This is a genomic window from Mycobacterium lehmannii, from assembly GCF_002245535.1.
GTDB lineage: Bacteria > Actinomycetota > Actinomycetes > Mycobacteriales > Mycobacteriaceae > Mycobacterium > Mycobacterium lehmannii.
This window is the reverse complement of the sequence record NZ_NKCN01000004.1, coordinates 113,667-169,340: the sequence shown is the minus strand read 5'-3', so window position 1 is coordinate 169,340 and position 55,674 is coordinate 113,667. Positions and strand designations below refer to the sequence as shown.

Sequence of the window (55,674 nt, the reverse complement as noted above, 5' to 3'; positions counted from 1 at the left end):
CGAACCTGTTCCTGCTTTATGGTCCCAACACGAATGTGGGCTCGGGGTCGATCCTCTACATGATCGAGTCACAAGTCCGTCACATCGCAACGCTCATCAAAGCCGTGGCTGCTCATCCGGGTCATGCGATCGATGTCAGGACGGAGAGCGCGCAACGCTACAACACGCGCTTGAGAAGGCGACTACGGAGGTCGGTGTGGGCGCTGTGTGCGAGCTGGTATCGAACCTCGAGCGGGGAAATCCCGACGAACTGGCCGGGGCCTACCTTGGTTTATCGACTCCTTACCCGGAAGCCGCACAGCGGCGATTACGTCTTGAGAAACGTCGGGCGTCTAAAGGTCGGAGACCCTCCAGAACCGAGCCTGGCCGACTAAGGGCACGAGACGCGCCCTTAACCGCTAGGCCAATAATGTCTAGATATTGACATCAATGGCATCTTTGTAAAGACTGGTGGACGCCGTCAAAGCGGCCCAGCGTCCAGGAGGAACCATGACGAATCACCTTCTCGCACCTGCGCACCACGTGAAGGAGCGGTTGTCCTCTGTGATTATGGTCCCCGCGCCTCACGCCGTCGACGACAGATGGCGTCGATGGAGCCGGGACTGGCCGGTTCGTGAACTGGCACCGGCACCCGCGGGCAGTGGATTGAAAGCCGTCCGGGGGGATGCCGGACTGCCCTTCGTAGGTCACACGCTCGACTACATCCGATTCGGCTCGGATTTCAGTCGAGAGCGCTACGACCGTCTGGGTTCGGTGTCGTGGATGGGCGCGTTCGGCACCAAGATGGTGGTCATCGCCGGCCCTGACGCCACTCGAGAGGCGTTCACGAGCGAAGCGAAGGCATTCTCTCAGGATGGCTGGTCCTTCCTGATCGACGCCTTCTTCCATCGCGGTTTGATGCTCATGAGCTTCGACGAGCACTTGATGCACCGGCGCATCATGCAGGAGGCGTTTACGCGTCCGCGCCTGACCGGATACGTCGAACAGGTAACGCCATGCGTTCGCTCGGCAGTGCCTGCGTGGCCGGTGGGCCCGTCGGTTCGAATCTACCCACTGTTGAAGGAACTCACCCTCGACATCGCTACCGACGTCTTCATGGGCGGCCGCGGCAAGGACGAGAGCGATGCTGTCAACAAGGCGTTCGTCGCTACGGTCCGGGCGGCGAGTTCCCTTGTGCGTGCTCCGCTTCCGGGAACCAGATTCCGCGCTGGTGTGCAAGGGCGGCGCGTTTTGGAGGACTACTTCTTCCGGCATCTGCCGGCCGCGCGAGCCGGTGAAACGGAGGATCTGTTCGCTGCTCTCTGTCAAGCCACGACCGAAGACGGGGAGCGGTTTTCCGACGAGGATGTGGTGAATCACATGATCTTCTTGATGATGGCGGCCCACGACACCTCGACGATCACCACCACAGCGGTCACCTATTTCCTTGCCAAGTATCCGCAGTGGCAGGAGGCTGCGGCTGCGGAAGCCGCGGCCATCGGTGACGGGTTGCCGGACATCGAGGCCCTGGAGAAGATGACGGTCATCGACCTCGTGATCAAGGAAGCGCTCAGACTGCTTGCACCTGTTCCGCTGGTGATGCGCAAGACGGTTCGAGATGTCGCCATCGATGGATATCACATCCCCTCGAACACGTTATGCGCTATAACGCCTGCCGTGAATCACTTCGATCGAACGATCTGGAGTGATCCGGAGCGGTTCGATCCCTCACGTTTCGACGAGCCTCGGCGCGAAGACCAACACCACCGATTCGCCTGGGTTCCGTTCGGAGGTGGAGCGCACAAGTGCATCGGCATGCAATTCGGGACGCTCGAGGTCAAAGCAATCCTGCACAGGATGCTGCGTTCGTTCACTTGGAAGGTTCCGGAGAACTATCACGTCCGATGGGACAACACCTCGCTGCCCATTCCGGTGGACGGACTTCCGTTGGAGATGAAGCGCCGATGACCGTCGACCACAGCCCCTACCTCGAACCCACGGAGTTTCTTGACTGGCAACAAGATTCGGTACGTGACTTCGTGTCATCGGCGATCCGTGGTGCCTGCGGCGACACCGAGAAGGCCATCGCCATCTTCACCGCGGTCCGTGACTCCATTTGGTACGACCCCTACACGGTGACCGACAACCCGCACGCGTATCGCGCCAGCACCGTCGCGACCGCAGAACGGGCCTACTGCGTCCCGAAGGCCGTGCTCTTGACTGCAGCGTGCCGAGCGGCGGGAATCCCGGCGCGGCTGGGGTTCGCCGACGTCCGAAACCACCTCCAGACCAAGGCATTGCGCGAGCGGATGGGTGGTAGCGACGTTTTCGTCTACCACGGCTACAGTCTCATGTTCCTCAACGGTGCGTGGGTAAAGGCCACCCCGGCGTTCAATCGCGAGCTGTGCGCACGCTTCGGTGTCTCGCCGATCGAATTCGACGGCCGTAGCGACGCGCTACTCCATGGTTTCACCGCTGACGGCACCCAGCACATGGAGTATCTGCGCGACCGGGGAGCCTACGACGATCTACCCCTAGCAGACATCCTGCAAGCACTGAGAACGCATTACGGCACATTCATCGATCAGCCGAACAGCCGTCCCGACCTCTTCGCCTGAAAGGGCACTACACGATGCAAAGCACAATGCAAAATGTTCCGCTCACGGTGTCGGCGATCGTCCAGCATGCGGCAGCCATACACGGTGACAGCGAGGTCGTCACTCCGACCGGAAATGGATATCGGAGAACGCCTTACCGCATTGTGCTGGCGCGAGTGGCTCGCCTTGCCAATGCGCTGCGCAGTCTTGGCGTCACGGCGGACCAACGCGTGGCCACCTTCCAGTGGAGCAACCAGGAACATCTGGAGGCCTACTGTGCGATTCCCTCCATGGGCGCGGTCCTGCACACGCTCAACATTCGTTTGGCCCCAGAGCAACTGGCGTACATCGCCAACCACGCGAGCGATCAGATCGTCCTAGTCGACGCTTCGGTTGCCCCGTTGTTGGCGCGCGCGCTCCCAGCGATGGCGTCGGTGCACACCGTCATCGCCACCGGGGAGGGCGACCTTGCCCCGCTACAGGAATGCGGGAAGACCGTTCTGCGTTACGAGGAAGTGCTTGCCGGCCAAGAAGAATCATTTGACTGGCCTGAGCTCGACGAGCTGTCCGCCGCGGCCATGTGTTATACGAGCGGTACCACCGGAGATCCCAAAGCCGTCGTCTACAGCCACCGTTCGACGTACCTTCACTCCCTGACCGCCTGCACAGCTAACGCTTTGTCAGTCAGCGAGGCCGACCGTGTGCTGGCCATCGTCCCAATGTTTCACGCCAATGCGTGGGGGCTTATCTACGCAGCGTTGATGTCCGGTGCGGATCTGGTACTGCCTGACCGGTATCTCCAAGCCGAACCGTTGGTGTCGATCATCGAAGACACCAGACCGACCGTGGCCGGTGCAGTGCCGACGATCTGGAACGATGTCGACCGATATCTGGATTCGCACCCTGAGCGGGACATTTCTTCGTTACGGCTGGTCGCGTGCGGGGGGTCTGCTGTTCCGCTTTCGTTGATGCGGGCATTTGAAGAGAAGTACGACGTGCCCATTGTGCAGGCCTGGGGTATGACCGAAACCTCTCCGTTGGCGACCGTTGCACGTCCGGCTCACAGAGCCGACGCGACGCGGCGCTGGGAGATGCGCGCATCCCAGGGCCGGCCGATCTGCGGTGTCGAAATCCGGTTGCGGGACGACGACGGGAAAGACGTGCCGTGGGACGGGCAAGCAGTTGGGGAGATCCAGGCGCGCGGTCCCTGGATCACCGGGTCCTATTTCGGAGACAACGATACGGAGAAGTTCGACGAAGGATGGCTGCGTACCGGTGATGTGGGCAAGATCGACGCCGAGGGCTATCTGACACTGACCGACCGCTCGAAAGACGTCATCAAGTCAGGTGGCGAATGGATCTCCTCGGTGGAGCTGGAAAACACGCTGATCGGCCACCCTGCCGTGTACGAAGCGGCGGTAGTCGGCGTCGCGGACGATAAATGGCAGGAAAGGCCGTTGGCGCTTGTCGTCGTCCACCCCGGAACCGATGTTGACATTGACCAACTCCGATCGTTCCTTGCGGACAAAGTCGCCAAATGGTGGATTCCCGAGCGATGGAGCTTCGTGTCCGATATTCCGAGGACGAGCGTCGGAAAGTACGACAAAAAGGCCATCCGTGCGCGCCACTCTGCCGGCGAATACCTCATCGAAATCGAAACGTCATAACGTCAAATCCCTGGAATTCCAACAGTCGGAAGGTAATCATGTCCTCACCAATCTCTCCCTGGATGAATGCCGAATTACTCGAGCTTCGTGACCTCGCTGCGAAGTTCTTCTCGGCCGAATTGGCGCCGCATGCGAACCGCTTTGCAGACCAGCACCACGTCGACCGAGAACTGTGGAACCGAGCAGGCGAGCTGGGCCTGCTCTGCATGTCTATACCTGAGGAATACGGCGGAGGCGGTGGCACTTTCGCGCACGAAGCGGTCGTGCTTGAAGAGCAGGCCCGCATAGGTGACAGCTCATGGGGCGCGGGACTGCACAGCGGAATCGTCGCCCACTACATCCTGCGGTACGCGACTGAAGAGCTGCGCGCGCAGTGGCTTCCCAAGATGGCATCCGGTGAAATGATCGGGGCGATCGCCATGACAGAACCGGGGACCGGGTCCGATCTGCAGAGCGTCAAGACAAAAGCCCTCCTGGACGGTGACGAGTACGTTATCACCGGCTCCAAGACTTTCATCACCAACGGCCAACAGGCCGACCTCATCATCGTTGTTGCCAAGACAGATCCGAGCCAGGGCGCTGCGGGCATCTCTTTGATCGTTGTCGAGGCTGACCGGGCGGGATTCCGGCGCGGCAAGGTTCTCGACAAAATCGGCCAGCGCGGCCAGGACACCTCCGAGTTGTTCTTCGATGAAGTGAGAGTTCCGCGCTCGCATCTACTGGGCCAGTCTGAGGGACAGGGCTTCATTCAGCTGATGACGCAGCTGCCACAAGAGCGACTCATCGTCGCGGTGGGGGCTGTCGCAGCGATGGAACTTGCCCTGGAGCAGACGCTCAAGTACACGCGTGAGCGGGAGGCGTTCGGTCGGCCTGTCTTTGGCTTTCAGAACACCAAGTTCACGCTGGCTGAAGCCGCGACAGAAACGCGCATCGCACGAGTGTTCCTCGACTACTGCATCGACCTGCACCTTGCGGGTCAACTGGACGTGCAGACCGTCGCCATGGCGAAGTGGTGGACCACTGAGCGAGCGATGAAGGTACTCGATGACTGTATGCAGCTTCACGGCGGATATGGCTACATGACCGAGTACCCCATCTCGAGGTTGTGGGTGGATCAGCGCGTGCAAAAAATCTATGCCGGCACGAACGAGGTGATGAAGGAAATCATCTCGCGTTCCCTATGACTCAGAGGAGTTGCCGCCTGCACGTTAGTCATCTAGAGGAGGAGGACTGATGGCATCGATGGTGGTGCCGTATCGCCACGACATGGGCGGCCACTGCGGATCGGGGGCTCTTCGGGATTTGACCGAATGGGCCGGGATCCGTTGGGGTGATGACACCCCGGACGAAGGCATCGTGTTTGCTCTCGGCGGGGCCCTCGACTTCTCGTATGTTCGCTCGGCCCACCTACGTCCACCGATCTACCTCGTTGGACGCAGCGCGGACCTCGAAGACGAATACTTGACCCGGTTGGGCGCGCGCTTCGAGTGTCGTTCGACAGACGACCCCGATCTCGGGTGGAAATGGGTGACCGAACAGATCGATGCCGGTACGCCGGTCATGGTGTGGACTGACATCGCCGAATTGCCCTATTTGAGAACGCGTCTGAGTATGAGCCGGCACGATGTCGTGATCGTAGGGTACGACGACGACGAGGAACTCGCCTTCGTGGTCGATAACGATCGCGATACACCTCAAGCCGTGCCTTACGAGAATCTACGGAAGGCGCGGGCATCGACGGGATTTCCCGTCCCCACGCGGCACACCACCTACGTAGTCGAGTGGCCCGGCGCGGCACCAGATCTCGGCAATGCTGCCCGGTCGGCCTTCCGTAGGTCCGCGGACGCGATGCAGGGTTCGTGTGTGAGCGCGCCGATCACCGAGGACTCCGATTGTGAAATTCAGGTGCGTGGGCTACCAGGGGTATCGACTTTTGTGGAGGATCTCAAGCGGTGGCCGAAGATCTTTGACGACGACACCCTCGACGGAGCCTTGTTTGCGCTGAGCGCCTTCATCGAAAAAGCCGGAACCGGAGGCGGTCTGTTCCGAGATCTGCAAGCACGTGGATGTCGGCGCGTCGCAGAAGAGTTGAGTTTCGAACCTGCGTTTAAAGCAGCGAAGGCTGCAAAGACCGCATCTGAGTTGTGGACCGCGGTTGCGCACGCCGCTTATGACCGCGGTGCAGATCCGCACCGAAGAGCGAGCGGCGCCGCGTCCGTGGCTGCGCAATTGCCGACAGCCGAACGTCGACTCGCGGAGGCGCTGAGGGAGGCAGGAGATCTACTCCTATGAGTTCTGATTGCTTCGAAGCAAGCCGAACTGGTTGCGACCCAGCAGATTTATTTGAGCGCTTTGAATTGTGTCATAAGAGGGGAGAATCACGATGGCTGTCTTCGCTGATGCGGAAGAGGTTTACCGCTACCTCGCCGGCATCTTTCGACGAGGTTTGGAGAACGAAGACCTTGCGAACAGACTTGCCGGGTCCGGGGTGGTGTTACGGATCCACTACACCGATCCGGATGCGGTAGTAACCGTGGATATGCCGGAGAAGGTCGTAGAGACCGGCGCGGACAGTGGCGTTACACCGAATGTCGAATTGTTCATGTCCGCGGATACCGGCAACAGGTTCTGGTTGGGGAAGGTGAACTTGACCATGGCGATGGCGAAAGGAACTGTACGAGCGAAAGGTCCTGTCACCAAACTGATCAAGCTCATACCGCAGGCAAAGAACCTCTTTCCGGAGTACCGGGCAATCCTTGAGGCCGACAAGCGTCACGACCTGCTCAATGTGTGATGTCGGTGCGGTACCGCGCCCGGGCCCTGGTGAGCGGCCGGCGCGGGCCTCTGGGCGATGTGCCCGGAGATCATCCAGGACAGTTCGCGCGACCACCGTGCGCGGTCGGGATAACTACTCGAGAAGCGTAATTCGATAGAAGGGACTTCAACATGAAGACACGTGCGGCTGTTTTGTGGGGGTTGGAGCAGAAGTGGGAGGTCGAAGAAGTCGAGTTGGATCCGCCAGGTCCCGGGGAGGTCCTCGTGCGGCTGGCGGCCACCGGCTTGTGCCATTCCGACGAACATCTGGTGACCGGCGACCTCCCGATCCCATTGCCGGTAGTGGGGGGTCATGAGGGTGCTGGCACAGTCGTGGAGTGCGGCGAAGGGGTTGAGGAACTGTCCGACGGTGATTCTGTCATCTTGACCTTCCTTCCCTCGTGTGGGCGCTGCTCGTACTGCGCGCGCGGCATGGGCAATCTCTGTGAGTTGGGAGCGGCGCTCATGATGGGACCGCAGATCGACGGCACCTATCGCTTTCACGCACGAGGCGAGGACGTCGGGCAGATGTGTTTGCTCGGGACGTTTTCCGAGTACACAGTGGTGCCGCAGGCGTCCGTGGTCAAGATTGACGGCGGAATCCCCCTGGATCGGGCAGCCTTGATCGGTTGCGGCGTCACGACCGGTTACGGATCTGCGGTGCGGACTGGGGAGGTGCGCGCCGGGGACACCGTCGTGGTAGTGGGAGCGGGCGGAATCGGAATGAATGCGATTCAGGGCGCGCGAATCGCGGGAGCGCTAGCGATTGTGGCGGTCGATCCGGTGAAGTTCAAGCGAGAGCAAGCGAGCGGGTTCGGTGCGACGCACACCGCGGCCTCGATGGATGAAGCTTGGTCGCTGGTCAGCGATATGACGCTGGGCAAGCTGGCTGATGTCTGCATCCTCACCACCGATGTGGCTGAGGCCTCCTACACCGCGGAAGCGCTGGCCTTGGTCGGAAAGCGCGGGCGCGTCGTGGTCACGGCCATCGGGCACCCCGACGACTCATCGATCTCAGGATCACTGCTTGAAATGACGCTTTACGAGAAGCAGATTCGTGGCGCTTTGTATGGCTCATCCAATGCGCCGCACGATATTCCGCGACTGGTCGAGCTGTACTCCGCTGGGTTGTTGAAGCTCGATGAGTTGGTCACCCGCGAATACTCCCTCGACCAAATTAATGAGGGCTACCAGGATATGCGTTCAGGAAAAAATATCCGAGGGCTGGTCCGGTTCTGAAGAGCATCATGCCCACTGCTGTCTTCATGTGCTTGCGTTGCTGCAGATCATGCGGCCGGGCCGCTTGGGTGGTTGGCGTCGGGTCCTTCTTTCCCGTCGTGAGGACGGCAAGCATCAGACACCTCATCGATCATCTATCACATTCTCTGGGAGGCTGAGATGACGGACGCTGGCACGACCACGGCAAGCAGGGATGGGGCTGCTCGTTTCGCTATCGCCCCGGAGGTGTGGACCACGCCGGAGCGACGAGCGCTGAGCCAAATGGCACGGTCTTTCTCGGAACGTGAAATCGCGCCGAAGCTAGCGGAATGGGAGCGCGTGGGTGAGATTCCGCGCGACCTGCATCTCAATGCTGCCGAGGTGGGGCTTCTCGGAATCGGGTTCCCGGAAGAAGTCGGCGGCAGCGGCGGCAATGCGATTGACTCTGCACTGGTCACTGAGGCCATCCTGGCCGCAGGCGGGTCCACTGGCGTCTGCGCCGCCTTGTTCACCCATGGCATTGCCCTTCCCCACATTGCCGCCAATGGCTCCGACGCCCTGATTGAACGATATGTCCGTCCTACGCTCGCAGGAAAGATGATCGGCTCGCTGGGCGTTACCGAGCCTGGAGCAGGCTCAGATGTCGCGAATTTGCGCACACGCGCAGTGCGCGAAGGGGACACCTACGTGGTCAACGGAGCAAAGACGTTCATCACCAGCGGAGTTCGGGCGGACTTCGTTACGACGGCGGTACGCACCGGCGGACCGGGTTACGGTGGAGTTTCATTGCTCGTGATCGACAAGAATTCGCCTGGATTCGAAGTGTCCCGCCGGTTGGACAAGATGGGATGGCGATGTAGCGACACCGCCGAGTTGACTTTCGTCGACGTTCGCGTACCGGCTGAGAACCTGGTGGGGGCAGAGAACAGCGGGTTTTTGCAGATCATGCAGCAGTTTCAGGCTGAACGGCTCGGCATCGCCGTCCAGGCGTACGCGACGGCGGGTAGGGCTCTCGATCTTGCCAAGAGTTGGGCGCGGGAGCGTGAAACGTTCGGTAGACCCTTGACGGGGCGCCAGGTGATTCGCCATAAGCTTGCGGAGATGGCTCGACAGGTCGACGTGGCGTGCACCTACACCCGTGCGGTCATGCAGAGGTGGCTAGCGGGGGAGGATGTCGTTGCCGAGGTGTCGATGGCCAAGAACACCGCTGTGTATGCGTGCGACTACGTGGTTAACGAGGCGGTTCAGATCTTCGGTGGGATGGGCTACATGCGTGAGTCTGAGATCGAGAGACACTATCGAGACTGCCGGATTCTCGGAATAGGCGGTGGCACCAACGAAATCATGAACGAGGTCATCGCCAAACGTATCGGACTCTAGCGACTTGATTGAATCGCCCTGACTTTCCCGGAGGCTCGGGTTATTGGATTCCGGACAGGGGTTGGTCGGTCCCATGTGCATCGTAGAACGCGGCTTCGAACTCGGTGGGTGGGATGTCATTAAGGTAGCTGTGTAAGCGGCTGGTGTTGTGCCAGTACACCCAGCTCAGGGTCGCGAGTTCGACGTCCTCGACGGTCTTCCACGGCCTGGTGCGGACTGGCCCGTAGATCAGCTCCGCCTTGTAGTAGCCGTTCACCGTCTCCAGGGCATTATCGTAGCTGTCTCCGATCGTGCCGATCGAGGGGACCGCTCCGATCTCGGCGAGCCGTTCGCCATAGCGGACGGCGCTGTGCCGGCGTTGGTGATTGTAGAAGGTGTAGCACCAGTCGATGACAACCGCGCGCGCTTGGATGCTATCATGGAATCTATTGCGGGACAATACTTCCCACTCCAAGGAGGAGAAGAACGCCTCCGCGGCAGCATTATCGAAGCACGACCCGACCCGCCCCATCGACTGCCGAATCCCCAACTGCCGGCACAACTTGGTGAAAGCGTTCGCGGTATAGGTGCTACCGCGGTCGGTGTGGAAGATGACCCGCTCGGCCTCCTCGTCGCGCCAGATCGCCTGGCGGCCCCCGCGGGCGGCCACCGCCATCTTGATGGCCGCACACGCCAACTCGGCATCCGGATGCAGGCCCATCGCCGCCCCCAGCAACCGCCGGCTGTAGAGGTCGATCACCGTCGCCAAATACAATTTCTGACCGGACTCGGTCGGGATCTCGGTCATGTCGCCGACCCATTTGCGGTTCGGCGCGGACGCAGTGAAGTCGCGTTTGACCAGGTCCGCGAACTTCGGGGCCGCCTTGTCCTGTTTGGTCAGCCCATTGCGGCGTTTGATGCGGCGCGCCACCAAACCCTGGCGGCGCATCGAGTCTGCCACCGTTTTCTCCGACACCTGCCAGCCCAGCTCACGCAAGTCGGTGACCAGCCGCGGCGACCCATGCAGGTCCCGGGCCTTGTCGAACGCCGCCGCGACTGCCGCGTCGAGTTCGACGCGGCGCCGCTCGGTGTCGGTATAGGGCCCATCCGGGTCAGCCGCACGCTTGATCCACTTGTAGAACCACGCCGCGCTGACTTCCAGCAGCCTGCACGTAACCTCATGCGGCACCCGGTATTTGGCCCTCTGGTCGGCGATGAAACGTGCCACGCTCACTTCGTCGCCTCCTTCACCCACAGGACCACTGATCGCTTGAGGACATCACGCTCCATCCGCAGCTCGGCAACCTCGCTGCGCAGGCGTTTGAGTTCCGCAAGATCGTCGCGGGTCAACTCCCCACGGCCCTCCCGCGCCTCACGGTCCTGGGCAACCCAATTGCCCAAAGTGCCCTCATGCACACCCAGATCCCGCGCGACCTGCGCGATCGGCTTACCCGTCTCCCGCACGATCCGAACAGCCCCCTCACGGAACTCCCGGTCGTACTTCTTCCGCTTCTCTGACATCGCTACTCCTTATAGCTGATGCCTCCACGGTCTCGGGGGAACCTCACGCATGTATGCCGATGGTGCTGGCTTGCGCTTCATCGCACAGCAGCTCACCGACGATGGAGTGCCATCACCGAGCCAATACAACCCGGCACGGAACCGGCATCGTGACCCACGTGGATGGTCCCATTCGGCGATCCGCGCCATTCTCGACAACCCTGCGTACCGCGGTATCCGTGTCTGGGGCAAGCAGGAGAAGTATGAGGTCCTTTTGAACCCCGATGATGTCGCCGCGGGATATGAGACTCGCATGCGGTGGCGCGATCGGGCCGACTGGATCGCACCCGATCGACGCACGCACGAAGAGCTGATCCCTGATGAGCTGGCGCAGGCTGTTCGTCTCCGGATGCAGGCGCGGCGTGGTCCCGGTCGCGTGTGCAGCAGAGAATCGACAGTGCCGTATGCGCTGCGTGGGCTGCTGTTCTGCGCCGCATGTGGACGGCGAATGCAGGGCGCCGCCCGGCCGGGGAAGCAAACAACGCGGATCCTCTACCGTTGTGAGTTCGGCAAGTCACGTTCTGTACCTGTGGACCTGAGTGATCATCCGCGCACCGTCTATCTCCGCGAAGACGCAGTGACAGCGCGACTCGACGAATGGATCGCCACTCTGGCCGATCCAGAAGACCTCGCACGCGGGCAAGACGTGGACCCGGCGGCCGGACCTGGCTACGCCGCCTTGCAGCGCCAGCTGAGCGAGGCGAATGCCAAAGTGGCTGCCTTGATCACCGCCGTGGAGTCTGGCGTGGCCGTTGAGGATCTAACTGCTGCGTTGCGTCAACGTACCGCCGAGCGCGACGAGCTGAGGGCACGCGTTGAGCGAGTGGAGCGGCCCCGCGCCATGTGTGCCGCCGAGATCAGTGAGTTAGTTAAGGAGTTAGGCGGACTGTCGGTCATCCTCGGCGCGGCAACCGGAGCTGAGCGCGCCGAGGTGTACGCAAGCTTGGGCCTGCGTCTCGACTACGACCCGCATCTTCGGCGAGTCACGGCGACTGCCGACCTGAGTCGTGTCGCCGGATGTGTCCGAGGGGGGACTTGAACCCCCACGCCCGTTAATAGGGCACTAGCACCTCAAGCTAGCGCGTCTGCCATTCCGCCACTCGGACTCGTTGTGGGCAGCTAAGGCTATCGGATCACTGAGGCGTGACCCAAACCCAGTCGCCAGGTCAATGGTACGAATGGTGACTGTGACTGGTCCCGTCAACGCCGAAGCGGAGGTCGTCGACCTCGTCAGCGCGCTCATCCGGTTCGACACGTCCAACACCGGCGACCCGGCCACCACCATGGGTGAGGCCGAATGCGCGCGCTGGGTGGCCGAACAGCTCGAAGAAGTCGGCTATACGACCGAATACGTGGAGGCCGGTGCGCCGGGCAGGGGCAATGTGTTCGCCCGGCTCGAGGGCTCCGACAGCTCGCGTGGGTCGCTGCTGCTGCACGGCCACCTCGATGTCGTGCCCGCCGAGGCGTCCGACTGGAGCGTGCACCCGTTCTCCGGCGCGGTCGAGAACGGCTACGTGTGGGGTCGCGGCGCGGTCGACATGAAGGACATGTGCGGCATGATGATCGCGATCGCGCGGCACTTCAAACGCGCAGGCATCACCCCGCCGCGCGACCTGATCTTCGCGTTCCTGTCCGACGAGGAGGCCGGCGGCAAGTTCGGCTCACACTGGCTGGTCAAAAACCGGCCCGACCTGTTCGCCGGGGCTACCGAGGCGGTCGGCGAGGTAGGCGGCTTCTCGTTGACCGTGCCGCGCAAGGACGGCGGCGAGCGGCGCCTCTACCTGGTCGAGACGGCCGAGAAGTCGATGAACTGGATGAAGCTGACCGCGCGCAGCCACGCCGGCCACGGCTCGATGATCCACGACAGCAACTCCGTGACCGCGGTGGCCGAAGCGGTGGCCAAGCTGGGCCGCCACGAGTTCCCGCTGGTGATGACCGACGCCGTCAGCCAGTTCCTGCAGGCGGTCACTGAGGAGACCGGCTATTCGTTCGACGTCGACTCGCCGGACCTGGCCGGCGCCATCGCCAAGCTGGGCCCGATTGCCCGAGTGGTCGGCGCCACCCTGCGCGACACCGCCAATCCGACGATGCTCAAGGCCGGGTACAAGGCCAACGTCATCCCGGCCTCGGCCGAAGCGGTGGTGGACTGCCGGATTCTGCCGGGGCGTCAGGCGGCCTTCGAACACGAGGTCGACGAGCTGATCGGCCCGAACGTCACCCGCGAGTGGGTCACCGAACTGCCGTCCTACGAGACCACGTTCGATGGCGACCTGGTCGACGCGATGAACGGCGCGATCCTGTCCGTGGACCCCGACGCCCGCATCGTGCCGTACATGCTTTCCGGGGGTACGGATGCAAAAGCGTTCGCGCAGTTAGGGATCCGATGCTTCGGGTTCGCACCGCTGCAGTTGCCGCCCGACCTCGACTTCACCGCGTTGTTCCACGGCGTCGACGAACGGGTACCCGTTGACGCGTTGAAGTTCGGTACCCAGGTCCTCGAGCATTTCCTGTTGCACTGCTGATCGACGAAAGGACGAGTCATGGCGTTTGATTACAACCCCTACGAGTTCCTCCCCGAGTTGCCCTCGTTCACGGTGTCCTCGGACACCTTCAACGACGGCGACGCGCTGGGCAACGACCAGGTCAGCGGCATCATGGGTGCCGGGGGAAACGATGTCTCGCCGCACCTGACCTGGTCGGGCTTCCCCGAGGAGACCCGCAGCTTCGCGGTCACGGTCTATGACCCCGACGCCCCGACCGCGTCCGGCTTCTGGCACTGGGCGGTGGCCAACCTGCCCGCCACCGTCACCGAACTGCCCGAGGGAGTGGGTGACGGCAGCGGCCTTCCCGGCGATGCGCTCACGCTGCGCAACGACGCCGGCCTCCAGCGCTTCATCGGCGCCGCCCCGCCTCCGGGACACGGCCCCCACCGCTACATCGTCGCCGTGCACGCCGTCGACGTGGAGAAGCTCGATCTGCCCGAGGACGCGACTCCGGCGTACCTCGGGTTCAACCTGTTTCAGCACGCGATCGCGCGGGCGCTGATCCACGGCACCTACGAGCAGAAGTAGCAGAACACTGAAATCTGCTCTGCGCGCTCCGATTTCCTGCACGGCTGGCTTTTCTGAGGAACTGACGTATGGTCGCAGGTGAGTGATTGCCACTTCTGCTTAAGGAGCGACAATGGCTGACAAGAAACCCGGTAGAAGCCTGAAGAAGGCTGAACGGTCCCTCAAGGACCGGCGCGCTGAGAAGCGTCAGCGCGAAGCCGAGGCGGGTGAGTTCATCCGCAAGCGCAAGCGCGCAAGCTAGGCCGCAGAACCGACCGCTTCGGCCAGTGAGCCGAAGCCCCCCTCGTGAAGGCGGCGGGCGATTCCGTCGTGGATGCCTTTGGCCCACAGCCCGCCGCCGTACACGAATCCGGTGTAGCCCTGCAGGAGTGAGGCTCCGGAGGCGATCCGGTCCCACGCGTCGTCGGCGGTTTCGATGCCGCCGACACTGATCAGCACCAGCCTGTCCCCGACGCGGCGATAGAGCCTGCGCAGCACCTCGACCGAACGTGTGGCCACCGGCCGCCCGGAGATCCCGCCGGGCCCCAGTTCGTCGAGGCCCGGCGTGGCCAACCCGTCGCGCGACACGGTCGTGTTGGTGGCGACGATTCCGGCCAGGCCGAGATCGACTGCCAGGTCGGCGATTTCATCGACGTCTTCGTCGGACAGGTCCGGTGCGATCTTCACCAGCACTGGTTTCGACGTCTCCGCCAGCACCGCGGTCAGGATCGGGCGCAACGACGAAACCGCCTGCAGGTCGCGCAGCCCCGGAGTGTTCGGAGAGCTGACGTTGACCACCACGAACGAGGCGAGCGGTCCCAGCAGACGCGCCGATGTCGCGTAATCCTGCACCGCCTCCTCCGGCGGCGTGATCTTCGTCTTGCCGATGTTCACGCCGATGGGGATATCGGGAACGTGCCGGGCGAGCCTCACCGCGAGTTCGCCCGCGCCGTGGTTGTTGAATCCCATCCGGTTCAACAGCGCATGGTCGTCGGGCAGCCGAAACATCCGCGGTTTCGGATTGCCGGGCTGGGCTTGGGCGGTGACGGTGCCCACCTCGGCGTAACCGAAGCCGAGTGCGCCCCACGCGTGCAGTCCGCTGCCGTTCTTGTCGAACCCGGCGGCCAGGCCCAGCGGTCCGGGAAACCGAACACCGAACACCGTGCTGGCCAGTATCGGATCGCGGGGTCCCAACCACCGTCTCAACGCGCGCCTGGTCCACGGCGGATAGGTGACGGCCCGCAGCAGTGCGAAGACCCACGTGTGAATCCGTTCGGGTGCAACGAGAAACAGCGCCCGCCGCAGCGCGCCGTACATCATCGCCTCACTGTGCGGGCTGCTCCGGGATGTTCATCCGGCTGGCTGCGGTCTTCTTGCGGCGCAGCAACACCCGTCGCGAACCGTCGGTGTAGAGCCTGACGCGGGTGAGTTCCCAGCCTCGGTATTCGGCCTCGATCGACAACCGGGTCGAGGCGCTGACTCGCGTGACGTCCGGCGGCAACCGCAGCGGAATCCATTCGTAGTCGTCTGAGAGGTCTGATTTGACGGCGTCCTCCCAGGCCGCTGGCATCCGTCCGCGGTGAAGTGCGCTCATGCGTGCGCTCTCGCCGCGTCGACGATCACCTGCACACCCGCTCCCGATCCGGACACCACATACAGGGTGCCAGAGGATTCGTCGAATGCCAGGGAGTTCGGTTGCTGCACGGTTCGATATCGCACCTTCTCGACGGGAATGCCGGTGGCCAGATCGTAGCCAACGACCTCGTTCGTCGCAGTCTGCGACACCCAGGCCAGCGTCGACGACCCGGCGAGGCCGTAGGGGGCGTCGCGCACCGGGTACCGCTGACGCAGGATCAGCGGATCGGTGCCGAAGACCAGGAGCCCCTCGCCGCGGGTGTCGGCCACCAGCACCCGACCGGCCGGGTCGGCGACCATCGTCGTCGCACCCTCGCCCGCCCGTAGCGCCTGCGCCTGCTCCTCGCCGTTCTCGGTGAGCGCCGTCACCGACGTCTGGGCGCGGTCCAGTACCACGGCCGTATTCCCTTGTGTGACAAGCGCATCGACACGGGCAAAGATATTCAGCGTAGCGGCTACGGCGGTGTCTGAGCCCAACGTGTAGACGGCGCCGTCGGCGCTCCCGAGCACCAGTCGGCCGTCCGCGCGCCGCGCGATCGCGGTGAAGTCGGTGTCGGGCAGGCCCTCGACCTCGACCTTGGTCGCGGTGCGGCCGGCGACGTCGATCCGGTGGTAGCCGCCGCGCGTCGCCGCGTAGACCTGGCCGTCGCCGTCACCCGTCAACGCCGTTGCGGGACTGGACAACGACACCGTCGCCGCGTCCTCGCCGCCCGGGGAATACACCGTGACCTGCGATCGGTCCGCCGGATCGGGCGCCAGTACCACCAGTGAGCCGCTTTCCGCGTCGACGATCGCCGCCTGCGCATCGGCGCCCAGCGGCCGCACGACGCCGTCGGGCCGGCCGGCCACCGGTGGGGACACCGCGGCCTGCGCGGGCGCGATGGTGGCAGGAGCGTCGGAGCTTTCCGACGAGCAGCCGCCGACCAGCGCAAATGCCGGCACGATAGCCAGCGCCGCCACGATCCGGCGAATCGGCTGATTCGATGTGTTTACCACGGGCGCCAAGGGGTAGCTCTCGGTCGTGCGTACGGTTAAGCGACTGAACGGCCAGTCTAGGCAGACCGCTGCGCGTCGGCTTTCGTCCGCTCGCCGTGCCCTCCCAATTAGCGGCCGCGTCAACGGTATGGTGCGATCATGACCCTCGCCACGGACCGCGCGACCGGCGCCGGTGAGTTTGTCATCGAGGACATGACCACCGGCCTGTATGCCAGCGGCTTCGGCCAGGTGGGCGACGGCCGCAGCTTCTCGTTCCATGTCGAGCGCCAGATGCTGGTCGTCGAGATCTACCGCCCGCGGTTGGCGGGACCGGTCCCGCACGAGGAGGACGTGGTCGCGGTGTCCAGCCGCAAGCTGACCGACATCGACCTCACCGACCGACGCAGCGTGGGCGCGGCGGTGCGTGATCTCGTCGCGTCCGCAGAGCCGGTGGCGCGGACCGGTCGCTAACACCCGCCCACGGTACGGTCGTCGTCGTGACGGACGTGCCGGCGATGTCGTGGGTGCAGGTCGTCGTCCTCGCGATTGTGCAGGGGCTGACCGAGTTCCTGCCCGTCAGCTCCTCGGGGCACCTGGCGATCACGTCGCGCGTGTTCTTCGCCGACGACGCCGGGGCGTCGTTCACCGCCGTCACCCAGTTGGGCACCGAGTTCGCGGTCCTGCTCTACTTCGCCAAGGACATCGGGCGCATCGTCAAGGCCTGGTTCAACGGCTTGTTTGTCACCGCGCACCGCAACGCCGACTACTGGTTGGGTTGGTATGTGATCGTCGGGACCATCCCCATCGCCGTCCTCGGGCTGCTGTTCAAGGACCAGATCCGCACCGGCGCACGCAATCTGTGGGCGATCGCGATCGCGCTGATCGTGTTCTCGGCCGTCATCGCCGCCGCCGAGTACTTCGGCCGCCAGGCGCGCACCGTCGAACAGCTGACGTGGAAGGACAGCATCATCGTGGGCTTCGCGCAGTGCCTGGCCCTGCTGCCCGGTGTGTCCCGTTCCGGCGCGACGATCAGCGCCGGGCTCTTCCTCGGTCTCAACCGCGAGCTGGCCGCCCGGTTCGGTTTTCTTCTGGCCATCCCCGCGGTGTTCGCCTCCGGGTTGTTCTCGCTTCCCGACGCGTTCCATCCCGTCGGGGAGGGGATGAGCGCGACCGGCCCGCAGTTGCTGGTGGCCACGCTGATCGCGTTCGTGGTCGGTTTCGCCGCAGTGGCTTGGTTCCTGCGGTTCCTGGTCAGGCACAGCATGTACTGGTTCGTCGGGTATCGCGTCATGCTGGGCACCGTGGTGCTGATCTTGTTGGGGACGGGTGTGGTGGCAGCGACATGACGGTCATCCTGTTGCGGCACGGCCGCTCGACGTCCAACACCGCGCACACGCTGGCGGGCCGGTCCGAGGGCGTCGACCTCGACGACAAGGGTCGCGAACAGGCGCATGCGGTGGCAACCCGCATCGGTTCGCTGCCGATCCGCGCGATCGTGCGCTCGCCGCTGTTGCGCTGCGAACGAACCGTGGAACCGCTGGCCGCGGCGCTGGGCCTGACGCCGATCGTCGACGACCGGATCTCGGAGGTCGACTACGGGGCCTGGACCGGGCGCAAGATCGCCGACTTGGTCTCCGAGCCGCTGTGGGCGGTGGTGCAGCAGCAGCCCAGCGCCGCGGTGTTCCCCGGCGGGGAGGGCCTGGCCCACGTGCAGGCCCGCGCGGTGTCCGCGGTCCGTGAGCACGACCGTCGACTCGCCGAGGAGCACGAGGGCGACGTGCTGTGGGTCGCCTGCACTCACGGCGATGTGATCAAAGCCATTGTCGCCGACGCGCTCGGCACCCATCTCGACAGCTTTCAGCGGATCACCGCCGACCCGGCGTCGATGAGCGTGATCCGTTACACGGCGGTGCGGCCGTTCGTGATCCACGTCAACCACACTGGTGACCAACTCACGTCGGGGCTGGCGCCCAAACCCGCGAAAAGCGACGCGGAAGACGGCGAGGTGCCGCCGGAGGATGCCGTCGTCGGCGGGTCCACCGGCTAGTCGCAATTACGGGTGACAAGCCCCAACCGGTATTTTGGGAGGTGCCATGGCCCGCGCAATCCACGTCTTCCGCACACCCGACCGATTCGTGGCCGGGACCGTCGGCCAACCCGGTAATCGCACGTTCTACTTGCAGGCCGTCCACGACAAGCGCGTTGTGTCGGTGGTTCTGGAGAAGCAGCAGGTCGCCGTGCTCGCCGAACGGATTGCCGCGCTGCTGCTCGAGATCAATCGCCGGTTCGGAACGCCGATTCCGCCCGACACCGGTGATGTCGAGGATCTCAGCCCGCTGATCACTCCGGTCGACGCGGAGTTCCGCGTGGGCACCATGGGACTGGGCTGGGACTCCGAAGCCCAGACGGTCGTCGTCGAACTGCTGGCGGTGTCGGAAACCGAGTTCGACGCGTCGGTGGTGCTCGACGACGCAGAGGAGGGCCCCGACGCGGTCCGTGTGTTCCTCACACCGGAATCCGCGCGCGAGTTCGCGACGCGCTCCAACCGGGTGATCTCGGCAGGCCGCCCGCCCTGTCCACTGTGTGACGAACCGCTGGACCCCGAAGGCCACATCTGCGTGCGCACCAACGGCTATCGGCGCGGCGCCTTCGCCGAGTCCGACGATGACATCGACATCTGACGGCGGGGCCGATGCGGTCCGCGAAGAGGTGCTGCGGCGCGGTGAACTGACCGTCATCGGGCGCATCCGATCGGCCAGCAACGCGACCTTCCTGTGCGAGGCGAATCTTGGGCAGCACCAAGTCCATTGCGTCTACAAGCCGGTGGCGGGCGAGGCACCGCTGTGGGACTTCCCCGACGGAACGCTGGCCGGTCGCGAGCGCGGAGCCTATCTGGTGTCGGCAGCGTTGGGATGGAATATCGTGCCCTACACCATCATTCGTGAAGGGCCGGCGGGTGAGGGCATGGTGCAGCTGTGGGTGGACCAGCCGGGCGACGAGGTCGACGACGAACGACCGGACGGGCCGGATCTGGTGGATCTGCTTCCCGCAGGGCGCATTCCGCCCGGCTTTTTGCCGATCCTGCAGGCCTACGACTACGCGGGCGACGAGGTCGCCCTGGTGCACGCCGACGACGACCGGTTGCGCCGGATGGCGGTGTTCGACGTGCTGGTCAACAACGCCGACCGCAAGGGCGGACACATCCTGTCCGGCGTCGACGGTCGGGTGTACGGCGTCGACCACGGGGTGACCCTGCACACCCAGGACAAGCTGCGCACCGTGCTGTGGGGCTGGGCCGGTAAACCCGTCGACGACCAGACACTGGAATCGGTGGCCGCGCTGCGCGATCAGCTGCGCAACGGGTTAGGCGACGAACTGTGCGCGCTCATCACCGAGCGGGAGATTGCCGCGTTGCTCTCCAGAACCGTTGCGCTGCTGACCGATCCGGTGATGCCCACACCCGATCGGCATCGCCCGATCCCGTGGCCGGCGTTCTGAGCGATGACCCTGACTGATGCGGCGTTGGCCGCCGAGGTGGCCGCCGAGGCGGGCGAGATGCTGCTGAAGGTCCGCGAGGAAGTGGGTTTCTACGACCCGTACGACCTCGGCGACACCGGCGACAAGCTGGCCAACAGGCTGATCCTCGATCGGCTTCGCGCTGAGCGGCCCGACGACAAGGTGCTCTCCGAAGAAGCGGTCGACGATCTGTCCCGCGTCGACGCCGACCGGGTGTGGATCGTCGACCCGGTCGACGGCACCCACGAGTACTCGATGCCGCGGCGCACGGACTGGGCGGTGCACATCGCGCTGTGGCGACGCGACGGCGGGCCTAACGGGCGCATCACCGACGCCGCGGTCGCGCTACCCGCGCGCAACGAGGTCTACCGCACCGACACCGTCACCCCGCCGCCGCCCCGCGCCGACGGCCCCATCCTGATCACGGCCAGCTCCAACCGGCCGCCGCCGGTGCTGTGGTGGCTGCGCGACCGGATGGACATCCAGTTGGTGCGCATCGGGTCCGCGGGCGCCAAGGCGATGGCGGTGGTGCGCGGTGACGTCGACGCCTACCTGCACGCCGGCGGACAGTGGGAGTGGGATTCGGCCGCGCCCGCCGGCGTGGTGCAGGCCGCGGGTCTGCACGCGTCGCGCATCGACGGCTCGGAGCTGGTCTACAACCGGCGCGACCCCTACCTGCCCGACCTGTTGATGTGCCGGCCCGAGCTCAGCGAGGCGCTGCTCAAGGAGATCCTCTCGGCGTATCGGAGCCGCTGGAGGGACTGATCGGGAATGAAACGGCCGCCCGCGATGTCGGTCAGATCGATGCCTAGAGTCGAGACTATGAATTCGTGGCCGGCTCCCGTCGTCCCGGCGCTGCCGGGCCGGGGACCGCAGCTGCGCCTCTACGACAGCGCCGACCGGCAGGTCCGTCCCGTCAGCGCGGGCGAGACGGCCACGATGTACGTCTGCGGCATCACGCCCTACGACGCGACCCACCTCGGCCACGCCGCCACCTACCTCGCCTTCGACCTCGTGCACCGCATTTGGCTGGACGCCGGGCATCGGGTGCACTACGTGCAGAACATCACCGACGTGGACGACCCGCTGTTCGAACGCGCGCAGCGCGACGGCATCGACTGGCGCGAACTCGCCGACCGCGAGACCCGGCTGTTCAGCGAGGACATGGCCGCGCTGCGGGTGCTGCCGCCGCACGACTACGTCGCCGCCACCGAGGCCATCGCCGAGGTCATCGAGGTGGTGGAGAAGCTGTTGGCCTCAGGTGCCGCCTACATCGTCGACGACGCCGAGTATCCCGACGTGTACTTCCGCGCCGACGCCACCGCACAGTTCGGTTACGAGTCCGGCTACGACCGCGACACCATGGCCCGGTTGTTCGCCGAACGCGGCGGCGACCCGGAGCGACCGGGGAAGGGCGACGAACTCGATGCGCTGCTGTGGCAGGCGCAACGGGCGGGGGAGCCGAGTTGGCCGTCGCCGTTCGGGCCGGGCCGCCCGGGATGGCACGTCGAATGTGCGGCCATCGCCCTGAGCCGCATCGGCACCGACCTCGACATCCAGGGCGGCGGCAGCGACCTGATCTTCCCGCACCACGAGTTCTCCGCCGCGCACGCCGAATCCGTCACCGGCGAGCGCAGATTCGCGCGTCACTACGTGCACGCCGGCATGATCGGCTGGGACGGCCACAAGATGAGCAAGAGCCGCGGGAACCTGGTGCTGGTCTCGCGGCTGCGCGCCGAGGGCGTCGACCCCGCGGCGATCCGGCTCGGGCTGTTCGCCGGTCACTACCGTGCCGACCGGTACTGGAGTGACGCGGTGCTCGCCGAGGCGGTCGAGCGGCTGGGTCGTTGGCGTGCGGCGGTCGCGCTGCCCGGCGCGCCGAATGCGACCGATGTCGTGCAGCGGGTTCGCCGGTACCTCGCCGACGATCTGGACACCCCGAAAGCGCTTGCGGCGCTGGACGGTTGGACAACCGACGCGCTGAGCTACGGCGGCCACGACCCCGAGGCGGGGCACACGGTGGCGACCGCCGTCGACGCGTTGCTGGGCATCGCGCTGTAGCCCCGTTGCGGCGAGTGCGCGCGTCTGTCGACGACACGCCGCTGGTTTCCCAGCCATTTGTGCACCCTCGCGGCGCGCTGAACGTGCGTCGAATGCCGCCGCCGGCGCGGTACCTTAGCCGCCATGAGTTCACTGAACGGCAAAGTCGCGTTGATCACCGGCGGGGCGAACGGCATCGGCGAAGAGGTGGCCCGGCGGCTGCACGACAAGGGCGCCAAGCTCGTGCTGACCGACCTCGACGCCGACCGGTTGGCCCAGGTCGCTGCCCGGTTCGGCGAGGACGGGGTGGTGACATCGGTCGCCGACGTGCGCGACCTGGCGGCGATGGAGGCGGCGGTCGCCAAGGGAGTCGAACGGTTCGGCGGCATCGACATCGTGATGGCCAACGCCGGCATCGCAACCTACGGGTCGGTGCTCGGGGTCGACCCGCAGGCGTTCCAGACGATCATGGACGTCAACGTCGTCGGCGTGTTCCACACCGTGCGCGCTGCGCTGCCCTCGGTGATCGACCGGCGCGGCTACGTCCTGGTGGTGTCGTCGGCGGCCGCCTACGCTGCCTCGGCCGGCATGGCTCCTTATGACGCCTCGAAGGCGGCCGCCGAGCATTTCGCCAACGCGCTGCGCTTGGAGGTCGCGCACCACGGTGTCGACGTCGGGTCGGCGCACATGCTGTGGATCGACACGCCGCTGGTCCGGGAGAGTCGCTCGGACCTGCCGAGCGCGCGCAAGATGCTCGACTCTCTGCCCGGGCCGCTGGGCAAGACCACCTCGGTGGACAAGTGCGGTGAGTTGTTCGTCGCTGGCATCGTGGCCCGCAAGCGGCAGATCAACTGCCCGCGGTTCGTCGGCCTGATGCGCTGGCTCAAGCCGCTGCTGGCGTCGCGGCTGGGGGAGCGGGCCACGCTCAAGACGGTGCCGGATCTGCTGCCGAAGATGGACGCCGAGGTCGCCGCGTTGGGCCGGTCGATGAGCGCGCGCACCGAGGCGCTGGAAAAGCGCTAACCCTCACTGCCGCGAGCGACCGAGTTTGCCCCGCGACACGCCGCGCTTGACCGTACAAATGCGGTCGCTCGCGCGGGATGACGGACGCTCAGCCCCTGAAGCCGGGGCCGCGGCGGCGCAGGTAGCGCTCGAACTCGGCGGCCAGCGCGTCGCCGTCGATCTTGCCGAGCGCCTCGGTCATGTCCACCTCGGCGTCGCCGCGTTCCTCCAGCGACTGCACGTACTCGGCGATCTCGTCGTCCTCGGCGGTCATCTCCGAAACCGCCTGCTCCCACTCCTCGGCCGCGGTCGGCAGGTCGGCCAGCGGCACCTCGACGTCGAGCACGTCCTCGACGCGGCGCAGCAGGGCCACGGTGGCCTTCGGGTTCGGCGGCTGGGAAACGTAGTGGGGCACCGCGGCCCAGAACGTCACCGCGGGGATCCCGGCCTGCACACACGCGTCCTGGAACACACCCGCGATGCCGGTCGGGCCTTCGTACCGCGTCTCCTCCAGCCCGAACACCGCCGCGGAATCCGACGAGTAGGCCGCGCCCGACACCGGCACCGGCCGAGTGTGGGGCGTATCGGCCAACAGGGCGCCGAGGATGACGACGGTCTGCACGTTGAGCTTGTCGGCGATCGCCAACAGCTCCGAGCAGAACGTGCGCCAGCGCATGTTCGGCTCGACGCCGTGCATCAGCACGATGTCACGGTCGGAACCCGGGGGACGGCAGTGCGAAATCCGCATCGACGGCCACACCAGTTCCCGCGTGACCCCGTCGACCTGCCTGATCACCGGCCGATTCACCTGGTAGTCGTAGTAGGCCTCGTCGTCGATCTCGACGATCGTCTCGGCTTCCCAGATCGCGTCGAGGTGCTCCACCGCATCGCTGGCGGCGTCGCCGGCGTCGTTCCAGCCCTCGAACGCTGCGACGACGATCGTGTCGTTCAGTTCGGGCAGGTCGGGCGGTTTCAAACCGCTCGCATCCGACAAGGTCACAACGCCAGCGTAAGCCCTCTGAGGCGGGTAGGAGCGCCATCGCCACACGTGCTGACTTGATTCGCCGACTACCCTGGATTCGTGGCTGATGTGAAGGACCGCGCGTACACCACCGATTTGCTCGACGCCCTCGTAATCGGTGGCCGCGCGATGTGCACCCGGCTGCCAGCCAAGACGAAATACGCTCGGCTGCAATCTGGTTAACCATGGTGTCGACGACAGTGCCGACAAGATCCGCCAGCGTTCGCTCATGGGCGCGCGTCGCCGTGCGGGTCGGACCGATCGCCACGTCGAGGCGGGCGTCCGAGAATCGTTTGGATGACAACGTAGACTTTGCCTGTCGAGAGGCGTTGCAACGGATTCCGGTTTTCACCGTTATCCGCCACGCTCGGCAGACTCAAGGACGCCTTCCCCTAGGGAAGGAGCGCGCATGACTGCCGTTGAGTCGAACACTCTCACGCCGAACATCCGCCCCGACTGCACCGACGAACTGACCGCGACACTGGGTCAGCGGATCATGGTGATCGACGGCGCGATGGGCACGGCGATCCAGCGGGACCGGCCCGACGAGGCCGGATACCGCGGCGAACGGTTCAAGGACTGGCCGAGCGACGTCCAGGGCAACAACGACCTGCTCAACCTGACCCAGCCGCAGATCATCGAGGCGATCCACCGCGAATACCTCGACGCCGGCGCCGACATCATCGAAACCAACACGTTCAACGCGAACGCGATCTCGCTCTCCGACTACGGCATGGAAGAGCTCAGCTACGAGGTGAACTACGCCGGTGCGGCGCTGGCGCGCAAGGCCTGCGACGAGGTCGGCACCGGTGACCGGCCCCGCTACGTCGCCGGAGCTCTGGGACCGACCACGCGGACCGCCTCGATCTCGCCGGACGTCAACGATCCCGGCGCCCGCAACATCACCTACGACCGGTTGGTCGACGCCTACCTCGAAGCCGCCAACGGCCTGGTCGACGGTGGTGCCGACATCATCCTGGTCGAGACGATCTTCGACACACTCAACGCCAAGGCCGCCGTGTTCGCGATCGAGACGCTGTTCGAGGAACGTGGCCGCCGCTGGCCCGTCGTCATCTCGGGCACCATCACCGATGCTTCCGGGCGGACGCTGTCCGGCCAGGTCACCGAGGCGTTCTGGAACTCGGTCCGGCACGCCAAGCCGCTCGCGATCGGCCTCAACTGTGCCCTCGGTGCACCGGAGATGAGGCCCTACATCGCCGAGATGTCGCGAATCGCGGACACGTTCGTCTCCTGCTACCCGAACGCCGGGCTGCCCAACGCGTTCGCCGAGTACGACGAAACCCCCGAGCGCCAGGCCGGCTACGTCGCCGACTTCGCCGAGGCGGGCTTCGTCAACCTGGTCGGCGGATGCTGTGGAACGACGCCCGCGCACATCGCCAAGATCGCCGAGGCCGTCGAGGGCAAGCCACCACGCCAGGTGCCCGAGATCCCCGTGGCCACCCGGCTGTCGGGCCTGGAACCGCTCAACATCGACGACGACACCCTGTTCGTCAACATCGGTGAGCGCACCAACATCACCGGCTCGGCCCGGTTCCGCAACCTCATCAAGGCCGAGGACTTCGACACCGCGCTGTCGGTGGCCCTGCAGCAGGTCGAGGTCGGTGCACAGGTCATCGACATCAACATGGACGAGGGCATGATCGACGGCGTCGCCGCGATGGACCGGTTCACCCGGCTGATCGCGTCCGAGCCCGACATCAGCCGCGTGCCGGTGATGATCGACTCCTCCAAATGGGAGGTCATCGAGGCCGGCCTGAAGAACGTGCAGGGCAAGCCGATCGTCAACTCGATCTCCCTGAAGGAGGGCGAGGAGAAGTTCATCCGCGAGGCGCGCTTGTGCCGTAAGTACGGCGCCGCCGTCGTCGTGATGGCCTTCGACGAGGAGGGGCAGGCCGACAACCTGGAGCGCCGCAAGGAGATCTGCGGTCGCGCCTACCGGGTCCTGACCGAAGAGGTCGGCTTCCCCGCCGAGGACATCATCTTCGACCCGAACTGCTTCGCGCTGGCCACCGGCATCGAGGAGCACGCGACCTACGGGATCGACTTCATCGAGGCGTGCGCCTGGATCAAGGAGAACCTGCCCGGGGTGCACCTGTCCGGCGGCATCTCGAACGTGTCGTTCTCCTTCCGCGGCAACAACCCGGTCCGCGAGGCGATCCACGCGGTGTTCCTCTTCCACGCCATCCAGGCGGGCCTGGACATGGGCATCGTCAACGCAGGCGCGCTGGTGCCCTACGACTCGATCGACGCCGAACTACGGGAGCGCATCGAGGACGTCGTGCTGAACCGTCGCGAGGATGCTGCCGAACGGCTGCTCGAGATCGCGGAGCGGTTCAACAGTAAAGGCAAGGGCGAAGACCCCCAAGCTGCGGAGTGGCGATCCTTGCCGGTTCGCGAGCGGATCACGCACGCGTTGGTCAAGGGCATCGACGCCCACGTCGAGGACGACACCGAGGAACTGCGGGTCGAGATCGCCGACGCGGGCGGGCGACCGATCGAGGTGATCGAGGGTCCGCTGATGGACGGTATGAACGTCGTCGGCGACCTGTTCGGCTCGGGCAAGATGTTTTTGCCCCAGGTCGTGAAGTCGGCCCGGGTGATGAAAAAGGCCGTCGCCTACCTGCTTCCGTTCATCGAGGCGGAGAAGGAGGAGGCCGGCACGACGGGTTCCAAAGACACCAACGGCACGATCGTGATGGCGACCGTCAAGGGCGACGTCCACGACATCGGCAAGAACATCGTCGGGGTTGTCCTGCAGTGCAACAACTTCGAAGTGATCGACCTCGGGGTGATGGTGCCCGCGCAGAAGATCCTGGACGCGGTGAAGGAGCACGACGCCGACATCGTCGGGCTGTCCGGCCTCATCACCCCGTCGTTGGACGAGATGTCCAACTTCGCCGTCGAGATGGAACGCGCAGGGCTGGAGATCCCGCTGCTCATCGGCGGCGCGACCACCTCGCGCGCGCACACTGCGGTGAAGATTTCGCCGCGCCGCAGCGGTCCGGTGGTCTGGGTCAAGGACGCGTCCCGCTCGGTTCCGGTGGCCGCCGCGCTGCTCGACGACAAACAGCGGCCCGGACTGCTGGAGGCCACCGAGAAGGACTACGCATCGCTGCGCGAACGGCACGCCCAGAAGAACGACCGGCCGATGCTGACGCTGGAGAAGGCCCGCGCGAACCGGACGCCGATCGACTGGGACGGCTACACGCCACCGGTGCCCGCTCAGGGGCTCGGCGTGCGCGAGTTCCTCGATTACGACCTCGCCGAACTGCGCGAGTACATCGACTGGCAGCCGTTCTTCAACGCCTGGGAGATGAAGGGCCGATTCCCCGACATCCTCAACAACCCGGCCACCGGGGAGGCGGCGCGCAAGCTCTACGACGACGCGCAGGAGATGCTCGACACGTCGATCAAGGAGAAATGGCTGACCGCGAACGGGGTGATCGGTTTCTTCCCGGCCAACGCCGTCGGTGACGACGTCGAGGTCTACACCGACGACACCCGCACCGAGGTGCTGACCACACTGCACAACCTGCGTCAGCAGGGCGAGCACCGCGAGGGCATCCCGAACCGGTCACTGGGTGACTTCGTTGCGCCGAAGAAAACGGGTCTGGCCGACTATGTCGGTGCGTTCGCCGTGACCGCCGGCCTGGGCAGCCAAGAGAAGATCATGGAGTTCAAGGCGGCGCTAGACGATTACAGCGCCATCCTGCTGGAGTCGGTCGCCGACCGGCTCGCCGAGGCGTTCGCCGAACGGATGCACCAACGGGTCCGCAAGGAGTTCTGGGGATACCAGCCCGACGAGCAGCTGGACAACGACGCGCTCATCGGCGAGAAATACGTGGGCATCCGTCCCGCGCCCGGTTATCCGGCATGCCCGGAGCACACCGAGAAGGCGACGCTGTTCAACCTGCTGGACGTCACGAAGCGCACCGGCATCGAGCTGACCGATTCGATGGCGATGTGGCCGGGGGCCGCGGTCAGCGGCTGGTACTTCTCGCACCCGCAGTCGCAGTACTTCGTCGTCGGCCGGGTGGCCCAGGACCAGGTCGCCGATTACGCCAAGCGCAAGGGTTGGACGCTGAAGGAGGCCGAGCGCTGGCTCGCGCCCAACCTCGGCTACAACCCGGAGGACTGAATGGAGGCGGTGCTGCGCGCCGTCCTCTTCGATATGGATGGCACCCTCGTCGATTCGGAAAAGCTGTGGGACGTCTCGTTGGGGGCGCTCTACGCCGAACTCGGGGGCGAGCTGACCCCACAGGTGCGCGAGGCGCTGGTCGGCGGCTCGGCCGAGGACACCATCCGGACCGTGTACACCGACCTCGGACTCGAGCAGGATCCGCGCGCGATGGCCGAATCGAACCGATGGCTGCACGACTACACCGCCGAGCTGTTCGACGGCGGCCTGGAGTGGTGTGACGGTGCCCAAGAATTACTCGATGAGCTTGCCGCAGAAGAAATCCCGATGGCGCTCGTTACCAACACTCTGCGCGCACTGACCGACAAGGCGCTGAACAGCATTGGTTCGCACTACTTTTCGGTGACCGTCTGCGGTGACGAGGTTGCCCGCGGCAAACCCGCACCCGACGTATACGAACGCGCGGCCACACTGCTGGGTTTCGATCCGGTGGCGTGTCTGGCGGTCGAAGACTCCGTCACCGGCTCGGCGGCCGCCGAACGTGCCGGATGCCCGGTGCTGGTGGTACCCAACGACGTAGCGGTACCCGAGGGGCCACGTCGACACCACGCTTCCTCGCTCGCCGGGTTGCGTGCCGCGGACCTCCACCAGGTCCATTCCGAACTGGTGACCAGGCCGGGAGAACGCACCGCCTGAGCACCGGTCTGTGATTGAATGTGACATCCATCACGCGCTGTGGAAAGGTCTCACATGACTCACGGACCCGCAGGTGACTCCTCGACGGCGGTGGATTACGAGGAATCCGAGCACAGCGGTCGCGTCGTTCTCATCGCGTCCGTCGCGGCGCTCGGCGGCCTGCTGTTCGGCTACGACAGCGCGGTCATCAACGGCGCGGTTGCGGCGGTCGAGGACCATTTCCAGATCAGCAAGGCGGTTACGGGCGTGGCCGTGGCGGCGGCCCTGATCGGCGCCGCGTTGGGTGCGCTGGTCGCCGGACGTCTCGCCGACAAGATCGGCCGGCTGTCGGTGATGAAGGTCGCCGCGCTGCTTTTCTTCATCAGCGCCTTCGGCACCGGCCTGGCCACAAACGTCTGGATGTTCACGATTTTTCGCATCGTGGGCGGTATCGGCGTCGGCGTGGCTTCGGTCATCGCACCGGCCTACATCGCCGAAACCTCGCCACCGCGGATCCGGGGCAGGTTGGGCTCGCTGCAACAGCTGGCCATCGTCTCCGGCATTTTCATCTCGCTGGCGATCGATGCGCTGCTGGCCCGCCTGGCCGGCGGATCGCGCGAGGAACTCTGGTTGGGGATGGCAGCCTGGCGCTGGATGTTCCTCGTGATGGCGGTACCCGCCGTGGTCTACGGCGTGCTGGCGTTCACGATCCCCGAATCACCGCGTTATCTCGTTGCCACATACCGGATTCCGGAGGCGCGGCGGGTGCTGACGAAGTTGCTGGGGGAGAAGAACCTCGAGCTGACGATCACGCGCATCAAGGAATCGCTGAAGTCGGAGAAGCCGCCGTCGTGGCGCGATCTGCGCAAGCCGACCGGAGGGCTCTACGGCATCGTCTGGGTGGGTGTGCTGCTGTCGGTGTTCCAGCAGTTCGTCGGCATCAACGTGATCTTCTACTACTCGAACGTGCTGTGGGAGGCCGTCGGGTTCGGGGAGCAGCAGGCGTTCCTGATCACCGTGATCACGTCGGTGACCAACATCGTCACCACGCTGATCGCGATCGCGCTGATCGACAAGGTCGGACGCAAGCCGTTGTTGTTGGTCGGGTCGACGGGTATGGCGATCACCCTCGGCACGATGGCGGTCATCTTCGGCACGGCGCCGGTGGTCGACGGCCAGCCGAGCCTGGAGGGCATCGCCGGTCCGATTGCACTGGTGGCCGCGAACCTGTTCGTGGTGTCGTTCGGCATGTCGTGGGGTCCGGTGGTCTGGGTGCTGCTCGGTGAGATGTTCCCGAACCGCATCCGCGGCGCCGCGCTGGGTCTGGCCGCCGCAGCGCAGTGGCTCGCCAACTGTGCGATCACCGCGTCGTTCCCCGCACTCGGTGACTTCTCGCTCGGCATCGCCTACGGCTTCTACGCGATCTGCGCGGTGCTGTCGTTGCTGTTCGTGTGGAAGTTCGTCGCCGAGACCAAGGGTAAACACCTCGAGGACATGGGCAACGAGGTCGCATCGCAGCAGGAAACCGTCTGAGCGGCATCGACGAGTCGGTCGACGTCGTCGTCGCCGGCTCTGCCGGGGCGCTGGCCGGAGCCTATACCGCTGCGCGGGAAGGACTCTCGGTCGCAATCGTGGAGGCGAGCGACCGGTTCGGCGGCACCTTCGCCTACTCCGGAGGCGGCGGCATGTGGTACCCGTGCAATGCGGTGCTCACCCGCGCCGGATGCGACGACACGATCTCCGACGCGCTGCGTTACTACCGCGAGGTTGTCGGCGACCGCACACCCGCGGCACTTCAGGAGACCTACGTCCGCGGCGGTGCCGCGCTGATCGACTACCTCGAACGCGACGAGCACTTCGCGTTCAAGATCCTGCCGTGGCCCGACTACTACAGTTCGGCGGCCGGGGCCCGCACCGACGGCATGCGCCACATCGTCTCCAAGGCGGTGCCCGACGAGCGCCTCGGCCGGTTCGCGGGCCTGGTTCGTGGGCCGCTGGACCATGAGCGCCTCGGGGCGCCGCAGCCCGATCTGCTCACCGGCGGGCGGGCGCTGGTCGGACGGTTTCTGTGGGCGATGGCCGACAACCCGGCGGTGACGGCGCATCTGTCCACGAGCCTGGTCGAGTTGGTCGTCGAGGGAGGTCGCATCGTCGGAGCGGTCGTGGAGCACGACGGCGAGCGACGCACGATCACGGCGCGGCGCGGCGTGCTGCTCGCCACGGGCGGTTTCGAACAGAACGCCGACATGCGGGCCGAATTCGGCGTCCCCGGAAGCGCTCGCGACACCATGGGCGCCCCGGCCAACACCGGACTGGCCCATCGGGCGGCGATCGCCGTCGGGGCCGACGTGGACCTGATGGACCAGGCGTGGTGGTCGCCGGGGCTGATCCATCCGGACGGCCGCGCCGCGTTCGCGCTGTGCTTCACCGGCGGCATCTTCGTCGACCGTTCCGGCCGCCGCTTCGCCAACGAGTCGGCGGCCTACGACCGGTTGGGGCGCGCGATCCTGCGCGCGATGCGCGACGGCACGGTCGGGTCGCGGTACTGGATGGTCTACGACAGCCGAACCGGCGAACAACCGCCCGTTATGGCCACCAACGTCTCCTTCTCGCCGACCGAACAGTACTTCGCCGAGGGTCTGTGGGTGCAGGCCGACACGCTGGCCGCACTCGCCGGTCAGATCGGCGTTCCGGCAACACAATTGGAAGACACCGTGCGCCGTTTCAACGAGTTCGCGGCGCGGGGTGTCGACGAGGACTTCGGTCGCGGCCGCGAATCGTTCGACCGGGCCTTCACCGGCGGCGCGTCGCCGCTGGTGCCGATCGATACCCCGCCCTACCGCGCGGCGGCCTTCGGCATATCCGACCTCGGCACCAAGGGCGGGCTGCGCACCGACACCGACGCCCGCGTCCTGGACACCTCCGACCGGCCCATCGCGGGTCTGTATGCGGCGGGGAACACGATGGCGGCCGTCTCGGGGGAGACCTACCCCGGTGGAGGAAACCCGATCGGGGCGTCGCTGTTGTTCAGCCACCGCGCCGCACTGCACATGGCGCGTACGTGACCGGGGTCGGGCAAACCGGCGTGACCCGACGGGTGCGAGCGTGACACAATCGCGTGCCGTGAAGACCTTCGACGCCCTGTTCGCGGAGCTCAGCGAACGCGCCCGGACCCGCCCCGCCGGTAGCGGCACCGTCGCCGCACTGGACGGCGGCGTGCACGGGATCGGCAAGAAGATCCTCGAGGAAGCCGGCGAGGTGTGGCTGGCGGCCGAACACGAGAGCGATGACGCGCTCACCGAAGAGATCAGCCAGCTCCTGTACTGGACACAGGTGCTGATGATCGCTCGCGGACTCACCCTCGACGACGTCTACCGGAAGCTGTGAATCGCATGCTTCGCGTCGCCGTCCCCAACAAGGGCACACTCTCCGAACCCGCCAGCGAGGTCCTGTCCGAAGCCGGCTACCGGCGCCGCACCGACCAAAAAGACCTGACGGTCATCGACCCGGCCAACAACGTCGAGTTCTTCTTCCTGCGCCCCAAAGACATTGCGATCTATGTCGGCTCGGGGCAACTCGACTTCGGGATTACCGGCCGCGATCTGGCCGCCGAATCGGATGCGCCGGTGCGGGAGCGGTTGGCGCTGGGCTTCGGCTCGTCGTCGTTCCGGTATGCGGCCCCGGCCGGGCGCGATTGGCGGGTCGAGGATCTCGCGGGAAAGCGGATCGCGACCGCGTTCCCGAACCTGGTGCGAAAAGACCTGGCCGCGCACGGCATCGAGGCGACGGTGATCCGGCTGGACGGCGCGGTGGAGATCTCCGTGCAGCTCGGCGTCGCCGACGCGATCGCCGATGTGGTGGGCTCCGGACGAACACTGGGACTGCACAATCTGGTGCCGTTCGGCGATTCCCTGTGTGACTCCGAGGCGGTGCTGATCGAGCGGGACGGCGCGCCGGACAGCCCCACCGGCGCCCAACTGGTGGCCCGTGTGCAGGGCGTGGTTCGCGGCCAGCAGTACCTGATGCTCGATTACGATTGCCCGCGCAGCGTTCTCGACCGTGCGGTCGCGGTGACCCCCGGCCTGGAGTCGCCGACAATCGCTCCGCTCGCCGACCCGGCGTGGGCGGCGGTGCGCGCTCTGGTGCCCCGCCGCGACGTCAACAAGATCATGGACGAACTCGCCGCCATCGGTGCCAAGGCGATACTGGCTTCTGACATCCGATTCTGTCGCCTGTGATTCAGCGCGAACCCTTCCGGCCTGCGTGTTAGCGTCCGGAGGTCCATAACGCCGGCCGGAGGTCGCCATGACACAGGTCCTGATTCTGGTACTCGCACTGTTGATCGGCGTCATCGCCGGCCTACGCGCACTGACCGCACCGGCGGTGGTGTCCTGGGGCGCACTGCTGGGGTGGATCGACGTGGACGGGAAATGGTCGGAGTGGATGGCACATCCGATCACCGTCACCGTGTTGACCATCTTTCTGCTCGTCGAGTTGGTCACCGATCAGCTGCCGAAAACCCCCAGCCGTAAGACGGCTCCCCAGTTCATCACGCGCCTGATCATGGGCGCCTTCGCCGGCGCGGTGATCGGCAGTGCGTACTTTCACACGTTCAGTGCGCTCGGCGCGGGTGTCATCGGCGCGGTGCTCGGCACGATGGGCGGCGCGGCGGCACGTCAGCGGTTCGCCGACCTGCGCAACGGCCAGGACCGCCCTGGCGCGATCCTCGAAGACATCGTCGCCGTGGGTGGCGGCTTCCTGATCGTGTTCCTGGTCAGCCTGGTGTGAACGGCCCGCCGTGACAGAACGATTCGACGCGATCATCGTCGGTGCGGGGCAGGCCGGGCCACCGTTGGCGGGCCGGCTCACGCAGGCGGGGCAGAAGGTCGCGGTCATCGAACGCAAACTCGTCGGCGGGACATGCGTGAACTACGGATGTATCCCGACCAAGACCCTGGTCGCCAGCGCGCACGCCGCCCATCTGGCCCGCCGCGGTGCCGAATACGGTGTCAGCACAGGCGATATCGGCGTCGATATGACAAAGGTCAAGGCGCGCAAGGACAAGATCGTGCTCGATGACCGCGACGGCGTCGAGTCCTGGCTCGAAGGCATGGACGGATGCACGTTCATCCGCGGCCACGCACGCTTCTCCGATCCGCACACGATCCGCGTCGACAACCGAGTGCTGCACGCGGACCAGATCTTCCTCAACGTCGGCGGTCGCGCCGTCGCACCCGACATGCCCGGGCTCGCCGACATCGACTACCTGACCAACGTCGGCATTCTCGAACTCAATACGGTGCCCGAACATCTCGTCATCATCGGCGGCAGCTACATCGCACTGGAGTTCGCGCAGATGTACCGCCGCTTCGGAGCCGGGGTCACCGTGATCGAGAAGGGGCCGCGGCTGACATCACGTGAGGATGAGGACGTTTCGGCCGCGGTCAAAGACATCCTGGAGGCCGAGGGCATCGATATCGCCCTCGACGCCGACGCGATCCGATTCACCAAGACCGACAGCGGTTTCGAGGTCATCCCGAGCGACGGTGCGGCACCCATCGCAGGTACTCATCTGCTCATCGCGGTCGGGCGCACCCCCAACACCGACGACCTGGGGCTCGAGAACGCCGGGGTCGAAACCGACGCCCGCGGTTACATCGCCGTCGACGATCGATTGCGCACCAACGTCGAACACATCTGGGCCATGGGCGACTGCAACGGTAAGGGGGCGTTCACGCACACGTCGTACAACGACTTCGAGATCGTCGCGGCGAACCTGCTCGACGGCGACCCGCGCCGGGTCAGCGACCGCATCACGACGTATGCGCTTTACATCGACCCTCCGCTGGGGCGCGCCGGTCTGACCGAGGCGCAGGTGCGCGAGTCGGGTCGAAAAGCGTTGGTCGGCAAGCGTCCGATGACGCGGGTCGGCCGCGCGGTGGAAAAAGGGGAGACGCAAGGCTTCATGAAGGTGGTCGTCGACGCCGAGACCGAGCAGATTTTGGGTGCGGCGATCCTCGGCGTCGGCGGTGACGAGGTTATCCACTCGATACTCGACATCATGACCGCTGGGGTTCCCTACACTGCGATCTCGCGCACGATGCACATCCATCCGACCGTCAGCGAGTTGGTGCCTACGATGCTGCAGGAGATGACGCCGCTGACCTAGGCGGACTATCGAATATCGTCGACGCATGCCCGCCGCGCTGCCGAATCTCGATGCACTGATCGCCAAGGACGAGATCCGCGATCTCGTCCTTAACTACTGTCGCGCGATGGATCGCGGCGACGTCGCACTGGCTGAATCTCTGTACGAGAAAGGCGCCCACGACGAGCACGGCTTCAACGCGACGAACACCGCCGAGGAGTTCATCGACTCGATCGGAGACTTACTCGGCGGACTGGCGACGCTTCAGCACAACGTCACGAATCACCTCATCCGGATCACCGGACCCGATACCGCCGAAGGGGAGGCCTACGTGGTCGCCTACCACCGCGCCGAGCGTGCTGGTGTCGGGTATGTGCTGATCACCGGCGGCCGTTATCTCGACCGCTACTCAAAGCGGGAGGATCGGTGGAAGTTCGCCCACCGCAAATGCGTGGCCGACTGGACACACGAGTTCTCGTCGCCTCTCGCGAGCGATGTCAAGAACCCGGTGTCAGGCAACCTTGCCCAGGGGCGCATGGACGCGCAGGACCCCTCATACGAGTTCTTTACCGCGTTCCCGCGCGGGGAACGGGCATAGCCTACGACGCCGCAGGCGATGGCGCCGCTGCCGTGACCGAGCGGCCGACGATGAATTGCCGTGTCACCAAAGCGAACCGGTGACCGAGGTGACGGTGGGTGGCTACATCGGCGGCGTGGACCCCGTCGGGGTCAGCGTCGACGTCGGTCTGCGCGCCGGCGCCGAGAAAGAAGCCGAGCCGGTTGAGGTCGTTCTCGCTCGCCTTCGAATGGTTCCAGCCCGGAGGCAGACCGAGGCTGACCCAGTGCATGTGGTGCTGCGCTGCGAACACCGCCAGCGACACCAACGTGTTCAACTTGTCGCCGCTTTTACCGCCGGAATTGGTGAACCCGGCCGCGACCTTGTCGCGCCACGCGCCGGTGAAACAACGCCGCCCGGTCGACTCGGCGAAGCCCTGGAACGCCGCGGACACGTTGCCCATATAGGTCGCGCTCCCGAACACGATGCCGTCGGCCGAATCCAGAACGTCCCAGTCGGCGTCGGTCATCCGGTCGACGGCAACGGTTGCCACGACCGCGCCCGCGTCGCGCGCTCCCGCGGCCACGGCTTCGGCGAGTGTCGCGGTGTGCCCGAAACCCGAGTGGTAGGCAACCGCGACGGCAGGTGCGGCGATGTCAGATCCGTTGTGCGTCATGTCAACTCATCCTGTCTGCGTGCTGTTGATCTCTGCGCGCCTGCGCAGCCAGTCCGGTAGCGGTGCGTGTTCCAGGTATGCCTGCAGCCGATCCAGGTAGGCGTGGGTTCCGCCGAGGAACCCGCCGGCGTTGCGCACGCCTAATCCCCGATGGGTGAACTTCAGCAGGGTGCCGGTGCCGTCGGGAGTCAGTTCGTAGCGCACGGTGCTGTCCTCGACGATGGGCTGACGCCACTCGTGCTCGAGGACGTGCGGCGGATCCCACACCAGAATGCGCCCGGTCATGCGCATCCGGTCCGGAGGTAGCGGCGGTCCGATGGGCACCATCTCGATCGTCCCGCCTTGCCGCGGTTCGATCGTCGTCGCGCCGAACCACTCTCGGCGTTCGGCGGGGTCGGCGATCGCGTTCCAGACCGCCTCGATCGGATAGGGCAGTCGGCGTTCGAACGTCAGGACGGCGCGCTCGCCGTCGATGGTCAACCGGCCGTTGCGGTCAGTCATCGCCGCTCCCGTGCTTTGCTTCCAGATGACGCTCCAGTGCGGCGAGGTGGTCGGTCCAGATGCGGCGGTAACGCGCGATCCAATCGTCGATCGCCATCAGTCCGTCGGCGCGAAGCGCATAGATGCGGCGCTGCGCGTCGGGCCGCACCTCCACCAGGCCGACTTCCCGCAGCACCCGCAGATGCCGGGACACCGTCGGCTGGGTCAGTCCAGGCAGACTCGCGACCAGTTCACCCGCGGTGCGTTCACCGTCGACGAGCTGGTCGAGCAGTGCGCGACGACTCGGCTCGGCGACCGCTTCGAAGACGTCCATGCGGCTAGCATTACATTCTATCTATATAGACGCAAGGACATATTGCTCAGCTCGCGCTGAAGGGGTTGTGTTCGGCGATCAGTTTCTCGAGCCGGGCCTCATCAAGCCTCACCCGGATGGTGGCGGCTTCCTGTTGGTCGCGGATCACCTTGGCCAGGGTGAACGAACTGGTGACCAGAAACAGCGCCGTCATGCCCAGGAACAGCCGCTGCCAGGAGTCCAGGGGAAGGAACAAGATCCCGCCGACCAGTCCGAGCAGGCTGACGCCGAAAGCGATTGCGGCTTGCAGGAAGTAGGCGGCGGTGGTCCGCGAGGTGGTAGGTGTGTCCATGCCGCCAGCCTGCAGGCGCAGCCGACGGCGGGGGTAGGTAGAACTACCCGACCTTCGACCTGTGTGCCGCGCGTATCAGGCGCAACTGGCCGATCTCGGCGGTGTTCTTGGTCAATTCGACGTTCACCCACAGCGCGGTGCGCGCGACGGTGTGGCCCGAGTCCTCGCCCCACGGGTACGCCGAGGGGGCGTTCGGGTCGACGCCGGTCAACACCTCTCGCCAGCGGTCGGCGAGGTGACGCAGGCGGGCGACGGCGGCGGCGCCCTCACCCGGCCAGGTGACGACGCCGGGCTCCCGCGGTGCTTCGCCGGTCAGATGATCGATCGCGCTCGACCACCACCAGTCGACGTGCCACGTGAGCCACGCGATCGTCGGCGCCGGGATGGGCTGGGGTTCCGTGGCGGACCAGTCCGCACGCCACACACCGTCCGCATCCGGCCGTACCGTCCACGTCACCTCGGCGGGCTCCCAGAGGAAGTCGTCATCGGTGAGGGCGGCCAAGTGCAGGTCGGCCAGCGCCCACACGAGTTCGAACTGCCACTGGAGGTCGACGGTCACGGGCGGCGTTGCACCAGCAGGGTCTGCGCCGAGGTGCCGATGAAGCCCTGCCGATCGAAGAGTTCGGCCGTGGTCACCCCGATGCCGTCGGGGCCGATCGAGCCACGGGCACGAACCGCGAAGTCGCTACCTGTTGGCAGGCGGTGCAGATGCACGGCGGTGTCGGTGTTCATGAACACGAACGACTCCGGGTCCAACGCCGCACCTGCACCGTTGGCGCTGTCCACGACCATCGCGAGCCGCTGTAGCGCGGTTGTCGGCTCCGAATCAACAAGCGCGACAAGCGGACTCATCCACACCACGTGTCCGGTCTCGCCGGTCTCGGGTTGGCGCCGCCAGCTCACCGTCTCCAGGTAGCCTTTCGCGCCGACCCAGCCGTGGGGCACCTCCACGGCGGTGCCCTCGATGAGTGGGGGATAGCGGTCGGTGGCCGCGTCGGCGGTGTCGCTGGTCGCCAACAACCATGCCGTCACGCGGGCCACCGCCCGCCGTGTGCCGTCGGGCCGGGTGTGGAGCATCTCGGCGGCCATCAGCGATATTCGCGCGCCCGGGCGTTCCACCCAAGCCCGGACCCGCAGCTGTTCGACGGGAATCGCCCCCAGGATGTCCAGAGTCAAGCGCCCGATGCGCAGTCCCGAGTCGCCGGCCAGCTCCTCGATGTGCTTGGTCATCAGCGCCAACGGCGGTGAGCCGTGCTGGATTTCGGGATTCCAGTTGCTGCGGGTGCCGTCTGTGGACTCGAAGACCTCGAATTCGTTGTCGGTACCGATTCGGCGGTAATGGCAATCGATCACGCCTCGGCTCCCGCTCGTTCCGGCCCTCGGCTCACGCCGCAGGCTCCGCCGTTCGCAGCACGATGTCCTCGGCGGTCGGCGAACCTTCATCGGGTGCCTCGGGCCAACCCGGGTACGGCGGCGGGGTGCCGCCGAACACCGGGCAGTGCGCGTGGTGGGCGCACCAGTCGCACATCGCCGAGGGCTTCGGGCGGAAATCACCGGTGGCTCCGGCGTCCTGGATGGCTCGCCAGATGGCGGTCAGCGTCTTCTCGAACCGCATCAGCTCGTCGAGGTCCGGGGTGTAGTCGAGGATCTGACCGTCGGCCAGGTACAGCAGCCGCAGCCGCGCAGGCAGCACGCCACGCGAACGCAGCAGCGCCACCGCGTAGAACTTCATCTGGAACATGGCCTTGAACTCCGCGAGCGCGCGCGCCTCGGGCGGCGCCTTGCCGGTCTTGTAGTCGACCACCCGCAGCTCACCGGTGGAGGCGACGTCGATGCGATCGACGAAGCCGCGCAGTAGCGTCCCGTCCGCCAGTTCGACCTCGACGCGCTGCTCACAACTGTCCGGGTCGAAGCGGGTGGGATCCTCGAGCCGGTAGTAGCCGGCCAGCAGGTCGCGCGCCTCCCTCAGCAGCGTGGCCCGCACCTCGGGGGCGAACTCGTCGGCGACGTCCGGGCGTTCGGCGACCACGCGGTCCCAGGCCGGCTCGACAAGCGTCATCGCGGTTTCCGGACGGCGCTGGGCCGCCGGCAGCGCGTACAGCTGCTCGAGCGCCGCGTGCACCACCGAACCGCGGACCTGGGCGACCGAGGACGGTTCGGGCAGCCGATCGATCGCGCGGAAGCGGTACAGCAGCGGGCACTGCTTGAAGTCGGCGGCCCGCGAGGGCGACAGCGCCGGGCGCCGCAGCTTCTGCGCGCCCTGCTCGTTCATAACGCCAGCCTAAGACCGCTGTCCGACAACCCCGGTACCCACGACGGCGCGTCTACTGGCAGGCTGAACGACTGTGCCAAGGACCGGTCCGTTCGCCGTCGGCGATCGGGTGCAGCTCACCGACGCCAAGGGTCGTCACTACACGATGGTGTTGACGCCCGGCGGGGAGTTCCACACCCATCGCGGCGTCATCGCCCTCGACTCTGTGATCGGGCTGCCTGAGGGCAGCGTGGTCAAGTCCACCAACGGCGACCAGTTCCTCGTGCTGCGGCCGCTGCTGGTCGACTACGTGATGTCGATGCCGCGCGGCGCCCAGGTCGTCTACCCCAAGGACGCCGCGCAGATCGTGCACGAGGGCGACATCTTCCCCGGCGCCCGGGTGTTGGAGGCCGGTGCCGGCTCCGGCGCGCTGACGTGCTCGCTGCTGCGGGCCGTCGGCCCCGAGGGGCGGGTGATCTCCTACGAGGTCCGCGAGGACCACGCTCACCACGCCGAGCGCAATGTCGCGACCTTTTTCGGCGAGGCGCCGGCGAATTGGGAGCTGGTGATCGCCGACCTGACCACCTACAGCGGTCCGGAGGTCGACCGCGTCGTCCTCGACATGCTCGCTCCATGGGAGGTATTGGGCACGGTCGCCGACGCGCTGGTCGCCGGAGGCGTGCTGATGGTCTACGTCGCGACCGTCACGCAGTTGTCGCGAGTGGTGGAGGCGCTGCGCGAGCAGCAGTGCTGGACCGAGCCTCGGGCCTGGGAGAGCATGCAACGCAACTGGCACGTCGTCGGTCTGGCGGTGCGCCCGCAACACACGATGCGCGGCCACACGGCGTTTTTGGTCTGCGCGCGCAAGCTGGCGCCGGGCGCGGTGGCGCCGATGCCGCTGCGGCGTAAACGGCAACTCGGCACCTGACCTTGACGGGTTTATTGCACGCACGAGGTGAGGGCGATCAACCAGTTAGGCCGCGATGGTCAGTCGTCGGTGCTGCGCCGCAGGCCGCGCCGCGCCGACAGCAGCTCGAACTCCGGGCGCGCGGCCACCAGACGTTCGGCGGCGTCGAGTACCTCGACGACATGCCCACGGTCGGCGGCCACCAGAGCCACCCCGACGTTGGCCCGCCGGTGCAGTTCCTGGGCGCCGGTTTCGGCGGCCGAGACGGCGAATCGGCGATGCAGTTCGGCGATCACCGGCCGGATCGCCGAGCGCTTCTGCTTGAGCGAGCGCACGTCGCCGAGCAGCAGGTCGAATTCGAGCCAACCGATCCACATCGGCGGCTCACGGCGTCGGTGTCGGCGTTGGGGCCGGACCGAGCTGCAACAGCGCATCGGTCGTCGAACGGGTCAGCTGCCAATGGTTGTCGGCGAAGCGGAACTGCATCGGGAACGTGAACTCGCCCGCCGCCGGGTTGGCGGTCCGCACGGTGACGATCGCCTGAACGACACCGTCGGCGCCGTCGGACCACATCAGATCTTTCGCCTCGAAAGTCGCCGGTGCGTAGCCGCCGTCGCGCAGCGCGACGGCGAACTTGTCCATCGTTTCACCGTCGGCCGCGGTGGCGTCCTCGATCAGGTGGAGCTTCTCGGCTCCGGGAACATTGGCGTCGGCGATGCGCGCCAGCACGTCGGTGAGCGCCTCGGGAGGCGGCAGGGGTGCGCTCGTCGCCCCCGGGTCCGGCGGCTGCACCGTCGGCGACGTGGCGACCGGCGGCTCGGTCGCCGCGGGGGATTCGGTTACCGGTTCGTCGGCGCCACATCCGCAAAGCCCGAGCGCCGCCGCTAACGCGACGGCGCTCAGGACTGCGAAACGGTCGGTGCGGCGCACCGGACTCCTAGCCGACGGCGGACAGCAGCGCCATCAGCGACTGCTTGGCCATCTGCCAGCCGGTCGGGCTCGGGCCGGGCACGAACTGGATGTTCTGGCTGGCCGTGCCGCCGGTGGCGGCGGTCGCGGTGACATCGGCCGACACGACGGGGCCGTTCTGGTCGATGTTGGCCACCGAGAAGCTCAACGGGAACTTGCCTTCGGCGGCCGCCTCACGAAGCTTGGTGTCGGCAACGCGGCTCTCGATGCGCCCGATGCCACCCTGGATGTACGGCGCTTTGCTAGCGGCCGTGCCGGACGTGCCGAGCGCCTGCAGCGTCTGCAGAAGCGCGCCTTCGAGTTCGGGAGCCGGGGCCTGCGGCATCGGGATGTCCCAAACGACCGGGGTGACGGTCGGTGCGGCGGCTACGTTGGAGGATGCAATGGACGTCACACCTGCCGCAGCACCGCCGACAACAGCAACCGCTGCGACGCCGGTAACGAGGGCTTTCAGGGTCACGATTTTCCTTTCGATCGGACCAACACATCAGAGAGGTTAACAGTGGTGCAGGTGTGTCGAATTGCTACACCGCACACAAAGGCTGAATCGCCGGTAGCTTTGAAGTTGTTACTGCACCAACTTTCGGTGCGGGGAGGGGCGCAATATGAGTGAATCAGACCGTTCTGACGCTTTCGCAGAGGGTTTTGACGCCCGAGGATCCGGCCTGTCCAGTGAGGACGCGGCCGAGCTCGAGGAGCTCCGCCGGGAGGCTGCCGTCTTGCGAGAGCAGTTGGAGAACGCGGTCGGGCCCCAGAGTGGGTTGCGCAGCGCCCGAGATGTTCATCAGCTCGAGGCGCGCATCGACTCCCTCGCCGCCCGCAACACCAAGCTGATGGAGACCCTCAAGGAGGCCCGTCAGCAGCTGCTCGCGTTGCGCGAGGAGGTCGACCGCCTGGGCCAGCCGCCGAGCGGATACGGAGTGCTGCTCGGCGTCCAGGACGACGACACCGTCGACGTGTTCACGTCCGGGCGCAAGATGCGGCTGACGTGCTCGCCGAACATCGACACCAAGTTGCTCAAGCAGGGCCAGACCGTCCGCCTCAACGAGGCCCTGACGGTCGTGGAGGCCGGCAACTTCGAGGCGGTCGGCGAGATCAGCACACTGCGCGAGATTCTGTCCGACGGGCACCGCGCGCTGGTGGTCGGGCATGCCGATGAGGAGCGCATCGTCTGGCTCGCCGAGCCCCTGGTTGCGGCCGAGGACCTGCCGGAGCGCTACGACGACGACCTGAACGACGACAGCCGTCCCCGCAAGCTGCGCCCGGGGGACTCGCTGCTGGTCGACACCAAGGCCGGATACGCGTTCGAGCGCATCCCCAAGGCCGAGGTCGAGGACCTCGTGCTCGAAGAGGTGCCCGACGTCAGCTACAACGACATCGGCGGCCTGGGCCGCCAGATCGAGCAGATCCGCGACGCCGTCGAACTGCCGTTCCTGCACAAGGAGCTGTACCGGGAGTACTCGCTGCGCCCGCCCAAGGGTGTGCTGCTCTACGGTCCGCCCGGCTGCGGTAAGACGCTGATCGCCAAGGCGGTGGCCAACTCGCTGGCCAAGAAGATGGCCGAGGTGCGTGGTGACGACGCCCGCGAGGCGAAGAGCTACTTCCTCAACATCAAGGGCCCAGAGCTGCTGAACAAGTTCGTCGGTGAGACCGAGCGTCACATCCGGTTGATCTTCCAGCGCGCGCGGGAGAAGGCCTCCGAGGGCACCCCGGTGATCGTGTTCTTTGACGAGATGGACTCGATCTTCCGTACCCGCGGCACCGGTGTGAGCTCAGATGTGGAGACGACGGTTGTGCCGCAGCTGCTTTCGGAGATCGACGGCGTCGAGGGGCTGGAGAACGTCATCGTCATCGGCGCCTCCAACCGCGAGGACATGATCGATCCGGCGATCCTGCGGCCCGGCCGCCTGGACGTCAAGATCAAGATCGAGCGTCCGGATGCCGAAGCGGCCCAAGACATCTTCAGCAAGTACCTCACCGAAGAGCTGCCGGTCAACGAGGACGACCTCGCGGAGTTCGACGGCGACCGCTCGCTGACGATCAAGGCGATGATCGAGAAGGTCGTCGACCGGATGTACGCCGAGATCGACGACAACCGCTTCCTCGAGGTGACGTACGCCAACGGTGACAAAGAGGTCATGTACTTCAAGGACTTCAACTCCGGTGCGATGATCCAAAACGTCGTCGATCGGGCCAAGAAGTACGCCATCAAGTCGGTGCTGGAGACCGGCAGCAAGGGTCTGCGGATCCAGCATCTGCTGGACTCGATCGTCGACGAGTTCGCCGAGAACGAAGATCTGCCCAACACCACCAATCCCGATGACTGGGCACGGATCTCAGGCAAGAAGGGCGAGCGGATCGTCTACATCCGCACGTTGGTCACCGGCAAGAGCTCGTCGGCCAGCCGGGCGATCGACACCGAGTCCAACCTGGGTCAGTACCTGTAGCTCACCTCACCTTTTCGGCCGCGAGCGGGCGTGTTTGTACACGGCGCGCCGCAGTTGTGCAGCAATTCGCGCACGCTCGCGCGCGCCGAGGGATACCGTCGCGTCATGTCTGCGGACGAACTGTCGGTCACGGACGGTGTTTTCGGCAAGCGGTACGGCGAAGTGCTGCTCGTCAGGTCCACACCGTCGGGTGCCGAAGCCACGGTGTACAACTCGTTTCCGCTCAACGACTGCCCGGCCGACCTGTGGAACGCGCTCGACGCGCAGGCGATCGCCCAAGAGAACGGCGCTGTGGCCACACTGCTCAACGGGCCGCGGTACTGGCTGATGAGCAGCATCGGCAAGAAGGGCCGGGAGACATTGGAGCGCAAGAGCTTCGGTGGCATCGAGATGCTGCGCCAAGCCACCGTCAAGCTCGCGTCGATGAATCCGGCCCCGTATCAGCTGAACCGGGTGGACCGGAAGGCGGTCTTCACCTTCGATGCGGGCCGCGAGATCTACGAACTCGTCGACCCGGACGGCAGGCAGTGGGTCATGCAGACGTTCAGCCAGACGGTCGACCCGTCGCTCACGCTGAGCGACCTTCCCGGCCTCGCCGCCAGGCTGTCGCTGCCCGATGGCTGGTCCTATCGGGCGCGCACCCCGACATCGCCGCTCGTGGTCGACACCGCCACCGAGGACGCCTGCGTGACGCAGGACGATCTCGCCAACAGTTACTCGTTGGTGGCCTCCATCGCGCGGTAGGCGTCGCGGCCGGCCAGGCTGACCGCGACGTCGGCGATCAGCGGGTCGAAGAAGCGCTCGCGGTACAACGGGTCCACGCTGGTGCTGACCGTGAAGTACAACCCCGACAACACGGCGACGAAAAGCGATACGTGCACGATGGTCTGCGGCACCGGCACGTTGACGCCGAACCACGTTCCCGGGCAGGGCGGTTCACCGACCGGACAGGACTGCTCCGAGGCCCACAGCACCGCGACATCGTCAGGGACGGCGACGATGCCGAGCGCGAGGAAGAATATGAACAGTCCGGTCGTGAAAAACACCACCTGGATCGTCTGGGAAAACACCATCACCGCAACGACATTGACCTGTTCGGCCAGCGAAAGCGGCGTGCGTTCCAGGCGCGTGCGGGGCGCGACGGCCAGCGGTGTGCCCTCGAGCAGCGTGGCCGGGTCGTTTTGTTCGGCGCGATCTTCACGCAGCGCCCGAACTTCGTCGCGAATCGTGGTGACCACGAAGATCAGCGCGACCAGGGCCAGGAAACCGATTGTCTGCCAGAGCCGTTGGCGTGGCATCCGGGCGGCCAGCTGCCACAGCTCACCGGTGAAGTACACGACGACGGTGAGCATCAGCAGCGGCAGCGCCCGGCTCATCAGTGTTCCGAGCGCGCCGAGTTGCACCCAGGCGAACCGCAGCGCCCACAACGCGATCGCGCCGATACCGAGATAGGTGAGCCAGATCGTGACCACGGCGACGACCGCGAACCCCACCGCCTCGACAGCCGCGATGCCCGAAAAACCGCTGTCGGCGAACGGAAGTCCCAGCACGAACACCGCCATCACCACCAACGCCGCCGACCGTCGGCCGGCCTCGCTGTGCGCGGTGCCGATGCGGTGCAGGAGATGTAACACGAACGGAGCCGCCACCAACAGCGCAGTCAGCACTCCCAACCGGATCGCATAGCCGATGTCAGGATCATCGCCGGTGAGATCGGCCAGCAACATCGTCAGCGAAATCACCGCTCCGACACCGCTGACTGTCGGGGCCGAACGTTCGATCAGCGCCCCGGAGCGAACCCGTCGCGTGAGAACAAGCGGCAGACCGCGATGCAGGAACCAGTTGTGCACCCGACGCATGTCCGACACGGGCATATTGTGCGCGAGATTCGCTCCGGCAGGCGCTCACCGCGCCGGAACGGCGGCCCGGTAGCGGTTGCGGGCGGTCAGCGTGAGCCACAGATCGTCGAGCAGAGGGGCGATGAACCGGTCGTGATAGGCGTCGTCGCCCACCGCGCGGGCGCTGACGTACATGAACGTCAACGCTCCCAGGAACAAAGTCACCTGGATCAGCGCATCCGGAACCGGGATCGTCATGCCGAGGATTTGCCCGTCGCTGGAACCGTTGCGCGTCCATGCCGCGAGCAGCTCGGGCGAGAGCAGGATCAGGCCCAACACCAGGAACAACAGTGCGGTGACCGTGGCCACCACCAGGATGTGGGCCAATTGCGACACCGCGAGCACGAAATACACGTTCCACCGCTCGGGCCGGCTCAGCGGCTTCACCCGCGCAGGATCGGGCATGTCGGCGAACGGGGTACCGTCCAGCTTTGCGGCGTGACCCGGGTCCGGATCGGGGTCGTTGACCATGGGGCGCAACCGGTCCACGATCACCGACGCGACGAACGCCGCCGCGATCGCGGTGAGGAACGACAGCGCCAGCCAGAGCCGGGTGCGCGAGATCGTCGCCGCCATCAGCCACACCGGCGAGTTGAAGAACACCAGGAACGTCAGCAGCAGCACGGGCAGCGCGCGCAGCAGCAGTGAGCCCGCCGCGCTCAGATGCGCGAGAGTCACCCGGGCGGCCCAACCCAATATCGAGCCGACGCCCAACGCGGTGAGCGCCAGGATCGCCGCGATGGCCACCGCCACCCACACCAGGTTCCTCGGCAGGTACGGGCTCGGGCCGCCGAACACACCGCCCAGCACCGCGACGGCGACAGCGACCGCCGCGGCCGCGAGGCGACCCCGCTGGAGAGGGATGCGCGACACCCACCACCGCGCCGCATCGATGGGTGCGGGATCGACCGGATCGGATGGCACGGTCGCAGGCTACTTTCCGCCGTCACCTAGGCTTGGCGACATGCAACGGATTATCGGGACCGAGGTCGAGTACGGCATCTCGTCGCCGTCCGACCCGACCGCGAATCCGATTCTGACCTCGACCCAGGCTGTGCTCGCGTACGCCGCGGCGGCCGGGATCCAGCGCGCCAAGCGCACGCGCTGGGACTACGAGGTGGAATCGCCGCTGCGCGACGCCCGCGGGTTCGACCTCAGCCGGTCGGCAGGGCCGCCGCCGGTCGTCGACGCGGACGAGGTCGGCGCGGCGAACATGATCCTGACCAACGGCGCCCGCCTGTACGTCGACCACGCCCACCCGGAGTACTCCGCACCCGAGTGCACCGACCCGCTGGACGCCGTGATCTGGGACAAGGCGGGCGAGCGGGTGATGGAGGCCGCCGCGCGGCACGTCGCCAGCGTGCCCGGCGCCGTGAAACTGCAGCTCTACAAGAACAACGTCGACGGTAAGGGCGCGTCCTACGGGTCGCACGAGAACTACCTGATGAGCCGGCAGACCCCGTTCTCCGCGGTGATCGCCGGGCTGACGCCGTTCCTGGTGTCGCGCCAGGTCGTGACCGGTTCGGGGCGTGTGGGCATCGGTCCCTCCGGCGACGAGCCGGGCTTCCAGCTGTCGCAGCGCTCGGACTACATCGAGGTGGAGGTTGGCCTCGAGACGACGCTCAAGCGCGGCATCATCAACACCCGCGACGAGCCGCACGCCGACGCCGACAAGTACCGCAGGCTGCACGTGATCATCGGCGACGCGAACCTGTCGGAGACCTCGACGTATCTCAAGCTCGGCACCACCGCGCTGGTGCTGGACCTGATCGAAGAGGGGATGGATCTCAGCGATCTCGCGCTGGCCCGTCCCGTGCACGCGGTGCATGTGATCAGCCGCGACCCGTCGCTGCGCGCCACCGTCGCGCTGGCCGACGGTCGCGAGGTGACCGGCCTTGCGCTGCAACGGATGTATCTCGACCGGGTGGCCAAGCTCGTGGACAGCCGTGATCCGGATCCGCGGGCCGCCGACATCGTCAAGATGTGGGCCGAAGTCCTCGACCTGCTGGAGCGCGATCCGATGGAGTGCGCGGAGATCCTGGACTGGCCGGCCAAGCTGCGCCTGCTCGAAGGTTTCCGTCATCGCGAGAACCTGGGCTGGTCGGCGCCGCGGCTGCATCTGGTCGACCTGCAGTACTCCGACGTGCGGCTGGACAAGGGCCTCTACAACCGGCTGGTGGCCCGCGGGTCGATGAAGCGGCTGGTGACCGAGCAGCAGGTGCTGGACGCGGTCGACAACCCGCCGACCGACACGCGCGCGTACTTCCGCGGTGAGTGCCTGCGCCGCTTCGGGGCCGACATCGCCGCGGCGAGTTGGGACTCGGTGATATTCGATTTGGGCGGTGATTCGCTGGTCCGGATTCCCACCCTGGAGCCGCTGCGGGGCAGTAAGGCGCACGTCGGAGCCCTTCTGGACTCCGTGGACAGCGCCGTGGAATTGGTAGAACAGCTCACCAACTAGGCGCGCTATCGCAGGCAATCAGCGCGGCGACCGGTAATGTGGAGTCACGGCGGGCAGCAGTGAGCCCGCCGACAACTTACGCAGGAGGCAGCGATGGCTCAGGAGCAGACCAAGCGTGGCGGTGGTGGCGGCGAGGACGACGACCTCACCGGCAGCACGGCCGCCGGGCAGGAGCGTCGCGAGAAGCTGGCCGAGGACACCGACGACCTGCTCGACGAGATCGACGACGTCCTCGAGGAGAACGCCGAGGACTTCGTGCGCGCATACGTCCAGAAGGGTGGACAGTGACCTGGCCGCACCGCGATCAGCTGGCCTTTCCCTCGCCCCTACCTGGAGCTCCATCCGTTCCCGTGGACCTGTCGTCCTTCTCTGAACTCCTGCGCCGCCAGGCGCCCGAACTTCTACCCGCCCACCGGGCCGCCGCCCATGCAGGCGACGCCCATTCCGACTTCGCGCCCCACGGCACCACGATCGTCGCGCTGAAGTTCCCGGGGGGCGTGGTCATGGCCGGTGACCGCCGCGCCACCCAGGGCCACATGATCGCCAGCCGCGACGTGCAGAAGGTGTACATCACCGACGATTACACGGCCACGGGTATCGCCGGGACGGCGGCCATCGCCGTCGAGTTCGCCCGCCTCTACGCCGTCGAACTCGAGCATTACGAGAAGCTGGAAGGCGTCGCTCTGACCTTCCCAGGCAAGGTGAACCGGCTCGCGACCATGGTGCGCGGCAACCTCGGTGCGGCCCTGCAGGGTTTCGTCGCGCTGCCGCTGCTCGCCGGCTACGACGTCGACGACCCCAACCCGCAAGCGGCAGGGCGCATCGTGTCCTTCGACGCGGCGGGCGGCTGGAACTTCGAGGAAGAGGGCTACCAGTCGGTGGGCTCGGGCTCCATCTTCGCCAAGTCGTCGATGAAGAAACTGTATTCGCAAGTGACGGACGGTGATTCGGCGCTGCGGGTGGCCATCGAGGCGCTCTACGACGCCGCCGACGACGATTCGGCGACCGGTGGGCCCGACCTCGTGCGCGGTATCTACCCGACCGCGGTGATCATCGACGCCGACGGCGCCGAAGAGGTGACCGAGGAGCGCATCGCCGAGTTCGCCCGTTTGGTGATCGAAAACCGTTCGCGCGCTGACACGTTCGGCCCGGACGCTGTCCACCGTTCGACCGATGCGCGGGGAGATTCGTGAGCTTTCCCTATTTCATCTCGCCCGAACAGGCGATGCGTGAGCGGTCCGAGCTCGCGCGCAAGGGTATCGCCAGGGGGCGCAGCGTCGTGGCGCTGGCCTATGCCGACGGGGTGCTGTTCGTCGCCGAGAACCCGTCCCGCTCGCTGCAGAAGGTGAGCGAGCTCTACGACCGGGTGGGGTTCGCCGCCGTCGGGCGGTTCAACGAGTTCGACAACCTGCGCCGCGGGGGCATCCAGTACGCCGACACCAGGGGTTACGCCTACGCCCGCCGCGACGTCACCGGACGTCAGTTGGCCAACATCTACGCCCAGACACTGGGCACCATCTTCACCGAACAGGCCAAGCCCTACGAAGTCGAGTTGTGTGTCGCGGAGGTCGCACACTACGGCGAGTCCAAACCTCCGGAGATGTACCGCATCACCTATGACGGGTCGATCGCCGACGAGCCCCACTTCGTCGTCATGGGCGGAACGACGGAACCGATCATCGCTGCCCTCAACGACTCCTACACCGAGAACGCCGGCCTGGAAGATGCGATGAAGATCGCGATCGACGCGCTGCACGCCGCGGGTAACGGTGGCACCGAACAGCGCGTGCTGGGTCCCTCGACACTCGAGGTGGCGATCCTGGACGCCAATCGGCCACGGCGCGCGTTCCGTCGGATCACCGGCTCCGCCCTGGAGACGCTGCTGCCCGCGGTGGAGGAGACTCCGCAGGACTCCGAACCCGCCGGAGAGTAGGTCAGCCGGCGGCCGGCGTCGGCCGCGCCCGGATGAGGATGAGTTCGGCGAACTGCTCAGGGCATTCCAGCGGCGTGAAATGTCCCGCGTCGTAAGCGAAGTGCACGTGCACGTCGCTGAAGTAGTGCCCGAGTCGGTCCGACCATGCGGCCGGGAACAACGGATCGTGGTGCGGCCACACCACATCGGTGGGTACGTGGATCTTGATGGCACGCTCGGGCGGCAGTTCGGTGAGCGACTGGGCGATCATCCCGGCGCCCGCGCGGTACCACGCGATCGACGCGGTGAACGCGCCGGGCAGACCGTAGTCGGCCACCAGTCGTTCTAGATCGTCTTCTGACACGGCGAAATTCGGCCCTGACCAATGCGTCCAGAAGTGCCGTAGGTAGTCGCGGACCAGATCGGGGTTCCCGTCGAGCAGCTGGCCCGCCAGCGGCAACTGGTGGAAGGACTGATACCAGAACTCGCTCTGCGCTTTCGCGGTCAGGACGCGGTCACCGGCACCGGGCAGCGGCGGGGACAGCACCAGCGAGCACACCAGATCCGGCTGCATGCGAGCGACGCTCTGCGCGACGCGGCTGCCGACGTCGTAGCCGGCGAGCACCACCTCGGACAGCTCGAGCTCCTTGATCAGGCCGATGATGCTGCCGGCCTGCGCGGTCGCGCTGTAGAAGTGCCGGATCGCAACCGCATGTTTGTCCGAGCCGCCAAACCCCCGCAGGTCCGGCACGACGACATCGACGGCATCCCCGAGCAGAGGCACCACCCGGCGATAGTCGTGGCGGTTTCCGGGCCAGCCGTGCAGCAGTACCACCGGCGACGCGCCCCTGGTGCCGAACCGGTCGTAGGCGAGCCGGAACCCGTCGACGGGCGAGCTGCGCGACCACACCGGCTTATTCTGGCCAGATGTCATCCCGGTTGTTGTGAGGTTGGACGATCCCTGCCGATATCACCGGTGATGACCCCGAGGATCGCGCGCCACGCGTCCGAGGGCGCGTTCAGCACGTCGGAATGGGCGCTGGGGCCGGCCATTGGGCGCCCGTCGTCGTACCGGCCGGCGGGCAACGTGATCACACCGGCCATCTCGTCGGGATCGGCGCCGTGCGGGCCGCCCGGGATGCCCTGCACGGCCGCGATGAGGTCGCCGGGCGGTGTCATGGAGAAGCGCAACACATGTGGGTTTCTGTTGTGCCAGTCACCGGGCTCATGCACCCCGACGCCCGCCCCCGCGGCGGCGACGTACATCGTGCGGTCCGAGGTCATGCCCAACGCCTCCGCGGTGCCCACGATCGACCCGCCGTAGGAGTGGCCGACGACGGTGACGGGGATCCGGCGGCCCGTCGAGTCCACCGTGCGATCGACGTCTTCGGTGAAGGCGACCAGCCGCGGCGCCATGGCCTGCGCGTAGCGCGGGTCGGCCGCCGCCGCCAGACCGCTCACGACGTTGTCGCCGCGCGGAAACGGCCCGCCGAGATAGGTGATGGCGGCGACGTCGCCGCGGGTCGCCGAGACGAACCTGCGCGCGGTCCCGACGTTGGCCGCCGAGCCGGTGATCGTCGTGTTCAGCCCCGGTACGAGCACGGCGACGCTGGAGGCCGTTGCGACGTTGCCGTGCAGTTCGACCAGCGATGAACGGCGGGGGTCGAAGGCGAGCACCTGGCGGTCCAGGCGGGCGTGTCCGCCTGCGGGATCGTCGATCTCGCCGAGCAGGTCCCGGTACACCGTGAGCCGCTGCGGGTCGGGTTCGCGCAGCACGGCCTGCGCCACGTTGGTGCGGTTGGCCTCGACCCGCATCTGCCACGGCACGCCGTCGGTGTTGCCCACCTGCGAGGGGAAGTCGTCGATCAGCCGCTGCCGCTGCTCGGGTGTCATGGCCGCGATCTGATCGGCGATCCGGTCCTGGCTGGTGACCGGCCATGCGGCGACGACGTCGGCATCGGCGGCCTGACTACCGGCGGCAGGCAGCACGAAGGCCTCGGCGATGTCGGCCGCAGCGTCGGCGTCGGCGGCCTCGAGCCGGTCCAGTGCCTCGGCGAGTCGGCCGGTCAGCTCGGCCGCACGCAGGGTGAGCATCTCGACGGCGACCGGCGGGGCACCTCCGGACAGCGCGACCAGCAGCGGCGACGGCGGGTCGTGCACCGCGACCGCCCCGGCGTCGTCGACGGAAAACCCCTCGGCGCGCGCGGTGGCGACCACGGCCATCACGTCGGCTCGGGCGGCGCCGATCTGGGCGGCGCCGTCGCGGGCCGCCGCGGCGGCGAGCACCAGTGCGCGCGAGAGCGTATCGGCCGTCGCCACAATGCTTTTCGCGCGCTGGCGGGCCGTGTCGGCGGCGGCACCGGTCCAGAAGCTGAATTCGGCGGCCAGGGCGTCGGCGTGCACGCACACGGACCGGGCGTTGCGGCCCCACCCGTCGGCCAGCCGGCTCAGCGCGCCCGGAGACCAGGCTTGGGCCTGGCCGATGGTCGGCCGCGTCACCGTCCGACGCGGACGGCGGTGCGTTGCTCGGCGCGCTCGAACGCGTCCGCGGAGATTCGCGCCGCGAGGGCCCAGCCGCGCATGTTGGCGACGACCTCGGCGAGCCCGGGCGCGACGGGCGCTGTCGCGGCGACGTCGGCGACGGCCGCGCCGGGCAGCTCACCCGGATTCAATTCGGGCCAACGCATCTCGGCGATCCGGTCGGCGGCGGTCATGACCTTCTGGGCGACGGTGCGCAGCTGCGACACGTCGACCTCGACGATTTCCCCCATGGCTCATGCTGACAGAACCGACGTCCGCGCTGCTGAAGTTATCCACAGGGCCAAGCTCGTGGCCGTCCTTACGGACCGCGCGGAGGGTGTCCACCCCGATGTCCGCTGCCTTCTTCGGCGCGGCTTGCCCACCGCGACCGCCGAGCAACAAGTAGTCTCGATGAGGTGCAGCGACGGATCATGGGCATCGAGACCGAATTCGGTGTCACCTGCACGTTCCACGGCCACCGTCGGCTCAGCCCCGACGAGGTGGCGCGCTACCTGTTCCGGCGCGTCGTGTCGTGGGGCCGCAGTTCGAATGTCTTTCTCCGGAACGGCGCCCGGCTCTACCTCGACGTGGGCAGCCACCCCGAGTACGCCACCGCCGAGTGCGACAGCCTCACGCAGTTGGTCACCCACGACCGGGCGGGTGAGCGGGTGCTCGAGGATCTGCTCATCGACGCCGAACAGCGGTTGGCCGACGAGGGCATCGGCGGCGACATCTACCTGTTCAAGAACAACACCGACTCCGCGGGCAACTCCTACGGTTGCCACGAGAACTACCTGATCGTCAGAGCCGGAGAGTTCTCGCGCATCTCCGACGTGCTGCTGCCGTTCCTGGTCACCCGCCAGTTGATCTGCGGTGCGGGCAAGGTGCTGCAAACTCCCAAGGCCGCGACGTTCTGCCTGAGTCAGCGCGCCGAGCACATCTGGGAGGGCGTGTCCTCGGCCACCACCCGGTCGCGCCCGATCATCAACACCCGCGACGAACCGCACGCCGACGCCGAGAAGTACCGCAGGCTGCACGTCATCGTCGGCGACTCGAACATGTGCGAGGCCACCACGATGCTCAAGGTGGGCACGGCGTCGCTGGTGCTCGAGATGATCGAGGCCGGAATCGCGTTCCGCGACTTCTCGCTGGACAACCCGATCCGCGCGATCCGGGAGGTCAGCCACGACCTGACCGGCCGGCGCCCGGTACGCCTGGCCGGCGGCAGGCAGGCCAGCGCCCTGGACATCCAGCGCGAGTACTACGCCCGCGCCGTCGAGTACCTGCAGAGCCGGGAGCCCAACACCCAGATCCAACAGGTCGTCGACCTGTGGGGACGCCAACTCGACGCCGTGGAGAGCCAGGACTTCGCCAAGGTCGACACCGAGATCGACTGGGTCATCAAACGAAAGCTGTTCCAGCGCTATCAGGACCGCTACAACATGGAGCTGTCCGACCCGAAGATCAGCCAACTCGACCTCGCCTATCACGACATCAAGCGCGGTCGCGGAGTGTTCGATCTGCTGCAGCGCAAGGGACTGGCCGCGCGGATCACCACCGACGAGGACATCGAGGCGGCCGTCAACACGCCGCCGCAGACCACCAGGGCCAAACTGCGCGGGGAGTTCATCAGCGCCGCGCAGGAGGCCGGCCGCGACTTCACCGTCGACTGGGTGCACCTCAAGCTCAACGATCAGGCGCAGCGCACGGTGTTGTGCAAGGACCCGTTCCGGTCGGTCGACGAGCGGGTGAAGCGGCTCATCGCCTCCATGTAGGCGCTCGCGGGAATCCCCTCGCTGCGCTCGGGAGGTGCTCGCTCAGTTCGCCCCGCCGGGCGTCGGGTTTATGGCGCAAAATTGGCCGAAACCCGTCAGAATCCCGACGCTCGGCAGTTGGAGGGGCCGGCGGCGCGTCCTCGTCCAGGCGGCGGCAGCGTGAGCGCTCACCTGTGTGCGGTTTCGGCGCGAAAACTGGTACGAGGCTGAGCGCTCGGCCGGTGGGCGGCACACCCTAAGCTGGGTCGAGTGGCGATCTCCAAAGTCGAACGGCTGATGAACCTCGTGATCGCACTCCTGTCGACGCGCAACTTCATCACCGCCGAGCGGATCCACCAGACGGTTTCGGGATACGCCGACAGCGCCAGTGATGAAGCCTTCTCCCGCATGTTCGAGCGCGACAAGAACGAGTTGCGCGACTTGGGCATTCCGCTGGAGACCGGGCGGGTCTCGCAGTTCGACCCGACCGAGGGCTACCGGATCAACCGGGAGGCATACGCGCTGCCCACGGTCGAACTGACCCCCGACGAGGCGGCCGCCGTCGCCGTGGCCACCCAGCTGTGGGAATCGCCGGAGCTCATCACCGCCACCCAGGGCGCGTTGCTGAAACTGCGCGCGGCGGGCATCGACATCGACGCCGTGGAGGCCGCACCGGCGATCACGTCGACCGGGGCACTGCCCGGGCTGCGCGGCTCCGAGGAGGTCTTGGGAATCCTGTTGTCCGCCATCGACTCCGGACAAG

Annotated in this window: 59 protein-coding genes, 1 tRNA gene and 3 pseudogenes (2 of these 63 running past the window's edge); 40 read left to right on the top strand and 23 right to left on the bottom strand. The window is 66.3% G+C overall.

Translation table 11 applies throughout. The features are described from left to right. The 9 genes from CEX87_RS07220 to CEX87_RS07180 all read left to right on the top strand — a co-directional run. Positions 1-374 carry the final stretch of a flavin-containing monooxygenase gene (locus tag CEX87_RS07220; RefSeq protein WP_068200057.1) on the top strand. Its footprint begins 1,156 nt before the window's first position, so 374 of the gene's 1,530 nt are visible here — the last part of the coding sequence; its start codon lies off the left edge, out of view; its stop codon occupies positions 372-374. A gap of 115 nt (positions 375-489) precedes the next feature. After that, complete coding sequence (locus tag CEX87_RS07215) at positions 490-1,947, top strand: cytochrome P450 (RefSeq protein WP_011560575.1); 1,458 nt, start codon at positions 490-492, stop codon at positions 1,945-1,947. Beyond that, positions 1,944-2,597, top strand: coding sequence for a transglutaminase-like domain-containing protein (locus CEX87_RS07210; protein ID WP_011560574.1), 654 nt, complete (start codon positions 1,944-1,946; stop codon positions 2,595-2,597). Before CEX87_RS07215 ends, CEX87_RS07210 begins: the two co-directional genes overlap by 4 nt. A gap of 26 nt (positions 2,598-2,623) precedes the next feature. After that, complete coding sequence (locus CEX87_RS07205) at positions 2,624-4,243, top strand: fatty acid--CoA ligase (protein ID WP_094286550.1); 1,620 nt, start codon at positions 2,624-2,626, stop codon at positions 4,241-4,243. 38 nt (positions 4,244-4,281) lie between these two features. Further along, complete coding sequence (locus CEX87_RS07200) at positions 4,282-5,427, top strand: acyl-CoA dehydrogenase family protein (protein WP_068200043.1); 1,146 nt, start codon at positions 4,282-4,284, stop codon at positions 5,425-5,427. A 49-nt stretch (positions 5,428-5,476) separates the two neighbouring features. Further along, a complete protein-coding gene (locus tag CEX87_RS07195) occupies positions 5,477-6,535 on the top strand; it encodes a BtrH N-terminal domain-containing protein (RefSeq protein WP_068200039.1) in 1,059 nt (352 codons plus the stop codon). A gap of 91 nt (positions 6,536-6,626) precedes the next feature. Beyond that, positions 6,627-7,037, top strand: coding sequence for an SCP2 sterol-binding domain-containing protein (locus CEX87_RS07190; RefSeq protein WP_005110592.1), 411 nt, complete (start codon positions 6,627-6,629; stop codon positions 7,035-7,037). A gap of 152 nt (positions 7,038-7,189) precedes the next feature. After that, a complete protein-coding gene (locus CEX87_RS07185) occupies positions 7,190-8,296 on the top strand; it encodes an NDMA-dependent alcohol dehydrogenase (protein WP_068200036.1) in 1,107 nt (368 codons plus the stop codon). A gap of 159 nt (positions 8,297-8,455) precedes the next feature. Next, complete coding sequence (locus CEX87_RS07180; RefSeq protein WP_068200032.1) at positions 8,456-9,655, top strand: acyl-CoA dehydrogenase family protein; 1,200 nt, start codon at positions 8,456-8,458, stop codon at positions 9,653-9,655. 40 nt (positions 9,656-9,695) lie between these two features. On the opposite strand, the pseudogene CEX87_RS27340 reads toward CEX87_RS07180, so the two are convergent. The 3 genes and pseudogenes from CEX87_RS27340 to CEX87_RS07170 all read right to left on the bottom strand — a co-directional run. After that, positions 9,696-10,004 (bottom strand): annotated as a pseudogene (locus CEX87_RS27340) (integrase core domain-containing protein); the annotation flags it as partial. Beyond that, positions 9,999-10,868: pseudogene (locus CEX87_RS07175) on the bottom strand (IS3 family transposase); the annotation flags it as partial. The pseudogenes CEX87_RS07175 and CEX87_RS27340, both read right to left, overlap by 6 nt. After that, positions 10,865-11,155, bottom strand: coding sequence for a transposase (locus tag CEX87_RS07170; RefSeq protein ID WP_068200030.1), 291 nt, complete (start codon positions 11,153-11,155; stop codon positions 10,865-10,867). The gene CEX87_RS07170 and the pseudogene CEX87_RS07175, both read right to left, overlap by 4 nt. Before the next feature lie 46 nt (positions 11,156-11,201). Between CEX87_RS07170 and CEX87_RS07165 the strand changes: the two are divergent. Further along, positions 11,202-12,233, top strand: a pseudogene (locus CEX87_RS07165) (recombinase family protein); the annotation flags it as partial. Here CEX87_RS07165 and CEX87_RS07160 read toward each other — a convergent pair. Then, positions 12,215-12,300 (bottom strand) — tRNA-Leu (locus CEX87_RS07160). The pseudogene CEX87_RS07165 and the gene CEX87_RS07160 overlap by 19 nt on opposite strands. A 72-nt stretch (positions 12,301-12,372) precedes the next feature. Here CEX87_RS07160 and CEX87_RS07155 point away from each other — a divergent pair. The 3 genes from CEX87_RS07155 to CEX87_RS27820 all read left to right on the top strand — a co-directional run bounded on the left by CEX87_RS07155 (position 12,373) and on the right by CEX87_RS27820 (position 14,506). Then, positions 12,373-13,716, top strand: coding sequence for a M20/M25/M40 family metallo-hydrolase (locus tag CEX87_RS07155; RefSeq protein ID WP_068200029.1), 1,344 nt, complete (start codon positions 12,373-12,375; stop codon positions 13,714-13,716). 18 nt (positions 13,717-13,734) lie between these two features. Next, entirely contained in the window at positions 13,735-14,265 is a 531-nt protein-coding gene (locus CEX87_RS07150) for a YbhB/YbcL family Raf kinase inhibitor-like protein (protein WP_064393976.1), read from the top strand. Positions 14,266-14,377: 112 nt separating this feature from the next. Beyond that, positions 14,378-14,506 (top strand): hypothetical protein, encoded by a 129-nt coding sequence (locus CEX87_RS27820; protein WP_255361514.1) that lies wholly within the window; start codon positions 14,378-14,380, stop codon positions 14,504-14,506. Here CEX87_RS27820 and CEX87_RS07145 read toward each other — a convergent pair. From CEX87_RS07145 to CEX87_RS07135, 3 genes are read right to left on the bottom strand one after another with little or no spacing between them, the layout of a single operon-like run. Further along, positions 14,503-15,561, bottom strand: a complete 1,059-nt coding sequence (locus tag CEX87_RS07145; RefSeq protein WP_197506110.1) for a quinone-dependent dihydroorotate dehydrogenase — start codon at positions 15,559-15,561, stop codon at positions 14,503-14,505. The genes CEX87_RS27820 and CEX87_RS07145 overlap by 4 nt on opposite strands. Before the next feature lie 7 nt (positions 15,562-15,568). Beyond that, positions 15,569-15,838, bottom strand: coding sequence for a DUF5703 family protein (locus CEX87_RS07140; RefSeq protein WP_064393974.1), 270 nt, complete (start codon positions 15,836-15,838; stop codon positions 15,569-15,571). Continuing rightward, positions 15,835-16,839 carry a ligand-binding sensor domain-containing protein gene (locus CEX87_RS07135; protein WP_068200023.1) on the bottom strand — a complete coding sequence of 335 codons (1,005 nt, stop codon included), beginning with the start codon at positions 16,837-16,839 and terminating at the stop codon, positions 15,835-15,837. The genes CEX87_RS07140 and CEX87_RS07135 overlap by 4 nt, the downstream gene beginning before the upstream one ends. Before the next feature lie 174 nt (positions 16,840-17,013). On the opposite strand from CEX87_RS07135, the gene CEX87_RS07130 reads away from it, so the two are divergent. The 8 genes from CEX87_RS07130 to CEX87_RS07095 all read left to right on the top strand — a co-directional run bounded on the left by CEX87_RS07130 (position 17,014) and on the right by CEX87_RS07095 (position 23,433). Further along, complete coding sequence (locus CEX87_RS07130) at positions 17,014-17,325, top strand: hypothetical protein (protein ID WP_064393972.1); 312 nt, start codon at positions 17,014-17,016, stop codon at positions 17,323-17,325. Between the two features lie 44 nt (positions 17,326-17,369). Then, the gene (locus tag CEX87_RS07125) at positions 17,370-18,200 is read left to right on the top strand and encodes an undecaprenyl-diphosphate phosphatase (RefSeq protein WP_064394185.1); all 831 of its coding nucleotides are present in this window, start codon (positions 17,370-17,372) and stop codon (positions 18,198-18,200) included. Beyond that, entirely contained in the window at positions 18,197-18,901 is a 705-nt protein-coding gene (locus CEX87_RS07120; protein ID WP_064427901.1) for a histidine phosphatase family protein, read from the top strand. The genes CEX87_RS07125 and CEX87_RS07120 overlap by 4 nt, the downstream gene beginning before the upstream one ends. A 46-nt stretch (positions 18,902-18,947) precedes the next feature. Next, entirely contained in the window at positions 18,948-19,535 is a 588-nt protein-coding gene (locus tag CEX87_RS07115) for a DUF3090 domain-containing protein (protein ID WP_064393970.1), read from the top strand. Continuing rightward, a complete protein-coding gene (locus CEX87_RS07110) occupies positions 19,519-20,352 on the top strand; it encodes an SCO1664 family protein (protein ID WP_094286545.1) in 834 nt (277 codons plus the stop codon). The genes CEX87_RS07115 and CEX87_RS07110 overlap by 17 nt, the downstream gene beginning before the upstream one ends. 3 nt (positions 20,353-20,355) lie before the next feature. After that, positions 20,356-21,135 (top strand): 3'(2'),5'-bisphosphate nucleotidase CysQ, encoded by a 780-nt coding sequence (locus CEX87_RS07105; protein WP_064393968.1) that lies wholly within the window; start codon positions 20,356-20,358, stop codon positions 21,133-21,135. 57 nt (positions 21,136-21,192) lie between these two features. Further along, on the top strand, positions 21,193-22,431 hold the full coding sequence (gene mshC / locus CEX87_RS07100; RefSeq protein WP_064425633.1) for a cysteine--1-D-myo-inosityl 2-amino-2-deoxy-alpha-D-glucopyranoside ligase: 1,239 nt from the start codon (positions 21,193-21,195) through the stop codon (positions 22,429-22,431). Positions 22,432-22,554: 123 nt separating this feature from the next. Continuing rightward, the gene (locus tag CEX87_RS07095) at positions 22,555-23,433 is read left to right on the top strand and encodes an SDR family oxidoreductase (RefSeq protein ID WP_068200021.1); all 879 of its coding nucleotides are present in this window, start codon (positions 22,555-22,557) and stop codon (positions 23,431-23,433) included. Positions 23,434-23,521: 88 nt separating this feature from the next. On the opposite strand, the gene CEX87_RS07090 is transcribed toward CEX87_RS07095, so the two are convergent. Continuing rightward, complete coding sequence (locus CEX87_RS07090) at positions 23,522-24,388, bottom strand: PAC2 family protein (protein ID WP_197506108.1); 867 nt, start codon at positions 24,386-24,388, stop codon at positions 23,522-23,524. Positions 24,389-24,493: 105 nt separating this feature from the next. Here CEX87_RS07090 and CEX87_RS27815 point away from each other — a divergent pair, with 105 nt between their 5' ends. The 10 genes from CEX87_RS27815 to CEX87_RS07045 all read left to right on the top strand — a co-directional run bounded on the left by CEX87_RS27815 (position 24,494) and on the right by CEX87_RS07045 (position 36,013). Further along, on the top strand, positions 24,494-24,616 hold the full coding sequence (locus CEX87_RS27815; protein WP_255392535.1) for a hypothetical protein: 123 nt from the start codon (positions 24,494-24,496) through the stop codon (positions 24,614-24,616). Between the two features lie 226 nt (positions 24,617-24,842). Then, positions 24,843-28,592, top strand: a complete 3,750-nt coding sequence (gene metH / locus CEX87_RS07085; protein ID WP_094286543.1) for a methionine synthase — start codon at positions 24,843-24,845, stop codon at positions 28,590-28,592. Positions 28,593-28,604: 12 nt separating this feature from the next. Beyond that, positions 28,605-29,288, top strand: a complete 684-nt coding sequence (locus tag CEX87_RS07080; RefSeq protein WP_094286595.1) for an HAD family hydrolase — start codon at positions 28,605-28,607, stop codon at positions 29,286-29,288. Positions 29,289-29,342: 54 nt separating this feature from the next. Then, entirely contained in the window at positions 29,343-30,800 is a 1,458-nt protein-coding gene (locus CEX87_RS07075) for a sugar porter family MFS transporter (RefSeq protein WP_064393963.1), read from the top strand. After that, positions 30,797-32,332 (top strand): FAD-binding protein, encoded by a 1,536-nt coding sequence (locus tag CEX87_RS07070; RefSeq protein WP_066808603.1) that lies wholly within the window; start codon positions 30,797-30,799, stop codon positions 32,330-32,332. Before CEX87_RS07075 ends, CEX87_RS07070 begins: the two co-directional genes overlap by 4 nt. Before the next feature lie 40 nt (positions 32,333-32,372). Then, complete coding sequence (locus CEX87_RS07065) at positions 32,373-32,654, top strand: phosphoribosyl-ATP diphosphatase (RefSeq protein ID WP_064393961.1); 282 nt, start codon at positions 32,373-32,375, stop codon at positions 32,652-32,654. A gap of 5 nt (positions 32,655-32,659) precedes the next feature. Further along, complete coding sequence (gene hisG / locus CEX87_RS07060) at positions 32,660-33,505, top strand: ATP phosphoribosyltransferase (RefSeq protein ID WP_064393960.1); 846 nt, start codon at positions 32,660-32,662, stop codon at positions 33,503-33,505. A gap of 67 nt (positions 33,506-33,572) precedes the next feature. Then, on the top strand, positions 33,573-34,055 hold the full coding sequence (locus tag CEX87_RS07055; RefSeq protein WP_064393959.1) for a DUF4126 family protein: 483 nt from the start codon (positions 33,573-33,575) through the stop codon (positions 34,053-34,055). Positions 34,056-34,065: 10 nt separating this feature from the next. Continuing rightward, entirely contained in the window at positions 34,066-35,436 is a 1,371-nt protein-coding gene (locus CEX87_RS07050; protein WP_064425629.1) for an FAD-containing oxidoreductase, read from the top strand. 25 nt (positions 35,437-35,461) lie between these two features. Next, positions 35,462-36,013, top strand: a complete 552-nt coding sequence (locus CEX87_RS07045; RefSeq protein WP_094286541.1) for a nuclear transport factor 2 family protein — start codon at positions 35,462-35,464, stop codon at positions 36,011-36,013. Position 36,014: 1 nt separating this feature from the next. On the opposite strand, the gene CEX87_RS07040 is transcribed toward CEX87_RS07045, so the two are convergent. Genes CEX87_RS07040 through CEX87_RS07010 form a run of 7 tightly spaced genes read right to left on the bottom strand, consistent with a single transcriptional unit; the run spans position 36,015 to position 40,064 of the window. After that, the gene (locus tag CEX87_RS07040) at positions 36,015-36,647 is read right to left on the bottom strand and encodes a flavodoxin family protein (protein WP_064425627.1); all 633 of its coding nucleotides are present in this window, start codon (positions 36,645-36,647) and stop codon (positions 36,015-36,017) included. 6 nt (positions 36,648-36,653) lie between these two features. Further along, positions 36,654-37,148, bottom strand: coding sequence for an SRPBCC family protein (locus CEX87_RS07035; protein ID WP_064425626.1), 495 nt, complete (start codon positions 37,146-37,148; stop codon positions 36,654-36,656). After that, positions 37,141-37,461 carry an ArsR/SmtB family transcription factor gene (locus tag CEX87_RS07030; RefSeq protein WP_064393954.1) on the bottom strand — a complete coding sequence of 107 codons (321 nt, stop codon included), beginning with the start codon at positions 37,459-37,461 and terminating at the stop codon, positions 37,141-37,143. Before CEX87_RS07030 ends, CEX87_RS07035 begins: the two co-directional genes overlap by 8 nt. A 46-nt stretch (positions 37,462-37,507) precedes the next feature. Next, positions 37,508-37,792 carry a YiaA/YiaB family inner membrane protein gene (locus tag CEX87_RS07025; protein WP_064393953.1) on the bottom strand — a complete coding sequence of 95 codons (285 nt, stop codon included), beginning with the start codon at positions 37,790-37,792 and terminating at the stop codon, positions 37,508-37,510. Between the two features lie 43 nt (positions 37,793-37,835). After that, on the bottom strand, positions 37,836-38,351 hold the full coding sequence (locus tag CEX87_RS07020) for a DinB family protein (protein ID WP_094286539.1): 516 nt from the start codon (positions 38,349-38,351) through the stop codon (positions 37,836-37,838). Beyond that, a complete protein-coding gene (locus CEX87_RS07015) occupies positions 38,348-39,145 on the bottom strand; it encodes a thioesterase family protein (RefSeq protein ID WP_094286537.1) in 798 nt (265 codons plus the stop codon). Before CEX87_RS07015 ends, CEX87_RS07020 begins: the two co-directional genes overlap by 4 nt. Before the next feature lie 31 nt (positions 39,146-39,176). Next, positions 39,177-40,064, bottom strand: a complete 888-nt coding sequence (locus CEX87_RS07010; RefSeq protein ID WP_094286535.1) for a RecB family exonuclease — start codon at positions 40,062-40,064, stop codon at positions 39,177-39,179. Between the two features lie 73 nt (positions 40,065-40,137). Here CEX87_RS07010 and CEX87_RS07005 point away from each other — a divergent pair, with 73 nt between their 5' ends. Further along, complete coding sequence (locus CEX87_RS07005) at positions 40,138-40,971, top strand: tRNA (adenine-N1)-methyltransferase (RefSeq protein ID WP_064425623.1); 834 nt, start codon at positions 40,138-40,140, stop codon at positions 40,969-40,971. Between the two features lie 59 nt (positions 40,972-41,030). Here CEX87_RS07005 and CEX87_RS07000 read toward each other — a convergent pair whose 3' ends face one another. Genes CEX87_RS07000 through CEX87_RS06990 form a run of 3 tightly spaced genes read right to left on the bottom strand, consistent with a single transcriptional unit; the run spans position 41,031 to position 42,379 of the window. After that, the gene (locus tag CEX87_RS07000) at positions 41,031-41,327 is read right to left on the bottom strand and encodes a DUF503 domain-containing protein (protein WP_064418281.1); all 297 of its coding nucleotides are present in this window, start codon (positions 41,325-41,327) and stop codon (positions 41,031-41,033) included. A gap of 7 nt (positions 41,328-41,334) precedes the next feature. Further along, positions 41,335-41,880 carry a lipoprotein LppK gene (gene lppK, locus CEX87_RS06995; RefSeq protein WP_068200001.1) on the bottom strand — a complete coding sequence of 182 codons (546 nt, stop codon included), beginning with the start codon at positions 41,878-41,880 and terminating at the stop codon, positions 41,335-41,337. Positions 41,881-41,887: 7 nt separating this feature from the next. Beyond that, the gene (locus CEX87_RS06990; RefSeq protein WP_064418279.1) at positions 41,888-42,379 is read right to left on the bottom strand and encodes an MTB12 family secreted protein; all 492 of its coding nucleotides are present in this window, start codon (positions 42,377-42,379) and stop codon (positions 41,888-41,890) included. Between the two features lie 145 nt (positions 42,380-42,524). On the opposite strand from CEX87_RS06990, the gene arc reads away from it, so the two are divergent. Further along, positions 42,525-44,366: a proteasome ATPase gene (arc, locus tag CEX87_RS06985; RefSeq protein ID WP_064393945.1), complete on the top strand. Its 1,842-nt coding sequence runs from the start codon at positions 42,525-42,527 to the stop codon at positions 44,364-44,366. A gap of 105 nt (positions 44,367-44,471) precedes the next feature. Beyond that, positions 44,472-45,110: a hypothetical protein gene (locus CEX87_RS06980; RefSeq protein WP_068200143.1), complete on the top strand. Its 639-nt coding sequence runs from the start codon at positions 44,472-44,474 to the stop codon at positions 45,108-45,110. Here the strand turns inward: CEX87_RS06980 and CEX87_RS06975 are convergent. Together CEX87_RS06975 and CEX87_RS06970 are read right to left on the bottom strand one after the other, a co-directional pair. Continuing rightward, positions 45,080-46,240: a hypothetical protein gene (locus tag CEX87_RS06975; RefSeq protein ID WP_064418278.1), complete on the bottom strand. Its 1,161-nt coding sequence runs from the start codon at positions 46,238-46,240 to the stop codon at positions 45,080-45,082. The two genes, CEX87_RS06980 and CEX87_RS06975, sit on opposite strands and share 31 nt — an antisense overlap. A gap of 30 nt (positions 46,241-46,270) precedes the next feature. Beyond that, positions 46,271-47,188 (bottom strand): hypothetical protein, encoded by a 918-nt coding sequence (locus CEX87_RS06970; RefSeq protein ID WP_197506101.1) that lies wholly within the window; start codon positions 47,186-47,188, stop codon positions 46,271-46,273. A gap of 40 nt (positions 47,189-47,228) precedes the next feature. On the opposite strand from CEX87_RS06970, the gene dop reads away from it, so the two are divergent. The 4 genes from dop (at position 47,229) to prcA (ending at position 50,658) form a co-directional block, all read left to right on the top strand. Beyond that, positions 47,229-48,725, top strand: a complete 1,497-nt coding sequence (dop, locus tag CEX87_RS06965; protein WP_064350045.1) for a pup deamidase/depupylase — start codon at positions 47,229-47,231, stop codon at positions 48,723-48,725. A 93-nt stretch (positions 48,726-48,818) separates the two neighbouring features. Beyond that, the gene (locus CEX87_RS06960; RefSeq protein WP_064393943.1) at positions 48,819-49,013 is read left to right on the top strand and encodes a ubiquitin-like protein Pup; all 195 of its coding nucleotides are present in this window, start codon (positions 48,819-48,821) and stop codon (positions 49,011-49,013) included. Further along, entirely contained in the window at positions 49,010-49,918 is a 909-nt protein-coding gene (gene prcB, locus CEX87_RS06955) for a proteasome subunit beta (RefSeq protein WP_064393942.1), read from the top strand. The genes CEX87_RS06960 and prcB overlap by 4 nt, the downstream gene beginning before the upstream one ends. After that, entirely contained in the window at positions 49,915-50,658 is a 744-nt protein-coding gene (gene prcA / locus CEX87_RS06950) for a proteasome subunit alpha (RefSeq protein ID WP_064393941.1), read from the top strand. The genes prcB and prcA overlap by 4 nt, the downstream gene beginning before the upstream one ends. Position 50,659: 1 nt before the next feature. On the opposite strand, the gene CEX87_RS06945 is transcribed toward prcA, so the two are convergent. Genes CEX87_RS06945 through CEX87_RS06935 form a run of 3 tightly spaced genes read right to left on the bottom strand, consistent with a single transcriptional unit; the run spans position 50,660 to position 53,408 of the window. Then, complete coding sequence (locus CEX87_RS06945; protein ID WP_064393940.1) at positions 50,660-51,571, bottom strand: alpha/beta fold hydrolase; 912 nt, start codon at positions 51,569-51,571, stop codon at positions 50,660-50,662. Beyond that, positions 51,568-53,136 (bottom strand): alpha/beta hydrolase, encoded by a 1,569-nt coding sequence (locus tag CEX87_RS06940; protein ID WP_068199998.1) that lies wholly within the window; start codon positions 53,134-53,136, stop codon positions 51,568-51,570. The genes CEX87_RS06945 and CEX87_RS06940 overlap by 4 nt, the downstream gene beginning before the upstream one ends. Further along, entirely contained in the window at positions 53,133-53,408 is a 276-nt protein-coding gene (locus CEX87_RS06935) for a DUF7162 family protein (protein WP_064418275.1), read from the bottom strand. Before CEX87_RS06935 ends, CEX87_RS06940 begins: the two co-directional genes overlap by 4 nt. 165 nt (positions 53,409-53,573) lie before the next feature. Here CEX87_RS06935 and pafA point away from each other — a divergent pair, with 165 nt between their 5' ends. After that, entirely contained in the window at positions 53,574-54,932 is a 1,359-nt protein-coding gene (pafA, locus tag CEX87_RS06930) for a Pup--protein ligase (RefSeq protein WP_094286531.1), read from the top strand. Positions 54,933-55,181: 249 nt separating this feature from the next. Continuing rightward, on the top strand, positions 55,182-55,674 hold the 5' portion of the coding sequence (locus tag CEX87_RS06925) for a helix-turn-helix transcriptional regulator (RefSeq protein WP_068199995.1). 497 nt of this gene lie beyond the right edge of the window; 493 of the gene's 990 nt are visible here — the first part of the coding sequence; it begins with the start codon at positions 55,182-55,184; the stop codon falls past the right edge of the window.

Bases quoted from the DNA above. Each gene is read 5' to 3' on its own strand.
- CEX87_RS07115 (WP_064393970.1), top strand. From the start codon at position 18,948: ATGGCCCGCGCAATCCACGTCTTCCGCACACCCGACCGATTCGTGGCC.
- CEX87_RS07035 (WP_064425626.1), bottom strand. From the start codon at position 37,148: ATGACTGACCGCAACGGCCGGTTGACCATCGACGGCGAGCGCGCCGTC.
- CEX87_RS07140 (WP_064393974.1), bottom strand. From the start codon at position 15,838: ATGAGCGCACTTCACCGCGGACGGATGCCAGCGGCCTGGGAGGACGCC.
- hisG (WP_064393960.1), top strand. From the start codon at position 32,660: ATGCTTCGCGTCGCCGTCCCCAACAAGGGCACACTCTCCGAACCCGCC.
- CEX87_RS07045 (WP_094286541.1), top strand. From the start codon at position 35,462: ATGCCCGCCGCGCTGCCGAATCTCGATGCACTGATCGCCAAGGACGAG.
- CEX87_RS07075 (WP_064393963.1), top strand. From the start codon at position 29,343: ATGACTCACGGACCCGCAGGTGACTCCTCGACGGCGGTGGATTACGAG.
- CEX87_RS07025 (WP_064393953.1), bottom strand. From the start codon at position 37,792: ATGGACACACCTACCACCTCGCGGACCACCGCCGCCTACTTCCTGCAA.
- mshC (WP_064425633.1), top strand. From the start codon at position 21,193: ATGAATTCGTGGCCGGCTCCCGTCGTCCCGGCGCTGCCGGGCCGGGGA.
- CEX87_RS07185 (WP_068200036.1), top strand. From the start codon at position 7,190: ATGAAGACACGTGCGGCTGTTTTGTGGGGGTTGGAGCAGAAGTGGGAG.
- CEX87_RS07040 (WP_064425627.1), bottom strand. From the start codon at position 36,647: ATGACGCACAACGGATCTGACATCGCCGCACCTGCCGTCGCGGTTGCC.
- CEX87_RS06980 (WP_068200143.1), top strand. From the start codon at position 44,472: ATGTCTGCGGACGAACTGTCGGTCACGGACGGTGTTTTCGGCAAGCGG.
- CEX87_RS27820 (WP_255361514.1), top strand. From the start codon at position 14,378: ATGGCTGACAAGAAACCCGGTAGAAGCCTGAAGAAGGCTGAACGGTCC.
- CEX87_RS07210 (WP_011560574.1), top strand. From the start codon at position 1,944: ATGACCGTCGACCACAGCCCCTACCTCGAACCCACGGAGTTTCTTGAC.
- metH (WP_094286543.1), top strand. From the start codon at position 24,843: ATGACTGCCGTTGAGTCGAACACTCTCACGCCGAACATCCGCCCCGAC.
- CEX87_RS07110 (WP_094286545.1), top strand. From the start codon at position 19,519: ATGACATCGACATCTGACGGCGGGGCCGATGCGGTCCGCGAAGAGGTG.
- CEX87_RS07000 (WP_064418281.1), bottom strand. From the start codon at position 41,327: ATGTGGATCGGTTGGCTCGAATTCGACCTGCTGCTCGGCGACGTGCGC.
- CEX87_RS06975 (WP_064418278.1), bottom strand. From the start codon at position 46,240: ATGCCCGTGTCGGACATGCGTCGGGTGCACAACTGGTTCCTGCATCGC.
- CEX87_RS07150 (WP_064393976.1), top strand. From the start codon at position 13,735: ATGGCGTTTGATTACAACCCCTACGAGTTCCTCCCCGAGTTGCCCTCG.
- CEX87_RS06960 (WP_064393943.1), top strand. From the start codon at position 48,819: ATGGCTCAGGAGCAGACCAAGCGTGGCGGTGGTGGCGGCGAGGACGAC.
- CEX87_RS07200 (WP_068200043.1), top strand. From the start codon at position 4,282: ATGTCCTCACCAATCTCTCCCTGGATGAATGCCGAATTACTCGAGCTT.
- CEX87_RS07095 (WP_068200021.1), top strand. From the start codon at position 22,555: ATGAGTTCACTGAACGGCAAAGTCGCGTTGATCACCGGCGGGGCGAAC.
- CEX87_RS07215 (WP_011560575.1), top strand. From the start codon at position 490: ATGACGAATCACCTTCTCGCACCTGCGCACCACGTGAAGGAGCGGTTG.
- CEX87_RS07145 (WP_197506110.1), bottom strand. From the start codon at position 15,561: ATGTACGGCGCGCTGCGGCGGGCGCTGTTTCTCGTTGCACCCGAACGG.
- CEX87_RS06935 (WP_064418275.1), bottom strand. From the start codon at position 53,408: ATGGGGGAAATCGTCGAGGTCGACGTGTCGCAGCTGCGCACCGTCGCC.
- CEX87_RS07055 (WP_064393959.1), top strand. From the start codon at position 33,573: ATGACACAGGTCCTGATTCTGGTACTCGCACTGTTGATCGGCGTCATC.
- CEX87_RS07170 (WP_068200030.1), bottom strand. From the start codon at position 11,155: ATGTCAGAGAAGCGGAAGAAGTACGACCGGGAGTTCCGTGAGGGGGCT.
- CEX87_RS07195 (WP_068200039.1), top strand. From the start codon at position 5,477: ATGGCATCGATGGTGGTGCCGTATCGCCACGACATGGGCGGCCACTGC.
- CEX87_RS07180 (WP_068200032.1), top strand. From the start codon at position 8,456: ATGACGGACGCTGGCACGACCACGGCAAGCAGGGATGGGGCTGCTCGT.
- CEX87_RS07155 (WP_068200029.1), top strand. From the start codon at position 12,373: ATGGTGACTGTGACTGGTCCCGTCAACGCCGAAGCGGAGGTCGTCGAC.
- CEX87_RS07130 (WP_064393972.1), top strand. From the start codon at position 17,014: ATGACCCTCGCCACGGACCGCGCGACCGGCGCCGGTGAGTTTGTCATC.
- CEX87_RS07125 (WP_064394185.1), top strand. From the start codon at position 17,370: ATGTCGTGGGTGCAGGTCGTCGTCCTCGCGATTGTGCAGGGGCTGACC.
- CEX87_RS07030 (WP_064393954.1), bottom strand. From the start codon at position 37,461: ATGGACGTCTTCGAAGCGGTCGCCGAGCCGAGTCGTCGCGCACTGCTC.
- CEX87_RS07205 (WP_094286550.1), top strand. From the start codon at position 2,624: ATGCAAAATGTTCCGCTCACGGTGTCGGCGATCGTCCAGCATGCGGCA.
- dop (WP_064350045.1), top strand. From the start codon at position 47,229: ATGCAACGGATTATCGGGACCGAGGTCGAGTACGGCATCTCGTCGCCG.
- CEX87_RS07190 (WP_005110592.1), top strand. From the start codon at position 6,627: ATGGCTGTCTTCGCTGATGCGGAAGAGGTTTACCGCTACCTCGCCGGC.
- CEX87_RS07010 (WP_094286535.1), bottom strand. From the start codon at position 40,064: ATGAACGAGCAGGGCGCGCAGAAGCTGCGGCGCCCGGCGCTGTCGCCC.
- CEX87_RS07120 (WP_064427901.1), top strand. From the start codon at position 18,197: ATGACGGTCATCCTGTTGCGGCACGGCCGCTCGACGTCCAACACCGCG.
- CEX87_RS06945 (WP_064393940.1), bottom strand. From the start codon at position 51,571: ATGACATCTGGCCAGAATAAGCCGGTGTGGTCGCGCAGCTCGCCCGTC.
- arc (WP_064393945.1), top strand. From the start codon at position 42,525: ATGAGTGAATCAGACCGTTCTGACGCTTTCGCAGAGGGTTTTGACGCC.
- CEX87_RS07105 (WP_064393968.1), top strand. From the start codon at position 20,356: ATGACCCTGACTGATGCGGCGTTGGCCGCCGAGGTGGCCGCCGAGGCG.